General features: G+C 73.0%; 42 protein-coding genes, 3 rRNA genes and 1 riboswitch (1 of these 46 running past the window's edge). Of the genes, 35 read left to right on the forward strand and 10 right to left on the reverse strand.

Annotated features, from left to right (window positions below; translation table 11 throughout):
* Nucleotides 1-1,137, forward strand: the 3' portion of a protein-coding gene (gene metK / locus FRAEUI1C_RS08365) for a methionine adenosyltransferase (protein ID WP_013422864.1). 60 nt of this gene lie to the left of the window's left edge; only the last 1,137 of its 1,197 coding nucleotides appear in the window; the start codon falls outside the window, past its left edge; the stop codon is at nt 1,135-1,137.
* 236 nt (nt 1,138-1,373) lie between these two features.
* On the forward strand, nt 1,374-3,863 hold the full coding sequence (locus tag FRAEUI1C_RS08370) for a primosomal protein N' (protein ID WP_013422865.1): 2,490 nt from the start codon (nt 1,374-1,376) through the stop codon (nt 3,861-3,863).
* A gap of 753 nt (nt 3,864-4,616) precedes the next feature.
* On the opposite strand, the gene FRAEUI1C_RS08375 is transcribed toward FRAEUI1C_RS08370, so the two are convergent.
* Nucleotides 4,617-6,002, reverse strand: coding sequence for an RsmB/NOP family class I SAM-dependent RNA methyltransferase (locus FRAEUI1C_RS08375; protein WP_083819720.1), 1,386 nt, complete (start codon nt 6,000-6,002; stop codon nt 4,617-4,619).
* Nucleotides 6,003-6,073: 71 nt separating this feature from the next.
* Nucleotides 6,074-7,012, reverse strand: coding sequence for a methionyl-tRNA formyltransferase (fmt, locus tag FRAEUI1C_RS08380; protein ID WP_013422867.1), 939 nt, complete (start codon nt 7,010-7,012; stop codon nt 6,074-6,076).
* A gap of 245 nt (nt 7,013-7,257) precedes the next feature.
* On the opposite strand from fmt, the gene FRAEUI1C_RS39410 reads away from it, so the two are divergent.
* On the forward strand, nt 7,258-7,446 hold the full coding sequence (locus FRAEUI1C_RS39410) for a hypothetical protein (protein WP_013422868.1): 189 nt from the start codon (nt 7,258-7,260) through the stop codon (nt 7,444-7,446).
* 22 nt (nt 7,447-7,468) lie between these two features.
* Here FRAEUI1C_RS39410 and def read toward each other — a convergent pair whose 3' ends face one another.
* Nucleotides 7,469-8,020, reverse strand: coding sequence for a peptide deformylase (gene def, locus FRAEUI1C_RS08385; protein WP_013422869.1), 552 nt, complete (start codon nt 8,018-8,020; stop codon nt 7,469-7,471).
* A 91-nt stretch (nt 8,021-8,111) separates the two neighbouring features.
* On the opposite strand from def, the gene rpe reads away from it, so the two are divergent.
* From rpe to pheT, 14 genes are all read left to right on the forward strand, one after another.
* The gene (gene rpe / locus FRAEUI1C_RS08390; protein ID WP_013422870.1) at nt 8,112-8,828 is read left to right on the forward strand and encodes a ribulose-phosphate 3-epimerase; all 717 of its coding nucleotides are present in this window, start codon (nt 8,112-8,114) and stop codon (nt 8,826-8,828) included.
* Nucleotides 8,829-8,830: 2 nt separating this feature from the next.
* The gene (locus FRAEUI1C_RS08395; RefSeq protein ID WP_013422871.1) at nt 8,831-9,316 is read left to right on the forward strand and encodes a cytidine/deoxycytidylate deaminase family protein; all 486 of its coding nucleotides are present in this window, start codon (nt 8,831-8,833) and stop codon (nt 9,314-9,316) included.
* Nucleotides 9,317-9,517: 201 nt separating this feature from the next.
* Nucleotides 9,518-9,649: riboswitch (FMN riboswitch) on the forward strand.
* Between the two features lie 159 nt (nt 9,650-9,808).
* Nucleotides 9,809-10,606 (forward strand): riboflavin synthase, encoded by a 798-nt coding sequence (locus FRAEUI1C_RS08400; protein WP_013422872.1) that lies wholly within the window; start codon nt 9,809-9,811, stop codon nt 10,604-10,606.
* Complete coding sequence (locus FRAEUI1C_RS08405; RefSeq protein WP_013422873.1) at nt 10,603-12,147, forward strand: bifunctional 3,4-dihydroxy-2-butanone-4-phosphate synthase/GTP cyclohydrolase II; 1,545 nt, start codon at nt 10,603-10,605, stop codon at nt 12,145-12,147. Before FRAEUI1C_RS08400 ends, FRAEUI1C_RS08405 begins: the two co-directional genes overlap by 4 nt.
* The gene (gene ribH / locus FRAEUI1C_RS08410; protein ID WP_013422874.1) at nt 12,144-12,626 is read left to right on the forward strand and encodes a 6,7-dimethyl-8-ribityllumazine synthase; all 483 of its coding nucleotides are present in this window, start codon (nt 12,144-12,146) and stop codon (nt 12,624-12,626) included. Before FRAEUI1C_RS08405 ends, ribH begins: the two co-directional genes overlap by 4 nt.
* Nucleotides 12,627-14,747: 2,121 nt before the next feature.
* Nucleotides 14,748-15,713 carry a MinD/ParA family ATP-binding protein gene (locus FRAEUI1C_RS08415; protein WP_049806852.1) on the forward strand — a complete coding sequence of 322 codons (966 nt, stop codon included), beginning with the start codon at nt 14,748-14,750 and terminating at the stop codon, nt 15,711-15,713.
* A gap of 744 nt (nt 15,714-16,457) precedes the next feature.
* Nucleotides 16,458-17,591, forward strand: a complete 1,134-nt coding sequence (locus FRAEUI1C_RS40130) for an SseB family protein (RefSeq protein ID WP_049806853.1) — start codon at nt 16,458-16,460, stop codon at nt 17,589-17,591.
* A gap of 567 nt (nt 17,592-18,158) precedes the next feature.
* Entirely contained in the window at nt 18,159-18,671 is a 513-nt protein-coding gene (gene infC / locus FRAEUI1C_RS08425; RefSeq protein WP_374113366.1) for a translation initiation factor IF-3, read from the forward strand.
* Nucleotides 18,672-18,812: 141 nt separating this feature from the next.
* Nucleotides 18,813-19,007: a 50S ribosomal protein L35 gene (gene rpmI / locus FRAEUI1C_RS08430; RefSeq protein ID WP_013422878.1), complete on the forward strand. Its 195-nt coding sequence runs from the start codon at nt 18,813-18,815 to the stop codon at nt 19,005-19,007.
* 237 nt (nt 19,008-19,244) lie between these two features.
* The gene (gene rplT / locus FRAEUI1C_RS08435) at nt 19,245-19,628 is read left to right on the forward strand and encodes a 50S ribosomal protein L20 (protein WP_013422879.1); all 384 of its coding nucleotides are present in this window, start codon (nt 19,245-19,247) and stop codon (nt 19,626-19,628) included.
* Between the two features lie 55 nt (nt 19,629-19,683).
* Nucleotides 19,684-20,610 carry a TrmH family RNA methyltransferase gene (locus tag FRAEUI1C_RS08440; RefSeq protein ID WP_013422880.1) on the forward strand — a complete coding sequence of 309 codons (927 nt, stop codon included), beginning with the start codon at nt 19,684-19,686 and terminating at the stop codon, nt 20,608-20,610.
* Nucleotides 20,607-21,830, forward strand: a complete 1,224-nt coding sequence (locus FRAEUI1C_RS08445; protein ID WP_013422881.1) for a sensor histidine kinase — start codon at nt 20,607-20,609, stop codon at nt 21,828-21,830. The genes FRAEUI1C_RS08440 and FRAEUI1C_RS08445 overlap by 4 nt, the downstream gene beginning before the upstream one ends.
* A gap of 242 nt (nt 21,831-22,072) precedes the next feature.
* Nucleotides 22,073-23,176: a phenylalanine--tRNA ligase subunit alpha gene (gene pheS / locus FRAEUI1C_RS08450; RefSeq protein WP_049807133.1), complete on the forward strand. Its 1,104-nt coding sequence runs from the start codon at nt 22,073-22,075 to the stop codon at nt 23,174-23,176.
* Nucleotides 23,177-23,180: 4 nt separating this feature from the next.
* The gene (gene pheT, locus FRAEUI1C_RS08455; RefSeq protein WP_013422883.1) at nt 23,181-25,697 is read left to right on the forward strand and encodes a phenylalanine--tRNA ligase subunit beta; all 2,517 of its coding nucleotides are present in this window, start codon (nt 23,181-23,183) and stop codon (nt 25,695-25,697) included.
* A 27-nt stretch (nt 25,698-25,724) separates the two neighbouring features.
* Here pheT and FRAEUI1C_RS36030 read toward each other — a convergent pair whose 3' ends face one another.
* The 4 genes from FRAEUI1C_RS36030 to FRAEUI1C_RS08475 form a co-directional block, all read right to left on the reverse strand.
* A complete protein-coding gene (locus FRAEUI1C_RS36030) occupies nt 25,725-26,153 on the reverse strand; it encodes an SCO6045 C-terminal-like domain-containing protein (protein WP_232425344.1) in 429 nt (142 codons plus the stop codon).
* Nucleotides 26,140-26,976, reverse strand: a complete 837-nt coding sequence (locus FRAEUI1C_RS08465; RefSeq protein ID WP_013422885.1) for an MbnB/TglH/ChrH family RiPP precursor modification enzyme — start codon at nt 26,974-26,976, stop codon at nt 26,140-26,142. Before FRAEUI1C_RS08465 ends, FRAEUI1C_RS36030 begins: the two co-directional genes overlap by 14 nt.
* A gap of 108 nt (nt 26,977-27,084) precedes the next feature.
* Complete coding sequence (locus FRAEUI1C_RS08470) at nt 27,085-28,293, reverse strand: beta-1,3-glucanase family protein (protein WP_013422886.1); 1,209 nt, start codon at nt 28,291-28,293, stop codon at nt 27,085-27,087.
* A gap of 50 nt (nt 28,294-28,343) precedes the next feature.
* Complete coding sequence (locus FRAEUI1C_RS08475) at nt 28,344-29,867, reverse strand: cellulose binding domain-containing protein (protein WP_013422887.1); 1,524 nt, start codon at nt 29,865-29,867, stop codon at nt 28,344-28,346.
* A 238-nt stretch (nt 29,868-30,105) separates the two neighbouring features.
* On the opposite strand from FRAEUI1C_RS08475, the gene argC reads away from it, so the two are divergent.
* The 12 genes from argC (at nt 30,106) to argG (ending at nt 46,651) form a co-directional block, all read left to right on the forward strand.
* Nucleotides 30,106-31,170 carry an N-acetyl-gamma-glutamyl-phosphate reductase gene (argC, locus tag FRAEUI1C_RS08480; protein WP_013422888.1) on the forward strand — a complete coding sequence of 355 codons (1,065 nt, stop codon included), beginning with the start codon at nt 30,106-30,108 and terminating at the stop codon, nt 31,168-31,170.
* Nucleotides 31,171-31,205: 35 nt separating this feature from the next.
* Nucleotides 31,206-32,363, forward strand: coding sequence for a bifunctional glutamate N-acetyltransferase/amino-acid acetyltransferase ArgJ (argJ, locus tag FRAEUI1C_RS08485; protein WP_013422889.1), 1,158 nt, complete (start codon nt 31,206-31,208; stop codon nt 32,361-32,363).
* Complete coding sequence (argB, locus tag FRAEUI1C_RS08490; RefSeq protein ID WP_013422890.1) at nt 32,360-33,349, forward strand: acetylglutamate kinase; 990 nt, start codon at nt 32,360-32,362, stop codon at nt 33,347-33,349. The genes argJ and argB overlap by 4 nt, the downstream gene beginning before the upstream one ends.
* Nucleotides 33,346-34,614: an acetylornithine transaminase gene (locus tag FRAEUI1C_RS08495; RefSeq protein ID WP_013422891.1), complete on the forward strand. Its 1,269-nt coding sequence runs from the start codon at nt 33,346-33,348 to the stop codon at nt 34,612-34,614. Before argB ends, FRAEUI1C_RS08495 begins: the two co-directional genes overlap by 4 nt.
* Nucleotides 34,611-35,552, forward strand: a complete 942-nt coding sequence (gene argF, locus FRAEUI1C_RS08500; RefSeq protein ID WP_013422892.1) for an ornithine carbamoyltransferase — start codon at nt 34,611-34,613, stop codon at nt 35,550-35,552. The genes FRAEUI1C_RS08495 and argF overlap by 4 nt, the downstream gene beginning before the upstream one ends.
* 36 nt (nt 35,553-35,588) lie before the next feature.
* On the forward strand, nt 35,589-36,149 hold the full coding sequence (gene argR / locus FRAEUI1C_RS08505) for an arginine repressor (RefSeq protein ID WP_013422893.1): 561 nt from the start codon (nt 35,589-35,591) through the stop codon (nt 36,147-36,149).
* 110 nt (nt 36,150-36,259) lie between these two features.
* Complete coding sequence (gene argH, locus FRAEUI1C_RS08510; RefSeq protein ID WP_013422894.1) at nt 36,260-37,729, forward strand: argininosuccinate lyase; 1,470 nt, start codon at nt 36,260-36,262, stop codon at nt 37,727-37,729.
* Entirely contained in the window at nt 37,729-38,427 is a 699-nt protein-coding gene (locus tag FRAEUI1C_RS08515; RefSeq protein ID WP_013422895.1) for a DNA-3-methyladenine glycosylase, read from the forward strand. Before argH ends, FRAEUI1C_RS08515 begins: the two co-directional genes overlap by 1 nt.
* Nucleotides 38,428-38,952: 525 nt before the next feature.
* Nucleotides 38,953-40,458, forward strand: a 16S ribosomal RNA gene (locus FRAEUI1C_RS08520).
* 360 nt (nt 40,459-40,818) lie between these two features.
* Nucleotides 40,819-43,929 (forward strand): 23S ribosomal RNA (locus tag FRAEUI1C_RS08525).
* Between the two features lie 109 nt (nt 43,930-44,038).
* Nucleotides 44,039-44,155: ribosomal RNA gene (rrf, locus tag FRAEUI1C_RS08530) — 5S ribosomal RNA — on the forward strand.
* Together the 16S, 23S and 5S rRNA genes form the textbook arrangement of a ribosomal RNA operon.
* A 1,236-nt stretch (nt 44,156-45,391) precedes the next feature.
* Nucleotides 45,392-46,651 (forward strand): argininosuccinate synthase, encoded by a 1,260-nt coding sequence (gene argG / locus FRAEUI1C_RS08540; protein ID WP_013422896.1) that lies wholly within the window; start codon nt 45,392-45,394, stop codon nt 46,649-46,651.
* 2,550 nt (nt 46,652-49,201) lie between these two features.
* Here the strand turns inward: argG and FRAEUI1C_RS40830 are convergent.
* Nucleotides 49,202-49,486, reverse strand: coding sequence for a hypothetical protein (locus tag FRAEUI1C_RS40830; protein WP_041259064.1), 285 nt, complete (start codon nt 49,484-49,486; stop codon nt 49,202-49,204).
* Between the two features lie 154 nt (nt 49,487-49,640).
* Between FRAEUI1C_RS40830 and FRAEUI1C_RS40835 the strand changes: the two genes are divergently transcribed.
* On the forward strand, nt 49,641-50,897 hold the full coding sequence (locus FRAEUI1C_RS40835) for a tetratricopeptide repeat protein (protein ID WP_013422898.1): 1,257 nt from the start codon (nt 49,641-49,643) through the stop codon (nt 50,895-50,897).
* A gap of 72 nt (nt 50,898-50,969) precedes the next feature.
* Here FRAEUI1C_RS40835 and FRAEUI1C_RS08560 read toward each other — a convergent pair whose 3' ends face one another.
* A complete protein-coding gene (locus tag FRAEUI1C_RS08560) occupies nt 50,970-52,280 on the reverse strand; it encodes a DUF1015 family protein (RefSeq protein ID WP_013422899.1) in 1,311 nt (436 codons plus the stop codon).
* A gap of 318 nt (nt 52,281-52,598) precedes the next feature.
* On the opposite strand from FRAEUI1C_RS08560, the gene FRAEUI1C_RS08565 reads away from it, so the two are divergent.
* Together FRAEUI1C_RS08565 and FRAEUI1C_RS08570 are read left to right on the forward strand one after the other, a co-directional pair.
* Nucleotides 52,599-53,030, forward strand: a complete 432-nt coding sequence (locus tag FRAEUI1C_RS08565; protein WP_013422900.1) for a tetratricopeptide repeat protein — start codon at nt 52,599-52,601, stop codon at nt 53,028-53,030.
* Nucleotides 53,027-54,157 carry an HAD-IIA family hydrolase gene (locus FRAEUI1C_RS08570; RefSeq protein WP_013422901.1) on the forward strand — a complete coding sequence of 377 codons (1,131 nt, stop codon included), beginning with the start codon at nt 53,027-53,029 and terminating at the stop codon, nt 54,155-54,157. The genes FRAEUI1C_RS08565 and FRAEUI1C_RS08570 overlap by 4 nt, the downstream gene beginning before the upstream one ends.
* Here the strand turns inward: FRAEUI1C_RS08570 and FRAEUI1C_RS08575 are convergent.
* Entirely contained in the window at nt 54,154-54,489 is a 336-nt protein-coding gene (locus tag FRAEUI1C_RS08575) for an SCP2 sterol-binding domain-containing protein (RefSeq protein ID WP_013422902.1), read from the reverse strand. The two genes, FRAEUI1C_RS08570 and FRAEUI1C_RS08575, sit on opposite strands and share 4 nt — an antisense overlap.
* Before the next feature lie 511 nt (nt 54,490-55,000).
* On the opposite strand from FRAEUI1C_RS08575, the gene FRAEUI1C_RS40840 reads away from it, so the two are divergent.
* The 3 genes from FRAEUI1C_RS40840 to FRAEUI1C_RS08590 are packed head-to-tail and all read left to right on the forward strand — an operon-like array spanning nt 55,001 to nt 57,613.
* Nucleotides 55,001-55,510, forward strand: a complete 510-nt coding sequence (locus FRAEUI1C_RS40840) for a hypothetical protein (RefSeq protein ID WP_013422903.1) — start codon at nt 55,001-55,003, stop codon at nt 55,508-55,510.
* Nucleotides 55,511-55,529: 19 nt separating this feature from the next.
* Entirely contained in the window at nt 55,530-56,672 is a 1,143-nt protein-coding gene (locus FRAEUI1C_RS08585; protein WP_013422904.1) for a TlyA family RNA methyltransferase, read from the forward strand.
* Nucleotides 56,669-57,613 (forward strand): NAD kinase, encoded by a 945-nt coding sequence (locus tag FRAEUI1C_RS08590; protein ID WP_013422905.1) that lies wholly within the window; start codon nt 56,669-56,671, stop codon nt 57,611-57,613. The genes FRAEUI1C_RS08585 and FRAEUI1C_RS08590 overlap by 4 nt, the downstream gene beginning before the upstream one ends.
* Nucleotides 57,614-57,671 lie beyond the last annotated feature (58 nt).

The raw sequence follows: 57,671 nt of genomic DNA on the forward strand, positions 1-57,671 counted from the left end.
GACCAGATCAGCGACTCCATCCTCGACGCGATGCTCAAGGACGACCCGAAGAGCCGGGTCGCCGTCGAGACCCTGATCACCACCGGGCAGGTGCACGTCGCCGGCGAGGTCACCACCAAGACCTACGTCGACATCGCCTCGGTCGTCCGGGAGAAGATCCTGGAGATCGGGTACGACTCGTCCAAGAAGGGCTTCGACGGGGCCTCCTGCGGCGTCAGCGTCTCGATCGGCTCGCAGTCGCCCGACATCGCCCAGGGCGTCGACACGGCCCACGAGACCCGCGTCGAGGGCTCGGTCGAGGACGAGCTGGACAAGCAGGGTGCCGGCGACCAGGGCCTCATGTTCGGCTTCGCCTGCGACGAGACCCCCGAGCTGATGCCGCTGCCGATCGCGCTCGCGCACCGGCTGGCCCGTCGGCTGTCCGCGGTCCGCAAGGACGGCCAGGTCGGCTACCTGCGCCCGGACGGCAAGACCCAGGTCACGATCGAGTACGTCGACGGCCGGCCGGTCCGGCTCGACACCGTGGTCGTCTCCAGCCAGCACGCGGCCGACATCGACCTCGAGACGCTGCTGGCGCCCGACGTCAAGGAGTACGTCGTCGACCCCGAGCTGGCGACGCTGGACATCGCCACCGACGGCGTCCGGCTGCTGGTGAACCCGACCGGCCGCTTCGAGATCGGCGGGCCGATGGGCGACGCCGGCCTCACCGGCCGCAAGATCATCGTTGACACCTACGGCGGCTACGCCCGTCACGGCGGCGGCGCGTTCTCCGGCAAGGACCCGTCCAAGGTCGACCGGTCCGCCGCCTACGCGATGCGCTGGGTCGCCAAGAACGTCGTCGCCGCGGGCCTCGCCACCAAGTGCGAGGTCCAGGTCGCCTACGCGATCGGCAAGGCGCACCCGGTCGGCCTGTTCGTCGAGACCTTCGGCACCGGCGTCGTCCCGGACGAGCAGATCTCCGACGCGATCACCACGGTCTTCGACCTGCGTCCGGCCGCGATCATCCGCGACCTCGACCTGCTCCGCCCGATCTACGCCCCGACCGCGGCGTACGGCCACTTCGGCCGCCCCGAGCTGGACTTCACCTGGGAGTCCACCGGCCGCGCCGAGGCCCTTGCCAAGCTCGTCAAGGGCTGACCGGGACGCACCACCGCGGCCCGGCCCTCATGATCGCCGCTTCGGCCCTCTGCTGGTTGTATCCAGGCGTGTCCCACAACCACTAGAGGGCCAGAACGGCAATCAAGGCAGCTGGCCGACGCTGTCAGGGAGCGGCGCATCGCTCCGGCCTCGGCCCGGTCCCACGTCGTGGGGCCGGGCCGTCGCATGCCCGGGTGGTGGTAGGCCTGTCTCAGGCGGCTGGTACGAATGCGGGCATGGACCTGCTGCCCGGGCTCGACCTGCCCGGCGGCGACCTGTCCGCGGCAGCGGTGCCGCCCGGCCAGCAGCCCCCTGGCGAGCGGCCCCCTGGCGAGCGGCCCCCTGGGGGTCAGCCGCCCGCAGGCCAGGACTCCGCGCGCCGGCCGCCAGGGCGGGCGACGGCCGACGGTGGTGGCCGCGCCGCCGAGCCAGCGGGTCAACGGCCCACGCGCAAGCGCCCGGCCAGCCGGGACGCGGAGATCTCCAGCGAGCTGCCGGTGGCCCGGGTGGCGGCCATGGTCGGGTTCGCCCATCTGGACCGGCCGTTCGACTACCTCGTCCCGGCCTCGATGGCCGCCGACGCCGTGCCCGGCGCGCGGGTGCGGGTCCGGTTCGCGGGGCGGCTCGTCGACGGCTTCGTACTGGAGCGGCTGGAGCGCTCGGACCATGACGGCAGGCTCGCCCCGCTGGCCAAGGTGATCTCCCCGGAACCGGTGCTGTCCGCGCCGGTGGCCCGGCTGGCCAGGGCCGTCGCCGACCGCTACGCGGGCACCCTCGCCGACGTCCTGCGCCTCGCGATCCCGCCCCGGCACGCCGCGGCCGAACGGGCGTCCACCGTCCCGGCCGTGACCTCGAGGCAACCGGCTCCCTCGGCCACCCAAGCGCCGGGCTCGGAGTCGCTCGACGCCCCGCCGCCGGGCGTGGCCTCGACCGAGGCCCCGCCGGGCGCCGCGCCGCCGGGCGAGGCCGAACCCGCCGCGGCGCCGGCGCCGGTCGAGCCGGAGGAATGGCGGCGCTACCCGGCCGGTCCCAGCCTGCTGGCCGCGCTCACCGCGGGACGTGCGCCGCGCGCGGTGTGGTGGGCGCCGCCCGGCCCGGCCTGGCCGGCGATGATCACGACGGCCGCGCGCGCGACCTTGGCTGGCGGGCGCGGCGTCCTGGTGGTCGTTCCGGATCATCGGGACGTCGACCGGCTCGCCGATGTCCTCACCGCCGAGCTGGCCGCCACCGGGGCCGAGAAGCCGCTGGTCGCGGTGCTGCGAGCCGACCTCGGGCCGGCCGAGCGCTACCGCCGGTTCCTGGCCGTGGCCCGGGGCGAGGCCCGGGTCGTGGTCGGTACGCGGGCGGCCGGGTTCGCCCCCGTCGCCGACCTGGGCCTGATCGTCGTCTGGGACGACGGGGACGACCTGCACGCCGAGCCCCGCGCTCCCTACCCGCATACCCGGGACGTGGCGGCGCTGCGCAGCCACCTGGAGGACACGGCCCTGCTCGTCGGCGGGCACGCGCCGTCCGCTGACGCCGAGACGCTGACCCGCTCCGGCTGGGCGCACCCGCTGGTCCTGCCCAGGGACACGGTCCGGGCGCTGGCCCCGCTGGTCCGGGCGACCGGGTCGGACTGGGAGGCGGCCCGTGACGAGGCCGCCCGGATGGCGCGCATCCCGTCGCTGGCGGCCCGGACGGCCCGGGAGGCGCTGGCCGCCGGCCATCCCGTGCTCGTGCAGGTGCCGCGACGCGGCTACCAGCCGTCGCTCGCGTGCGCGTCCTGCCGCCGCCCGGCCCGCTGCGCGCACTGCCACGGCCCGCTGGGCCGGCCCGCCGGCGGGCGCGTCCCGGTCTGCGGCTGGTGCGGCCGCCCCGCGCCCACGGCGGACGCCACCGAGCCCGGCGCGGCCGGCGCCGTGGGAACGGCCCGGGCAGGCAGGACGGTCGGTAGAGGCCCGGCGGCCCGCTCGGTGCCCGGCGTGGCGTGGGCATGCCCGGCCTGTGGGGACACCCGGCTACGGGTGTCGGTGACGGGTGACCGGCGCACCGCCGAGGAGCTGGGTCGAGCCTTCCCCGGGGTCGCGCTTCGGACCTCCGGGCGCGACGAGGTGCTCGCCACCGTCTCGGCGGCCCCCGCGCTGGTCGTCGCCACACCCGGGGCCGAGCCGGTCGCCGAGGGCGGCTACGGCGCGGTGCTGCTGCTCGACGGCTGGGCGATGCTCGGCCGCCCCGACCTGCGCGCGGGCGAGGAGACTCTGCGCCGCTGGGCGAACGCTGCCGCGCTCGCGCGGCCCGGGCCGGCCGGCGGCCGGGTCGTGGTCGTCGCCGACGAGGGCCTGGCCCCCGTGCAGGCGCTCATTCGCTGGGACCCGGCCTGGTTCGTCGCCAGGGAGGCGGACGACCGGGCCGAGCTGGGGTTCCCCCCGGCGGCGCGGATCGCGGCCGTCGAGGGCACTGCGCCGACCCTGCGTGAGTTCCTGGCCGCCGCCGCTCTGCCGCCGGATGCCGAGATCCTCGGCCCGGTGCCGGTCGCCTCGCCGCCACACCGCCCAGCCGGCGACCCGGCCACCGGCCGGGGCGAGCCCGAGTCCGACGGCGGCCCGCGAGAGCGGCTGCTGGTCCGGGTTCCCCGCAAGGAGGGCGCCGAGCTGGCCGACGCGCTGCGCGCCGCGCACGGCGTCCTCGACGCCCGCCGAGCCGCCGCCGGCCTGCGCGTCCAGCTGGACCCCGTGGTGCTCGGCTGACCCCAGCCTGAGCTGACTCAGGCCCCGTAACTGAAACCAAGCCGGCTCTGGCCAGTTGGCCGCGGTTGGGGTGGGCTGGTTCGAGGGTCGGCCGCGGTCTGGACGGGCGGCAGGTCCGTGGGAGGAGCCGAGGGGCTCGGGGCGGTGGCCGGACTGGTCGGCGGTTGTGGCGGGTCAGTACCGGATGGTCGGCCTTTCGCGTCTGCCGTTTCCCCTGCGCAATTGGCGATCATCGCGCCCTGGCACCGTCAAGGTTGTTCATGATCGTGGGTTGGGTAGGGAAAATCGTCGTCCGACGCCCCGGTTTGCCGCATTTGCTCCGGCGCATCTGGCGATCATGGCCGTTACCCGCCGCCGGACAGCTCGAAGATCGCCAGATGTGCAGGCGGACTGGCGCCTGGACCCCCGGACGGTTACCCGCCCACCGCGCAGTCGCCCCCAGGGCGCCCCGACGCCTGACGCGTTCCGCAGGGCGGTCGATCTCCGCGTTCCGCGGCTCCGTGACGGTTTCGATACCAGGCCGGCGATCATCGGCGGTCAGTGGCCCGGTCGCCCGTCATGATCGCCAGGCTGGTATCGAAACCGTCGCCCTGCGCCCGGTATGCGCCTTTTATCCATACCAGGTCTGTGATCTTGCAGGTCGTGTCGGCCGGACGCCGCCGAAGATCCACGACCGGGTATGGGAATCGGCGCCACCTAGCCCAAATGCCGGTCACCGGTGCCAAGGCCGCGCCGGGGCGGGGCGGCCAGCCTTCAGCTGTCCCGGCGTAGCAGGGCGAGGAACATCGCGTCGGTGCCGTGGCGGTGTGGCCACAGTTGCACGAACGGGCCTTCGCCGAGAGCGGGGACGCCCGGCAGGGACTGGCGGGCGTCGAGCAGGGTGACGGCGTCGCGCTGCTCGACCACGGAGGCGACCACCTCGACGGACTCCGCGGGGTGCGGCGAGCAGGTCACGTAGGCGACGACCCCACCGGGCCGGACCAGGTCGAGCGCACTGACCAGCAGCTGGCGCTGCAGCCGGGCGAGCGCCGTCGCGTCGGAGGCGAGCTTGCGCCAGCGCGCCTCCGGCCGGCGGCGCAGCGCGCCCAGGCCGGTGCACGGCGCATCCACGAGCACCCGGTCGACCCGGCCAGCCGGCAGCGGTGGATACCGCCCGTCGGCCCGCACCGCGAACGCGCCCGGCCGGCCGGCCAGCGCGGCGGCGACGAGTCCCGCGCGGGACGCCCGCGGCTCGAAGGCCAGCAGCGCGGGCTCCGGCAGCCCGAGGGTCTCGCCGACCTGGCCCGAGGTGAGAAGCGCGGCCAGCAGCGCGGCCTTGCCGCCGGGGCCGGCGCACAGGTCGACGGTGACGCCGCTGTCCGGGCCGACGGTCGGGGTGCGGGCCAGCGCCAGCGCCACCAGCTGGCTGCCCTCGTCCTGCACGGCGGCCCGGTGGGCGGCCACCGCCGGCAGCGCGCCGGGGTCACCGCCGGCGAGGACGACGGCGAACGGCGAGTACCGGCCCGGCTCGCCGGCGAGGCCCGCCTCGTGCACCTCGGCGAGCAGTTCGTCCCGGCTGAGCTGGTCCGGCGGGGCGACGAGGTGGACGGCCGGGCGGGTGTCGTCGGCCTGCAGCGCCGCGCGGGTCTCGTCGAGGTCGCCGTCGAGCGCGTCGGCGAAGACCTCGACGATCCAGCGCGGATGGGCGGTCACCACGGCGAGGTGGCCGAACGGGTCGCGGTCGAAGGCGGGCGCGGACAGCATCGTGGCGATGTCGCCGCCGGTCTCGGCCACCCGGTCGGCGACCCGGCGCAGCACGGCGTTCGCGAACCGGACCGGCCGCTCGCCGGCGGTCGCCCGGACCAGGTCGACGGTGGTGCCGACGGCGGCCCGCGCCGGGACCCTGGTCCGCAGCAGCTGGTAGGTGCCCAGGCGCAGGGCGTCCCGCAGGCCGGGGTCGACGGTGGCGACCGGTCGGCTGGTGACCGTGTCGAGCAGGCCGTCGAGCAGGCCCTGAGCGCGCAGCGCGCCGTAGGTCAGCTCGGTGGCGAAGCCGCGGTCCCGGCCGGTGAGCCGGCGCTGGGCGAGCAGGCTCGGCAGCAGCAGGTTCGCGTAGGCGCCGCGTTCGTCGACGGCCCGCAGCACCTCCCAGGCGAGCATCCGCGCGTCGTCGACCCTGGCCGCCGGCGAGCCGCCTCCGGCGCTGGGACGGGGCCGGCCGGTGGGACTGGTCACGCGAAGGCCTCGCCGTCGGTGGGGCGGATGCCGCGGGCCCAGGCCGCGGCGGGCATCGGTGCCTTGCCTTCCGGGCGGACCTCGCCGAGCAGCACCGCGGTGGTTCCGGTGCCGACCGCGACGGTGTCCTTGCCGGCGACGACGAGCTGCCCCGGCGGCAGCGGGGTCTGGACGGCCCCGGCGGCCGGGCGGACCGGGCCGAGCTTGACGCGGGCGCCCCGGAAGGTCGTCCAGGGACCGGGTGCCGGGGTGGCGGCCCGGACCAGCCGGTCGATCGCGAAGTCGGGCAGCGTCCAGTCGACCCGGACCTCCTCGACCGTGAGCTTCGGCGCGATCGTGACGCCGTCGGCCGGCTGCGGCCGTGGCTCCAAAACGCCGTCCTCGATCCCGTCCATCGTCGCGAGCAGCAGCTCCGAGCCGACCACGGCGAGCCGTTCGAGCAGGTCGCCGGAGGTGTCACGGGCGCGGACCCGTTCGGTCAGAGTGCCGAAGACCGGGCCAGAGTCGAGGCCCTCCTCGATCTGGAAGACGCTCGCGCCGGTGATGTCCTCGCCGGCCAGGACGGCCCGCTGGACCGGCGCGGCGCCGCGGTAGGCGGGCAGCAGCGAGAAGTGCAGGTTGACCCAGCCGTGTCGCGGGATGTCCAGCGCGGCCTTGGGCAGCAGCGCGCCGTAGGCGACTACCGGGGCGCAGTCCGGGGCGATCGCGGTAAGGCGGCTCAGGAAGTCCGGGTCGCGCGGCCGTTCCGGCGCGAGGACCTCGACGCCGGCCTCGTCCGCCAGCTCGGCGACCGGCGACCGGGCGAGGTGGCGGCCCCGGCCGGCTGGCCGGTCCGGCCTCGTCACGACGGCGGCCACCTCGTGGCGCGGGCTGTCGAGCAGCCGGCGCAGGCTGGGGATGGCCACCGCCGGCGTGCCGGCGAAGACGAGTCGCATGTAGCCGCACCGATCCGCCGGGCGCGCGGGGTCACGCCGCTGCCTCGGCCCGTTTCAGAGTTTCGTGGACGTCCATCGTGGCGAAGGACGAAACCCTAACCTAGCGGCGCCGAGCCACCCCGACGCTCTCCGCACGCGCGCGATCTCGGCCGCCTCGCCCGCGAGCCGGATTCCGCCCGCCGCGTTCGCTACCGTTTGGTTAGTCAGTGTCTGACCCGGCAGTCTCTGGTGGAGCCTGAATTGTCGTGATCGAGAACCTGGATACCAACGTGCAACCGAACGTTGAAGCATTGGCCCAGGGATTGGGCGGCATGGCTCTGAACGTCGCGCGGGCCGACCGGATCGTCGGTCTCGGCTGCGAGATCGCGCTGGCGCTGCGGTCCCATGACCTGGCCGTCGCGGATCTTTACGACGACCGAGGGCTGCCAGCATGATCGTCTGACCGCGCCAGCCGGTCTAGAGGGCGCGGCCGAACAGGGGGTGGGGGGAGGCTTTGACCACGGGGGTGGGCTGGTTGGCCCACTCCGCCTCGCGGATGGCCTTCATCGCGGCCTTCTTGGTCTCGCGGTCCAGCTTGTCGATGAACAGGATGCCGTCGAGGTGGTCGGTCTCGTGCTGCAGGCAGCGGGAGACGATGCCGGAGCCCTCGACCTGGACCGGGTCGCCGTACATGTTCTGGCCGATCGCGAGCACCCGCTCGGGCCGCTTCAGCTCGAACGACAGGCCGGGCAGCGACAGGCAGCCCTCCTCGCCGTCCTGCAGCTCCTCGGAGAACGGGCCGAGCACCGGGTTGATCAGGTGGTCGATCTCGTCGTCGTCGTCGAGGAAGGTGAAGACCCGCAGCGAGACGCCGAGCTGCGGCGCGGCGAGGCCGGCGCCGCTCGCCTCCCACATCGTCTCGCCGAGATCGTTGACGAGCTTGCGCAGCTCCTTGTCGAAGGTCGTCACCTGCTCGGCCTTCGTCCGCAAGACCGGATCTCCGAAGAGGCGAATGTCACGGACGGCCAAGACGGAACTCCTTCAGCGAGCGGATTGGCTCCATGCTACGGCCGGGCACGCGTCCCGACGGGCGTCCCGGTGCCCGTCATACCCTCGCAGGGTGGCCATCGCGCAGATCTATCCCAGCCTGCTCGCCGCGGACTTCGGCCGGATCGCGGACGCGGCCCGGGCGGTCGAGGGCCGGGCGGACTGGCTGCACGTCGACGTCATGGACTATCACTTCGTCCCCAACCTGGCCTTCTCCGGCGACACCGTCACCGCGCTGCGCGCCGCGACCGAGACGCCGCTGGACTGCCACCTGATGATCTCCGACCCGGACCGCTGGGCCCCGGGCTTCGCGGAGCGGGGCGCGGCGAACGTCACCATCCACGCCGAGGCGGTCGAGAACCTGCCGCGGACCACCGAGGCGATCCGCGCCGCCGGCGCCCGCACCGGTCTCGCCGTCAAGCCGGCCACGCCGGTCGAGGGCTACGCCGACGACCTGCACCGCTTCGACCTGCTGCTGCTGATGACGATCGAGCCGGGCTTCGGCGGCCAGACGTTCATGGACAGCGTGCTGCCGAAGATCCAGGCGGCCAGGCGGCTGCTGGACCAGCGCGGCCTGGACCTGTGGCTGCAGATCGACGGCGGCGTCAACGCGGAGACGATCGAGCGGGCCGCCGCCGCCGGGGTGGACGTGTTCGTGGCCGGCACCGCCGTCTACGGCCTCGCGGACCCGGGCGCGGCCGTCGAGGCGCTGCGGGCGCAGGCGCTGCGCGCTTCGCCGCGGCTCGCTCCGCCCCGTCGGGAGATGCCCGAACGGGCGACGACGGCCTGACTGTGGCTGCCGAGACGCATGCCGCCGAGACGGGCGCGGGCGACGCCGACGGGCACTGGCTGGAGTACGCCGTTGAGCTGGCCCTGCGGTGCCCGCCCTCGCGGACGGCCTTCTCGGTCGGCGCGGTGATCGTCGGCCCGGACGGCGCGACGGTGCTCGCCGAGGGCTGGTCCCGGGCGGGCGACCCGCGTGACCACGCGGAGGAGGCGGCCCTGCGCGGCTTCGCGCCCGGCGACCCGCGGCTGGCCGGCGCCACCCTCTACAGCTCGCTGGAGCCGTGCAGCGCGCGGGCCTCCAGGCCAAGGACCTGCACCGAGCTGACACTGGCCGCAGGCATCGGCCGGGTCGTCTTCGCCTGGCGTGAGCCGGCGCTCTTCGTCGACTGTCAGGGCGCCGAACTGCTCGCCGCCGCCGGCGTCACGGTCGTCGAGCGGCCCGACCTCGCGGCCGGCGTACGCGCGGCCAACGCCCACCTGCTCGCCGACTGACGCCGGGGAGACCGGCCGCCGCGGCACCGCGTGAGGTTGGTCACCTGACTGTTACCGCTGAACCTCGCAAATGTGTCTACTACGGCATATCTGACCGGTGAGCTGCCGCGTTGGCCCGGCTTGTGTGCCAGACTTACCAGTAGGCAAGTTCCAACACCTCCCGGCCGCGGTCGCCACCGTCGGCGGGGAGACCACAGCAGCACGCGCGCTCCGGGGTCGGTGAAATTCCGAGCCGGCGGTAACAGTCCGCGACCCGTCCCACCGTTGGTGGGCGGTGGACCTGGTGGAATTCCGGGACCGACGGTGAAAGTCCGGATGGGAGGCAGCGCGCGGGGCCCCGTGGCGCTGGGCGGATCCGTTCCGGCTGGCGTGCGTCGCGGCGTCGGCATCCGGCGATGCGCCGGATGGCCCGGTGCCGCCCGTGGACCCTGCGTGACGTCCTTCCCTCGTTTCCCCCCGGCACGGGCGCCGGACGGGAAGGACGCAGGTCGGATGTTCACCGGCATCGTCGAGGAACTCGGCACTGTCGCCGCGGTCACCGAGCACGCCACCGCGGCCGAGCTGACCATCGGCTCCACGGCCGTACTGGAAGACGTGCGCCACGGCGCGTCGATCGCCGTCAACGGCGTCTGTCTCACTGTCACCTCCTTCACGCCGCCGGGCGAGGTCGATCCGCGCACCGGCACCCGCGTCTTCACCGCCGACGTGATGCTGGAGACGCTGCGGCGCTCGGCGCTCGGCGCGCTGACGGCCGGCGACCGGGTCAACCTGGAACGCCCGGTGCGCCTCGCCGACCGGCTCGGCGGCCACCTGGTCCAGGGGCACGTCGACGGCGTCGGCACGATCGCCGACCGAGCGCCGGACGAGCACTGGGAGGTCGTGCGGATCGCGCTGCCGGCCGGGCTCGACCGCTACCTCGTCGAGAAGGGCTCCATCACCGTCGACGGCGTGAGCCTCACCGTCGTCGACGTCACACCCGCCACCGCCGACCTGCCCGCGTCGTTCACCGTGAGCCTGATCCCGACGACACTCGCCGACACGACGCTGGGCGCCCGGAATGTCGGCGCGCTGGTGAACCTTGAGGTCGACGTCGTCGCCAAGTACGTGGAGAAGCTCGCCGCTCCCGTCCTCGGCCAGGTGGCCGGCGCGGTTCTCGGCCAGCTGCCCACCACGGTGGGGCGACTGGACCCGTCCCCGCAGTTGCCCGCACCACCCGTCGGCCCGCCGCGGGCGGACTCGCCCGAGGCCGCCCGCCCGACGGCCGCCAGCCTGAAGGGAGCCGACCGATGAGCGCGACCACCGTGTGCGCGACACCGCCAGCCGAGGATCTGACCAGCGCCTTCGGCACGGTGGAGGACGCGGTGGCCGCGATCCGCGCCGGCCGGGCCGTCGTCGTCGTCGACGACGCGGACCGGGAGAACGAGGGCGACCTGATCTTCGCCGCCGAGATGGCGACGCCGGAGCTGGTCGCGTTCATGGTGCGCCACACCTCCGGGGTGATCTGCGCGCCGCTGACCGAGCAGGAGACCGACCGGCTCGACCTGGGCCAGATGGTCCCGACGAACACCGAGCGGATGGGCACGGCCTTCACCGTGTCGGTCGACGCCCGCGAGGGCGTCAGCACCGGGATCTCCGCCGCCGACCGGGCCCACACGCTGCGGCTGCTCGCCGGCGCCGCGACCGTGAGCACCGACCTGTCCAGGCCAGGCCACATCTTCCCGCTGCGTGCCCGCGAGGGCGGCGTGCTGCGCCGCCCCGGCCACACCGAGGCGGCCGTCGACCTGGCCCGGCTCGCCGGCCTGCGGCCCGCCGGGGCGATCTGCGAGATCGTCAACGACGACGGCACGATGGCCCGGCTGCCCCAGCTCGTCGTCTTCGCCCGCGAGCACGGGCTGGTCCTCATCTCGATCGCGGACCTGGTCGCCTACCGGCGGCGGACCGAGATGCAGGTCGTCCGTGTCGCGGAGGCGAGCCTGCCGACCAAGTACGGCGCCTTCCGCGCGATCGGCTACCGCGGCACGCTCGACGGGGTCGAGCACGTCGCGCTCATCCGTGGCGAGATCGGCGACGGCGCGGAGGTCCTGGTCCGGGTGCACAGCGAGTGCCTGACCGGAGACGTGTTCGGCTCGCTGCGCTGCGACTGCGGCGCCCAGCTGGACGCCGCGCTGCGGATGGTCGCCGCCGAGGGCCGCGGCGTCGTGCTCTACATGCGCGGGCACGAGGGCCGCGGCATCGGCCTCATGCACAAGCTCGCCGCCTACCAGCTGCAGGACGCCGGGCATGACACGGTCGACGCCAACCTGGCGCTGGGCCTGCCGGCCGATGCCCGGGACTACGGCGTCGGCGCGCAGGTCCTCGTCGACCTGGGCGTGCGGGGGATGCGGCTGCTGACCAACAACCCGGCCAAGCGGGCCGGGCTGGAGGGCTACGGGCTGAGCATCGTCGAGCGGGTCCCGCTGCCCGTCGCGCACACACCGGAGAACCTGCGCTACCTCACCACCAAGCGGGACCGGATGGGCCACGACATCCCTGGCCTTCCTGAGCTGCCCGATGTGGTGGCGGACGCTGTCGCGGAGGCGGTCGCCGCCGCGGTGCCCGCCGTCCCGGTCAAGGTGGTCGCGCAGGCCGTGGCCGAGGCGGTCGCCACCGCCGCCGACGCCCTGGACACGGACGCCGACGCCCGCGGCGAGGCGGCCGACGGCGCGACCGCCGGGCGTGGGAACGTCAACGGCACCAGTGGCAATGGCACCAGTGGCAACGGGCGAGTTCGCGGGCGGCTCACCGGTCACCGTCGGGTGGCCGAGGCCAGCCGAGGAGGGGACGGTCGGTGAGTGGGTTCGGGGCACCACAGGAGGTGCTGCCGGAGGCGTCCGAGGTACGCCTCGGGATCGTCGCCACCCGGTGGCACAGTGAGATCACCGACGCGCTGCTGGAGGGCGCGCTGCGCGCCGCGCAGGACGTGAAGCTCGTGGTCGAGCCGACCGTCGTCCGGGTGGCGGGCGCCGTCGAGCTGCCGGTCGTCGCCGACCGGCTGGCGGCCCATCACGACGCGGTGGTCGCGCTCGGGGTGGTCATCCGCGGTGGCACCCCCCATTTCGACTACGTCTGCAAGTACGTCACCGAGGGACTGCTGCGGGTCAGCCTCGACAACGGCGTGCCCGTCGGCTTCGGCGTGCTCACCTGCGACACGGTCGAGCAGGCCAGGGACCGGGCCGGCCTGCCCGGATCCGTGGAGGACAAGGGCCGTGAGGCGGCCCTCGCGGCCCTCGAGACCGCCCTCGTGCTCACCGAGCTCCAGCCGCTCGCCTGAGGCCGATTTCTCGCTTCTTTCGCCACGAGCCTGGTGACCAGGACAACGCGGACGCCATCGGACTTGTCTGACGGGGTACGACGAGAGACCGTGTTGTCTCGGTGTATCGGTCTCCTTGCGTTGCGGCACCGAACGTGGGTCAGCGGTGATAGTTGACCCCGTGGTTGCGCAGGGGGCGGTATCGGCTGGGGAGCGGGGTGACGTGGCGTGCGCGTGGCGCCGGTGACGGGCGACGGCGACGGCGAGCCGGCCTCGACCCCGTCTGGCCAGGCCAGACCCGGTGAGTCCGGGTCTCCCGAGCCCGCGGACGAGTCGGGCGACACCGGCGTCGGCGGGACCGTGACGGTGCCGGCCCCCGGTGGGGGCGGCGACGCTCGTCCCGTCTCGCTGCTGGGCATGCGCCTGTCGGACGGGTCCGGCGAGCGCGCGATGGTCCGTCGGCCGTCGTCGCGGGCCCGCGCCACCGCCTCGAACCCCCGGGCCGGGGACCGTCGCCTGGCGGCCGTCCCCCTGGAGCGTGACCCGTCGTCCTCCCACCCGGCCGCCACCCAACCGACCGCCTCGCATCCGGTCGTGGCCTCGTCGCCTTCGGCGTCCGCGGTGCCTTCGAAGCCAGCGCGCCCGGCGGTAGCGCCGCCGCCCCGCCCCGGCCCGGCCCCTCGGCCCGCGTTGCCGCCGCCGGCGGTGGCGCCTCCGGTCCGGGCCGTCGCGGGCCCGGCGCCGACCGACGCCCAGGCGAGCCCCGGTCCCTCCGCTCGGGCGGACGAGCCGCCCGCGCCCCTGGCTGTGGGCGGGTGGGTCCCCGACGTCGGGCTCGTCCCGGCCCCGACGGACCGGCCGCGCGGCTCCTGGTGGGGACCCCCTGGCCCGGCGCGGCCTGCTGACACTCCTGTTGACACTGAGGTCGCCGTCCCACCACCCATCCGCTCCGACGAGCCTGTCGCGACGCCTGACCCTGTCGGCCGGCCTGACCCCGTGAGCCGGCCCGCTCACGCTGTTCGGCCCGACGGCGCTGTTCGGCCCGACGGCGCTGGTAGGTCCGACGACGACGTCGCTCGGCCCGACGGCGGCGTGGGGGAGCTCGGCGGTGCGGTGGCGCGGGACGGCACCGTGGTGCCTGATAGTGCCAGTCCGCCTGATCGTGCCGGTTCGGCGGACCTCGCGTTGCCGGGTGACCTCGCGACGCCCACTGATCTCAGGGCGCCGGTTGATCTCGAGGCGCGGTTCGACCAGGCCTCGCTGTCCGCTCCCGTCACGCTGTCCGATCCCGTCACGCCGTCTGGTCCCGTCACGCCGTCTGGTCCCGTCACGCCGTCTGGTCCCGTCACGCCGTCCGGTCCCCGCGCGTCGGCGGCTTCCACGTCGTCGCAGGAACCGTCCAGCCCCCCCGGCGCCGACGGGTGGCCGGACAGCGTGGACCAGAGCGGCTATGCGGCCTGGCTGCAGCCAGGAGACCGCGTCTCACCCGCCGCGTCGGCTTCGCGGGCGACGCCTGATGGGCCGGGGACGCCGCGGGCCAGCCAGCCAGGTTCGGACCGGTCCGGCCAGCCCGGCGACGCCGCGGCGAGCCCGGCCGGCGCCGAGGACCGGCCGCGCGTCTGGTTCGGCTACGGCCCGCCGCGCCCGTCGTTCCCGCCGCCCGGCGAGGCGCCCGAGGGGCCACCCGCGCCGTCGCCCGCGCCGAGTCATTCCGTCCCGGTCGTCTACCCACCGCCGGCCGTGGCTGGCCCGGCGCCCGCCCGGCCCTCAGCGCCTCCGCCCGCACACCCCCCGGCGGTCCCCCCACCCGGCCCGGCCGCGCCGTCGCCGTGGCCTACACCGGCCCATCCGGCGCACCCGGTGCTGCCGGAGGCGGTCAGCCCGCGGGCCTCCGCCGCGCCGGTGCCTGCGCCAGCCTGGCCCGCACCGGCTTGGCCCGCACCGGCCTGGTCCGCGCCCGAGGTGCCTGGGGCGGCCTGGCCGGCGCCGGGAGGGTCCGCGGCCGCCTGGGCCTGGGAGACGTCGTCCCGTCAGCCGGCGGGGTCGCCGGAGGCGTTCGCGGCCGCCTGGCGGCGCGGAATCGAGCTCGCGGGGCGCGGAGTTCTCGCTCCTGTCCCGGCGACCCGGGTGGACGGTCGACGGGTGCTCGTCGGTGGATTCGGCGGCGGCAGCGGGCGGACCACCGTCGCGGTCGGCCTCGGGATGGCGCTGGCCGCCCTGCGGGGTGGCCGGGTGGTCGCCGTCGATGCCTGCCCCGACCAGGGCGGCCCGCTCGCGGACCGCGCCGGCGTTCCCGGCCGCGGCGTCGGCCTGCGCGAGCTTGCTGCCACCCCGTCGGTCGGGTCGCTCACCGAGGCCCGCCGATTCCTGGCGACGGCCGGCGATTCCGGTCTGGAGGTGCTGCCCGGGCTGCGCGACCTCACCGGCCCCGGGCTGACCGCCGCGGAGGCTGCCTGGGTGGTCGACCTGCTCGAACGGCTCTTCCCGACGTTGGTCATCGACGGCCCGCCCGGCTGGACCCAGCCCGTGCCGGCGGTGCTGCTGGCCCGCGCGGACACGGTCGTGCTCACCGCGCGGGCCGAGCCTGTCGCGCGCAACCGGCGGGGCCTCGCGCGGACGGCGGGCGCCGAGCCGACGCGGTTCACCGAGGTCGGCTGCGCCCAGGACGCGCTGACCGCGTTGGCCTCGGCGCGGGCCGACCTGCCGGGTGGTGCCGTCGTCGCCTACGTCGAGACGATGCCCGGGTCCGCCGGACCGGCGTCGGCCCGCGCAGGATCTCGGGCCCGTGCCCGGTTCCGCGGTGGGCCGGCGGAGCCGCCGGAGCTGGTCGAGACCGTGCACGCGACGGTGACGATCCCGTTCGACCCGACGCTCTCGGGCGGCGCGCCCCTGGTCTGGGAGCAGCTGCGCCCGCGTACCCGGGAGGCGTTCATGCTGCTCGCCGAGACGGTCGACGAGGCCCCGCTCGGCCCCGTGGACCCGGCTCGGGCGCAGTCCCAGTCCCAGGCTCCGGCGATCCCAGGCCCGGGGGCCCGGCCGGGCTCGCGGTCGCGGCTCGATCCGCCTGACACGCCCACCGTGCCCAGCTCGCGCGCCGACCGCCCCTGAACCCGGCGCTGCCGAAGCGCCACCTTGCCTGCGCAGACGCCGAGCATCCGGCCAGCTGCGGCACCTTGATCGAGAATTGGCAGGGATTAGAGAGGGCAAATTGGGGTGCCGCGCGCCGTCTTGCCTGCGCAACGAGTGATCAGGCGTCCTTGATCACCGGATGCGCAGGGGGAACTGGTGGGCCGCTCGCCAGGAGATGATCGTGTCGCCGTCGCTACGGAGTGTCGCCGTCGCTATGGATGCTCCGCGCCGGTTTCCGTACCAGGCTGGCGATCATCGACGGTCGGTGGCGCGCCGAGGTGCGATGATCGCCGGTCTGGTATCGAAATAGTCGACCGGCGTCCCATATGAGTCTTTTATCCATACCAGGTTCGCGATCTTTCCGGTTCTGTCCGCCGGATGCCGACGAAGATCCGCGATCACGTATGGAAATTGGCGCGACCGCCAACCTGAGGAGTCACCGGAGACGTGTGGCGCACCGCCGCCCGGTCCGCCCTGTCCGGATGCCCGGCGCCACTCGCACCAAGGTTCGCGTGCCAGACCTTGAGTCCTATCGGACGGTCGGCCACAGGCGAGATTCGCCGCCACCACGTATGACAGACCGCCACCACTTATGACAGACACAGACTCAGGACTCGGACAAGCCGGCAGGGTTCAGAGCCGGCAGGGTCCCGAGAACGGCCGAAATGGCGATCGGCGACCGGCCAGTGTCGACGCGAGGGCATCGGACCATAGGGTTGGCCGGTGGCAGGCGACCTGATGACCCCGCCGGGGCAGGGCGACGCCGGCGAGGCGGACCCACGGCTGCGGGCGGCGCTGGAGTCGGGCGACGAGGTCGCCGTCGCCGGAGCGCTGGCCGATGCCCGCGTCTTCGTCGGTGTCGAGTCCCGGCTGCTGGAGCTCGCCGACCCGGCCGACGAGCCGGCCCAAGGTCACCGGCACCCGGGCAGGCCGGAGCTCCGCGGCGAGAAGCGGTCCGAGATGGTGTTGGCCACCCTGCGGCTGCCGTCCGGGGCGACGGCGCTGCCGGTGTTCAGCAGCGCGGCCGCTCTGTCCGCGTGGCGCTCTGAGGCCAGGCCGGTGCCGGTCGCCGCGCTGGACGCGTGCGCCGAGGCGGCCCGACTGGGTCATCGGTCCGTGGTCGTCGACGTCGCCGGCCCGGTAACGGCCACCCTCGACGTCAGCGCCCTCGCCGACGCGCCCGGGGCAGCGCCCCAGGCCGGAGCGGGGCCTGGGACCGAGGTGGAGCCCGGGATCAAGGCGGGACCCGGGACTGAGGCGGGGCTCGGGATCAAGGCGGGGCCTCGGGTCGAGGCAGGGCCCGGGACCGAGATGGGGGGTTCGGCCGAGTCGGAGGGCCCGAGCGCATCGACCCCCGCCAACGCGGCGGGAGGCTCACCAACGGCCGCGGGTTCCCACGGCGGTGGCCACGGCCGCGGGCCGGACCTGCCCGGTCCGACGACCGGGCCGACGACCGGGCCGGCGACCGATCCGGCAACCGGGGCGGCGACCGGACTCAGGCCGGCGGCGCGGCCGTGGGATGAGCGTCTGCGATCGCGGGTCGCTGCCGAGCTGGACGCGTTGGCCGCCGCCGGGCTCGCTCGCGGCGCCCGGCTCTGGCAGGCCGACCTGGTGACCGGCCCAGGGGCGGCCGCGGCTGGGCCGGCCGTCGCCGTAGCCGTCCCAGTGGACGGTCCAGACGACGACACGCGGTTCGACGAGATCGCGCGCCGGCTGCGGGCCGCCGTCCTCGTGGACGCGAACCAGCCCGCGCCGGCGGTGGTGTTCGTCGACGCGACGCAGGCCGCGGCGCTGCGCGGGAACCTCGGCCGTGGCCTCGTGGCACGACGCTGGCGCCGGCGGGCAGCGCCGGCCTGAGCGCGGGGCGTTCGTCCTGACCGCACGGCAGGAGGTCCGCCAGCCTCAACCTAGGGCAGTCGGTTTGCTACGCTGGCTCGGACCGCCTGTCGACGGTCGGCACAGGGTTCCGCTTCCGGGTGTTCCAGGCCTGGTGACGGTGTTCAGGCCTGGGGGCGCCAGGCACGGCTGCTCAGCCGCGAGGCTGGCGGCCACGGCCAGCGCACCAGTCGCCTGGGCGTCTCAGGTGAGCGACCTGTACGTGTCGCGCTACGCCCTCACCGGGGCGGCGCCTGGAACAGCCCGCGCGGGTTGCCCCAGGTGGTCGACAGGACCAAGCGGGGGTTCGCCCTCCACCCGAGTCACCGCCCGGCACCCAGGTGCCGGGTCTGGCCGATCGGATCCGTCGATCAGCCCCTGAAGGTGACCGGGTCGCCGGTCGGTCGAGTCGTTCCCTTTGGGAACGGACATCGGCCGGGAGCTCGGATTTCCGGGCTTGGTGCTCCGCTGCGGTGAGGTCATACCCGCGCGTCGAGCCATGGAGGAAACCAGATCAGCACAGAGTCACGCATCAACGACCGCATCCGCGTGCCCGAGGTTCGCCTCGTCGGCGCGGAGGGCGAGCAGATCGGCATCGTCTCGATCCAGGAGGCCATGCGGCTGGCGCAGGAGGCAGATCTTGACCTCGTCGAGGTCGCGCCGACCGCCCGGCCGCCCGTCTGCAAGCTCATGGACTTTGGGAAGTTCAAGTACGAGTCCGACCAGAAGCGTCGCGAGGCTCGGAAGAACCAGGTCCAGACGGTCATCAAGGAGATGAAGCTCCGGCCGAAGATCGACCCGCACGACTACGAGACCAAGAAGGGTCACGTCGTGCGCTTCCTCAAGGCCGGCGACAAGGTCAAGATCACCATCATGTTCCGCGGCCGGGAGCAGTCGCGGCCGGAGCTCGGTATCCGGCTGCTGCAGCGGCTCTCGACCGACGTCGCCGAACTGGGGTACGTCGAGGCCCAGCCCAAGCAGGACGGGCGGAACATGACGATGGTCATGGCCCCCCACAAGGGCGCCAGCCAGCGACGGCCCGAGCCCGAGCCCGCGCGCTAGGGCGGTTCGGAGCCGGGGGCACAGGGCGGCCGGGCGCTGGCCCATGATGTCCACTGCCGGAATGCGGGGCCCTGACGCTGCCCCAGGCGCGGTCGCCGAAGACATGCCAGGTTCCAACTACATCAGGACACGAGACTCGACATGCCCAAGATGAAGCCGCACAGCGGCGCCTCCAAGCGGTTCCGCGTCACCGGCTCTGGCAAGATCATGCGCCGTCGGGCCAACCGCGCTCACCTTCTCGAGCACAAGACGAGCCGTCGCACCCGTCGGCTCAACAACGAGGTCGCGCTCGCCCCCGCGGACAACCGTCGCATCTCGCGCATGCTGGCTCGCTAGACAGGGCGAGCGAACCCTCGTTTCGAGGCTCTGGGTTAACTGCTCGCCGCGATGATCCGGCCCGTTGGGGCTGGATCGAGCGCGCTGGGCTGATCCTCTCGCCATGCACGGACCGAGCCACCGGCCGGATCTGGCCGCGCGGCGAGGGGAACCGCCAGGTGACCGGTTGGCTGTTCCGGGTGCTCCCTTCGGAGACCCGGCTGCCGGCCACGAAGAACGTTAGGAGACAGTGCCCTCATGGCACGCGTGAAGCGGGCAGTCAACGCCCAGAAGAAGCGTCGCACCACCCTTGAGCAGGCGAGCGGCTACCGCGGCCAGCGGTCCAGGCTGTACCGCAAGGCCAAGGAGCAGATGCTCCACTCGATGAACTACGCCTACCGGGACCGTCGCGCCCGCAAGGGCGACTTCCGGCAGCTGTGGATCACCCGCATCAACGCGGCCGCGCGCGCCAACGGCATGACCTACAACCGCTTCATCCAGGGTCTGAAGGTCGCGGGCGTCGAGGTCGACCGCAAGATCCTCGCCGACCTGGCGGTCAACGACGCGGCCGCGTTCACCGCGCTCGTCGAGGTCGCCCGCGCCGCGGTGCCTCCGGTGGCCTCGGAGTCGTCGGCGGCCTGATCGCCGCGTCGGCGGTGACCACGCCGTTGAGAAGCCCAGCGTTGAGAGAGGCCCAGTGTTGAGGGGCCCCCAGCCGCTGGGACCCCGGGCAGCCAGTGTCGTGGCGGCCCGGCGGCTGCGTCGCCCCTCGGCCCGGCGGGCCGAGGGGCGCTTTCTCGCCGAGGGCTTCCAGGCCGTGGAGGCCGCGCTCGCGACCGGCCGGCTCACCGACCTCTTCGTCGGGGAGTCGGCCGCCGCACGGTTCGGCGAGCTCGTGGCGAAGGTGGCCGGCACCGGAGTGCCCGTTCGGCCCGTCACGGATCCGGCCGCGGCGGCGCTGTCCGAGACCGTCACCCCGCAGGGCCTGGTCGGCGTCGCCACCCTTCCCGCCACCAGGCTCGCCGATCTCACCGGTCTGCGTGGCCGGCCCGCCGGCGAAGCGACCCGGCCGGCGGGCGGGACAGGACAACTGGGACAGGCTGGCATGGTCCGCCCGTCCCTGGTCGCGGTCTGTGTGGCCGCGAACGACCCGGGCAATGCCGGCACCGTCATCCGGACCGCGGACGCGGCCGGCGCGGACGCCGTCGTCTTCGCGGGCGACGGGGTCGACCCCTTCGGTGGCAAGTGCGTCCGCTCCAGCGCCGGCAGCCTCTTCCACCTGCCCGTCGTCATGGAACCGGACCTCGGCGTCGCCGTCGACTGGCTGCGCGCCAACGGCTGCCGGGTGGTAGCGACCTCCGGCCACGGCGCCCGTGACCTCTACGAGGCGGCCGACGCGGGCGAGCTCGATGGCCCGACCGGGTGGCTGTTCGGCAACGAGGCACACGGTCTGTCCCCGGATGCTCTGGCCGCCGCGGACGCGGTACTTCGGGTGCCGGTGTACGGTCAGGCCGAGTCGTTGAATCTTGCGGTCGCGACGGCTCTCTGTCTTTACGCGTCCGCCCGGGCGCGGAGAATGGCCAGATCCGGTACGCACGGCACCGGGGGAGGTGAACGACGGTGACGCATACGGTCACCTCGGCGCCCACCCGCGTCGGTGGGCAGGCCGCCGGCCCGGAGGACGTCACGGGCTCGGCAGGCGAGCCCGGCAGCGCGGACGCCAGCCCCGCGACGGCTGGAGCGCCTGACGCCGCGGCAGCCACCGACTCGTCCGGAGCCCCGGCCGGGTCGGTGACTGCCGCGTCGGCCACGGCGTACGACGGTCTCCCGGACGCGGTCGTGCTGACCGACGCCGACGGCGTCGTGCTTGTCTTCAACGCCGCCGCGGCGAACCTCATGGACGTCGACGCGGGATCGGTCAGCGGCCGGCACGTCACCGAGGTGCTGCCGCTCGTCGACGAGCGGGGCAACGACTGGTGGGAGGCCTCGACCGCGGGCCGGCGGCTGCCGCGTGTCACCGGCCAGCCGGAGCGACGCCTCACGTATGCCGGCCCGACGCGCGACCACGACTTCAACGTGACGGTGCGCTACACCCGGCAGGCCGGGCGGCTTGTCCAGGTCGCGCTGTGCCTGCGCGACACGGCCAGCCGGGAGCGCATCGAGCGCAACCGCTCCGATCTGGTCGCCACGGTCGCGCACGAGCTGCGCTCGCCGCTGACCAGCGTCAAGGGCTTCACGGCGACGCTGCTGGCCAAGTGGGAGCGGTTCACCGACGAGCAGAAGAAGCTCATGCTCAACACGGTCAACACGGACGCCGACCGGGTGACCCGGCTGCTGACCGAGCTGCTCGACGTCTCCAGGATCGACGCCGGCCGCATCCAGCTGCGCAAGCAGATCGCCGACCCCAAGGTCATCCTCACCCGGGTGCTGCAGGGCAAGGTCGCCGCCGGTGCCGCCGGAGCGGAGCGGTTCATCGTCCACATCGACGACGAGCTGCCGGAGATGTGGATCGACCCGGACAAGATCGAGCAGGTGCTGCACAACCTCGTCGACAACGCTCTGCGACATGGAGCGGGTACCGTGACTGTCGTACTGCGCGGCACGGAGACGGGAGCCGAGGTGAGCGTGGCCGACGAGGGTGACGGTGTGCCGGAGGCCAACGCGGGCCGGGTCTTCACCAAGTTCTGGCGTGGGGCCAGCCGGGGCAACGGCACCGGGCTCGGGCTCTACATCGCGAAGGCGCTGATCGAGGCGCACGGCGGCACGATCGTGGTCGGCCGGGCTCCCGGCGGCGGCGCGGAGTTCCGATTTGCCCTGCCCGCCGGCGCCCCGGTCTTCGGCTGAGCCGAAGCACCGCGAACGCTCCGGCGGGCGAGGCCGAGGAGGCCAAGCCTGGTCGCCGACCTCTGGTTCGGCTTCCCGAACGCCTGTGATGTGCTCGCAGACATCCCGGCTGTCCGCTGGTGTGCCCGGCGGGCTTCGCCGAACGACCCGGAACCCTGGTCTCGACCCGTCGACGTGATGATGCGCGTGCGGCGGGGCCGGCCCACACCCGATCAAAAGGCTGACACCGGACTCGAATGACGATGACCGACACGATGACCGATCCGCAGCCCGCCGCCGGCGGTCCGCTCGCCCCGGCGGCCCTCGATGCCGCCGTGGCCGAGGCGCTCGCCGCTCTCGCCGCGGCCGCCGACCTCGCCGACCTGGCGGCGGTCCGCACCGCGCAGGTCGACGGCCGCTCGGCTCCGCTGATGCTGGCCCGCCAGAAGCTCGGCACGGTGGCCCCCGAGAACCGCGCCGACACCGGCAAGCGGGTCAACGAGGCGCTCGGCGCCGTCCGCGACGCGCACACCGCCCGGCTCGCCGAGCTCACCGCCGAGCGGGACGCCCGCGTCCTGGTCGAGGAGCGGGTCGACGTCACGATGCCGGCCACGCGCCGGCGTCCCGGCGCCCGCCACCCGCTGGCGCTGCTGTCCGACCGGCTCGTCGACACCTTCGTGGCCATGGGCTACGAGGTCGCGGAGGGCCCGGAGGTCGAGCACGACTGGTTCAACTTCGAGGCGCTCAACTTCGAACCGGACCACCCGGCCCGCAGCGAGCACGACACCCTGTTCGTCGAGCCGGAGGGCAGCGGCCGGCTGCTGCGCACGCACACCTCACCGGTGCAGATCCGCGCGCTGCTGTCGCGCCCGCTGCCGGTCTACGTCGTCGCCCCCGGGCGGACGTACCGCAACGACACCGTGGACGCCACCCACTCGCCGGTGTTCGGCCAGCTGGAGTGCCTCGCCGTCGACGAGGGCATCACGATGGCCGACCTGCGCGGCACCCTGGACGTGTTCGCCGCCGCGCTGTTCGGCTCCGGGCTCAACACCCGGCTGCGCCCGCACTACTTCCCGTTCACCGAGCCGAGCGCCGAACTCGACGTCCAGTGCTTCAACTGCCGCGGCGAGGCCGCCCACCAGCCGTGCCGGGTCTGCTCGGACGAGGGCTGGATCGAGGCCGGCGGCTGCGGCATGGTCGACCCGAACGTGCTGCGGGCCGCCGGGGTCGACCCGACCCGGTACAGCGGCTTCGCGTTCGGGATGGGCCTGGAGCGGGCCGCGATGATGCGCCACGGCGTCCGCGAGATCCGCGACTTCGTCGAGGGCGACGTCCGGTTCAGCCTGCCGTTCGGAATCGAGGGCTGACGCGATGCTGATCCTGATGTCCTGGCTGCGGGAGCAGGTCCCGGGCCTGCCGCCCGCCGGGGCGGTCGCCGACGCGTTGATCCGCGCCGGGTTCGAGGTCGAGGGCCTGGAGGCGGTCGGCGGCCTCGGCGGCGTCGTCGTCGGCGAGGTGCTGGCGATCGAGGAGGTCGCGGCCAAGAAGAAGAGCGTCCGCTGGTGCCAGGTCCGGGTCACCGAGGCCGTCGCCGGCGACCCGGAGTCCGGCGTCCGCGGGATCGTCTGCGGCGCCTTCAACTTCGAGGTCGGAGACCGGGTCGCGGTCGCCCTGCCCGGCGCGATGCTGCCGGGCGGTTTCGAGATCACCGCCCGCAAGACCTACGGGCACGTCTCCGACGGCATGATCTGCTCGGAGCGCGAGCTGGGGATCAGCGACGCTCACGAGGGGATCCTGGTCCTGCCGCCGGACGCGCCGCTGGGCGCGCACGTCGCCGAGCTGCTCGACCTGGCCGACGACGTGCTCGACATCTCCGTCACCCCGGACCGGGGCTACGGGCTGTCGGTCCGCGGCATCGCCCGGGAAGCGGCCACCGCCTTCGGCCTGCCCTTCGACGACCCGGGCGCGCCCACCGCCGCCGTTACGGCGGGCGACGGCTACCCAGTCACGGTCGAGGACACCGCCGCCTGCGACCGCTACGTCGCCCGGGTCATCACCGGCGTCGATCCCGCGGCCGTCACCCCGCTGCGCTGGGCCCGGCGGCTCACACTGTCCGGCATGCGGCCGATCTCCGCCGCCGTCGACGTGACGAACGCGGTCATGCTCGGCCTCGGGCAGCCGTTGCACGCCTTCGACAAGGCCACGCTCACCGGCGCGATCGTCGTGCGGCGGGCCAGGGCCGGGGAGCGGCTGCTGACCCTCGACGGCGTCGACCGCGCGCTCGACCCGGAGGACCTCGTCATCGCCGACGACTCGGGCCCGATCGCGCTGGCCGGCGTCATGGGCGGGGCGAGCACCGAGATCTCCGCGGCCACCACCGAGATCGTGCTGGAGGCTGCGCACTTCGATCCGCTCGCGGTCGCCCGCACGGCCCGGCGCCACCGGCTGTTCTCCGAGGCGTCCCGGCGCTTCGAGCGGGGCGTCGACCCGGCGCTGGCGCCCGCGGCGGCGCAGGAGGCGATCCGGCTGTTCGGCGAGCTCGCCGGCGGCCAGCCAGCCCCCGGGACCACCGACGTCGACAACCGGCCCGCGCCGGTCACGGTCCGGTTCCCGCTGTCCGAGCCGACCCGCCTCGGCGGCCGGCTGTACCCGGACGAGGTCGTCCGGACCCGGCTCGCCGACGTCGGCTGCGCGGTCGAGCCGGCCGGTGACGCGCCGGCCGACGACGGCGTCGTGGTCGTCACGCCCCCGTCGTGGCGGCAGGACCTGACCAGGCCGGCGGACCTCGTCGAGGAGGTCATGCGGCTCGAGGGCTTCGACACCATCCCGGTGACGCTGCCGCGGCTGCCCGCCGGCCGGGGGCTCAGCGAGTCCCAGCGGCTGACCCGCGCGATCGCCCGCTCGCTCGCGTACGAGGGCCTCACCGAGGTGATGACCCTGCCGTTCGTCGGCGCCGGCGTGGCCGACGCGCTCGACCTGCCGGCCGGCGACCGGCGCCGGGCGGCGGTGCGGATCGCGAACCCGATCGCCGAGGACGCGGCCTACCTGCGTACCAGCCTGCTCCCCGGGCTGTTCGACGCGGCGGTGCGCAACCTGGGCCGCGGCCAGGCGGACCTGGCGTTGTTCGAGATCGGCCAGGTGTTCCGCGAGCTCCCGGCCCCGGCCGAGCCGGTGGCGACGCCGTCGGTGCTCGACCGGCCGACCGACGACGAGATCACGGCGCTGAACGCGGTGCTGCCCGAGCAGCCCCGGCGGGTCGCCGGGGTGCTCACCGGCCTGCGCGAGCCCGCCGGCGTCGCCGGGGGCGCGTTGACGCCCGGCCGGCCGGCGGACTGGGCCGACGCCGTCGCGGCGGCGCACGCGGTCGCCCGTGCGGTCGGCGTCGAGCTGACCGTCACCGCCGACGAGCACGCCCCCTGGCACCCGGGCCGGTGCGCGGCGCTGCACGTCGACGGGGAGCTCGCCGGGCACGCGGGCGAGCTGCACCCGCGGGTGATCGCGAACCTCGACCTGCCGGCCCGGACGGTCGCGTTCGAGCTGTCCCCTGACGTCCTGATCGCGGCGGCGCTGCGCCACGGCGCGGCCCCCGCACCGGTCGTCTCGCAGTACCCGCCGGCCGACCGGGACGTCGCGCTGGTGGTCGACGCCGCGACCCCGGTCGCCGACGTGTCGACGGCGCTGCGGGACGGCGCGGGCGACCTGCTGGAGTCGCTCACCCTGTTCGACGTGTTCGAGGGTGCCCAGGTCGGCGCCGGGCGTCGCTCGCTGGCCTTCGGCCTGCGGCTGCGGGCGACCGACCGCACCCTGACGGCCGACGAGGCGAACGGTGTCCGCGACGCCGCCGTCGCCGAGGCCGCCCGCCGCACCGGCGCCGCCCTGCGCGCCTGACGAGCCTCCCGGCCACCGGCGGGGCTCTCAGCGCGGGATGACCGTTCCGAGGACGGGTGCGCGCAGCGCGACCAGCGTGCGCCCGTCCCCGCGGTCGACCAGCACGGCGAAGCGGCGGCGCTGCGCGCGGGCACGGAGCAACTCGCGGCGCGCGTCCGTGCTCAGATCAGCGCCGTGCGCCAGCCCAAAGGCCAGGCCGTCGGCGTAGGAGCCCTCGGTCGGCCGGCCGGCGGCCCAGGCCCTGAAGCTGCCGGCGAAGCCGGGCTCGGCGGCCAGGGCCGGCCACCGGCGGGCGACGTCGCCTCGGCGCTTGTCGAGCAGTGCCCGGCGGGTCGCGTCGAGCGCCCCCTGGTCGAAACCGGCCGGGTCCGGGCCGCCGTCGACCAGAGCGGCGAGCAACGCGGCCTGACCGGCAGCCAGCCGTTCCCTGGCGCCGCTCGGGTCAGCTTCCGCCACGCCCGCCACCCGCGCGGCCGCCATTCGCAGCCGCCTGGACGCGGTCGCACTCGGCGTGGAACTCGGTGACGGGTGGGTAGTCGCCGTCACGCTCGACCAGGTAGGCCGGCGGATGGCCCGATGGGAGACGGCGTACGGCCTCAGCGAGCAGCGCCAGCTGGCCGGGGCCGACCGGGTGCAGATGGGTGTCGTGGTAGCGGCCGTCGCGCACGACCCCGCCGGCGACGTGCAGGTAGGCGACCCGTTCCCACGGCAGCCGGTCGAAGGTGGCGACGGCGTCGAGGCCATGGTTGACCGTGTCGCCGTGGAAGTTCGCGACGTCGACCAGCAGCAGCGCGTCGGTGCGTTCGACCAGCTCGGTCAGGAAGTCGGCAGGGGACAGCTCGTCGTCCGGCCAGCGCGCGAGCGCGGCCGGGTTCTCCAGCGCCAGCGGCACGGGAAGCTGGTCGCAGGCGATCCGGACGTTGGCGACGAGCACGTCCAACGCGTCCCGGCTGTAGGGGATGGGCAGCAGATGGCCCGCCTCGGTCCCGCCGGCTCGGACGAAGGCCACGTGCTCGCTCACCAGCGGCGACCCGAGCGACGCCGCGACGTCGGCCAGCCGGCGCAGCCGGGCCGGGTCCGGCCGCTCGGCGCCGCCGAGCGAGAGCCCGATGCCGTGCGCCACGACCGGCACGCCCAGATCCGTCGGCGCCGGACGCGCCGCGCCGCGCAGCGGCACGTGCTCCGCGATCACCTCGATGAACCCGAGGTCGACCCGGTCGGCGAGCGCCGCGGCCAGCTCCGGGCGCCACCCGAACCCGAACCCGGCCACCGTGGTCATCCACAGATCCTGACAGGCCCGTACCTGCTCCGCCGCGGAATGTCCCCGACTCGACCCGGACCGCACCGCCGATCGCGTTCCGGAGAGGTTCCGGCACCGCCTAGGGCGTCAGAATGGGGTGAGCACCAGAGTGAGCTGGGTCGGCGCGTGGTCCTCGACGTAGGAGGCCTGCCCGGCGACGTCGTCGAACGCGAAGCCGTAGGCGTGACCATTGTCGGTCTGCTCGTGCAGGACCCGCGCATAGTGGTTGGTGACCGGGTCGCCGTAGAAGGTGCTCGGATCGGCGTCGGGCTGCGCGGCGTCGGTCAGCAGCGTCGACCGGTTGAACCCGGCCCCGAGCACCGCCGCGACCGGCCCGGTGACCCCGTCATTGGGCGCGGCCAGCGCGCCGTCGCAGAAGAAGACGTCACGGCTGCTCGGTCGGGCGAATGACGCGACCCGGCCGTCGAAGGTGAGCCTGTCCCCGATCACCGTCCCGGTCACTCGCCGCGCCGCGGCGTCGACGACGAGCTGACGGGACCGGTAGGCGTCCCACACGGCGTCGACGTAGGAGTCGTAGTAAGTCGCGGGGAACAGCCCGGCCTCGATGCCGTGCCCGGGGGCGATCACCCGAACGTCGTCGACGACCAGCGGGGCGAACGTCGGATCGGCCCGAAGCGCGGCGAACAGGGCGTCCCGGCCGCCGGGCCTGACCTGGCCGGTGGTCTGGTCACCGTCGCCGTGCAGCCGCAGCAGGAGCGGGACGCTGAACATGTCGACCATGGTGGTGTTGCAGAACATCCCGGCCGCGTTGTAGGTGAACTCGGCGAAGTCGTGCAGCACCTCGTAGCCGGGCGCGTCGCGCACCCAGCCGACCGGGTACTGCAGTGCCGGCTTGCCGGCCCCGTCGGCGACGATCCGGAAGTCGAGCCTGGCCCCGATCGAGACGTAGATCCGCCCGGACATGCCCACCGGGATCGCGGCGACGGTGTCGCCGTCGGCGACCAGCGGGATCGCGAGGTCAGCGCCGTCCGCGCCGAGGGCGACCGGCGTGACGCTGCCGTCCGCGTGGCCGTAGACCTGCCGCCCGGTGCTCAGGTCGGTGCCGACGATGTAGAACCAGATGTCACGGTTGGCGTACCGGTAGGTGTGGTTGACGAGGACCAGCGGCAGCGGCGTGCCGGGCGTATGAGCCGGGATGTCGACCGCTGCCTTGTCGGTGGCGACCAGGCGTGCTGGGTCTGCCCGGCTGTCGCGGGTGGCGGCGGCGACGCCGGTCATGCAGGCTCCGGCCAGCACGGCGGCGCCGCCGCCCAGCAGGGTGCGTCGGTTCAGCATCAGAGATCTCCTCGATGGCGGGACGGTCGCGGCCTCGGCGGTCAGAGTCCTCAGCCGGCGGCGAAGATCCGGGTGAACTCCAGCGGCTGCTGGTCGAGGCTGCTGCAGGTCGGCTGGGCGAAGCCGGCCGGTCCGCCGGGGCACGGCTGGTCGCGGGTCAGCGACCACATCGACAACCAGGCCAGCCCGTGGCCGGTGGCGAATGCGGCGAGCTGGCGGGCGTCAGCCTGACGGAACACCTCGGTGCTCGTGTCGTTGACGCCGATCATCGGCGTGACGGCGAGACGCGACCAGGCGTCGGTGTCCGAGAGCCCGAACACGCCCTTCACCTGAGCCTGCGTCGCGGTTGCCGCGTCGATGGCGTAGCTGCCCATCTGGCCGTCAGGGTTCGGTGCGACGCCGTCGCCGAAGTCCATCGCCATGACATTGACTGAGCCGACTGCGACACCGCGCTCCCGCGCGTTCTCCAGGAGGGCCACGCCCGGCTGGGTCAGTCCGGAGGGCAGCACCGGCAGGGTGAACGACACGTCCAGCGGCCGGCCCTGGGCCGTCGCGTCCCGCTGGAGCTCGGCGATGGCCTGGTCACGCCGGTCGACCGCCGCGGCGTCGGACAGCGCCGCGCCCTCGATGTCGAAGTCCACCCGGCTCAGGCCGTAGGCGCTGATGACCTGGCCGTACGCCGTGGCCAACGCGGCCGGGCTGGCGCAGGCGCTCGCGAGTTCGGTGCCGTTCGCGCCCCCGAACGAGACCCGTACGTCACCGCCCAGCGCGCGCAGCTGACCGATCTGACCTGGCACCCCGTCCTGGTTCAGCTCGGACACCCCGCCCCACCTCGGGGTGCAGCCGCCCCCGCCGGCAAGCACGAACGCGAGCGTGTACGTCCGCACTCCGGTTGCCCGCGCGGCCGAGACCAGGTCGAACGGCGGGTACAGCGAGGTGTCGATGTAGGGCGCGAAACGGTTTGAGCCGGCGCCGGGCGAGGCGGTCGCCGGCGGCGCGGTGGCGGGCTGCGACGTAGCGGGCGGCGCGGTGGCCGTCTCGGTCACCGGCGGTGAGGCCGGCGCGGTGGCGGGCGGCGTGGCCGGGGGGACGGCGGTGGTGGCCGACGGCGCCGAGGTGGGCCCGGCGGGGTCGCCGCCCGGCGCGCAGGGGCCGCCATCGATCCGGCAGCCGGTCGGGTCGGCGACCGTGCCCGTCGTGCTCACCACGAAGCCGACATCGACCGCCGCGCCGGGCGCGAGCTCGGGCTGCCACGTCGCGGGTGTGACGGTCACGTGCTGGCCGCCCACCTGATACTGGGCGTTCCACAGCGAGGTCAGCCGCGCCCCGGCCGGCAGGTCGAACTCCAGGGTGAACCCGCGGGCGGACCCGGTCGTGTTCGTCACCGTGTAGTCGGCGGAGTAGCCGGTCTCCCAGGCCTGCGTCCGCGTGTAGGCAGCGCCGAGGACGGCAGCCGAGGCCGTGCCGGGAACGGTGAGGGCCAGCACGAGCCCGGTCGCCGCGGCCAACGCGGCCGCCGTGCCGGAGATGATCTGGCGGCGGCGCCGGCGGTGCCGACCCTGCTTCGACCACATCGTGGGGTGACCTCCTCGGTGGGCGTTGGTGCCGGAGGCTAGCCAGCGCGCGGGCCGGTGCCGCTTCACCTGAGGCAGCCGAGAAGGTCTCTTAGGACTGGCTTAGTGGTTGGAATGGAAGTTCCCTGGCACGGGGGGCATCCCCCGGCGGTGCACACCACCCGAAACGAGCGGGGCGCTCGGACCGGCATCGAAAAAGACTGGATGGCCATGCGTCTTCGTGCATAGAATTGCGGCCATGGGCATGACAGCGGCGGTCATCGGCGGCAGCGGCTACGGCGGCGGCGAGCTCCTTCGCCTGCTGCTCGCGCACCCGGAGATCGAGATCGGCGCGGTGGCCGCGCACACCAACGTCGGCGAGGACATCGCGGACCTCCACCCGCACCTGCCCAGCCTGTATGGGCAGACGTTCGTGGACACCGCCGCCGCGGTCGCGAGCGGTGCCGAGGTGATCTTCCTGGCGCTGCCGCACGGCCGCTCCGCCGAGGTCGCGGCCACCATCCCGACCGGCATCAAGGTCGTCGACCTGGGCGCGGACTTCCGGCTGGAGAGCGCCGAGGCCTGGGCCAAGGCCTACGGCGGCGCGCACGCCGGCACCTGGACCTACGGCATGCCCGAGCTGCCCGGCGCCCGCGCCGCCATCGCCGCCGCCGAGCGGGTCGCCGCCCCCGGCTGCTATCCGACCGCGGTGACGCTCGCGTACGCCCCGCTCGTCGCCGCCGGCGTCATCGACCCGTCGGACCTGGTGACGGTCGCCGCCAGCGGCACCTCGGGCGCCGGCCGCGCCGCCAAGGCCAGCCTGCTCGGCTCCGAGGTGATGGGCGACGTGACGGCCTACAAGGTCGGCCGCCACCAGCACCGGCCCGAGATCGTCCAGAACCTCACCAAGGTCGCAGCCACCGGCGTGCCGGGCCCGGCGGCGACGGTGAGGGTGTCGTTCACAGCCTCGCTCGCCCCGATGCCGCGCGGCATCCTCGCGACCTGCACGGCGAGGCCCACAGGCAAGGCCTCCACCGACGGCCTCGGCGCCGACCTGGTCGCCGGCATCCTGCGCGCCTACTACGACGACGAGCCGTTCGTGACCGTGCTGCCCGCCGGCCGGTGGCCGCGCACCTCGGCCACGCTCGGCAGCAACACCGTCCACCTGCAGGCGACCTACGACGAGGACGCCGACCGGGTCGTCGTCGTCTCGGCGCTCGACAACCTGACCAAGGGCGCCGCCGGCCAGGCGATCCAGTGCGCCAACCTGATGCTCGGCCTGCCGGAGACCATGGGCCTCCCGCTGACCGGCCTCGCCCCCTGAACCCCGCGAAACCGCCGAAGAAACGAGGAACGCAGGTGAGCGTCACCGCCCCGAAGGGGTTCCGGGCCGCCGGAGTCGCGGCCGGGCTCAAGCCGTCCGGGCGCCCGGACGTCGCGCTCGTCGTCAACGACGGGCCGTCCGACGCCGCGGCCGCCGTGTTCACCACCAACCGGGTGCAGGCCGCGCCCGTCCAGTGGACCCGCCAGGCGCTCGCCGACGGCCGGCTGCGCGCCGTCGTCCTCAACTCGGGCGGGGCCAACGCCTGCACCGGCCCGGACGGCTTCGCGGACACGCACTTCACCGCCGAGCACGTCGCGAAGGCGCTCGACCTGGGCGCCGGCGACGTCGGGATCTGCTCGACCGGCCTGATCGGGGTCCGGCTGCCGATGGACCTGCTGCTCAACGGCGTCACCCGGACCGTCGCCCAGCTCTCCGCCGACGGCGGCCCGGCCGCCGCCGAGGCGATCCGGACCACCGACACCGTCAGCAAGCAGGCGGTCCGCTTGTCCGCCGACGGCGCGGTCACGGTCGGCGGCATGGCGAAGGGCGCCGCGATGCTCGCCCCGTCGCTGGCGACCATGCTCGTCGTGGTGACCACCGACGCCGTCGCCGACGCGGCGACGCTGCACCGGGTGGTCAGCGAGGCGACCCGGCTGACCTTCGAGCGGATCGACTCCGACGGCTGCCTGTCGACCAACGACACCGTGCTGCTGCTCGCCTCCGGCGCGTCCGGCGTGACGCTCGCCGAGGCGGAGCTGACGGCGCTCGTCACCGACGTCTGCATGGACCTCGGCAAGCAGATGATCGGCGACGCCGAGGGCGCGACGAAGGACATCGCGATCACGATCAAGGGTGCGGCCAGCGAGGACGACGCGCTGGAGGTCGGCAGGGCCGTCGCCCGCAACAACCTGCTCAAGTGCGCCCTCTACGGCAAGGACCCCAACTGGGGACGGGTGCTCGCCGCGATCGGCACCACGAAGGCCGCCTTCGAGCCCGACGAGCTCGACGTCGCGATGAACGGCGTCTGGGTCTGCAAGGCCGGCGCCCCGGGGGAGTCCCGCGACCTGGTGGACCTGTCCGGGCGCGAGATCGCCATCGTCGCCGACCTGCACGCCGGCACCGCCGAGGCGACGATCTGGACCAACGACCTCACCGACGGCTACGTCTACGAGAACTCGGCGTATTCCACATGAGCGTGCTGAATGGCGCTGAGGCGGCGCCCGCGCAGCCGCGGGGGCCGGCGGCCACCGCGCGGGGGCACGCGGCGCTGCCGAAGACCCAGGTGCTCGTCGAGGCGCTGCCGTGGCTGGCCCGCTTCCACGGCGCGACCGTCGTCATCAAGTACGGCGGCAACGCGATGGAGAGCCCCGAACTGCGCGAGGCGTTCGCCGAGGACGTCGTCTTCCTGCGGCTGGCCGGGATCCGGGTCGTCGTCGTGCACGGCGGCGGCCCGCAGATCACCGCGCACCTCAACCGGCTCGGGGTCCAGTCGAGCTTCGTCGGCGGCCTGCGGGTCACCACCCCGGAGACGATGGAGATCGTCCGGATGGTGCTCGTCGGCCAGGTGAACCGGGACGTCGTCGGGCTGATCAACAACCACGGCGCGTTCGCCGTCGGCCTGTCCGGCGAGGACGCGAACATGTTCACCGCGCAGCGCCGCCCCGCGATCGTCGACGGCGAGGAGGTCGACATCGGCCTCGTCGGCGACGTCGTCGAGGTCGCCCCGGAGACGATCAACGCCCTGCTCGACGCCGGCCGCGTCCCGGTCGTCGCCACGGTCGCCCGCGGCGAGGACGGCAACGTCTACAACCTCAACGCCGACACCGCCGCCGCCGCGCTCGCCGTCGCGCTGGGAGCCCTCAAGCTCGTGGTGCTGACCAACGTCGAAGGCCTGTACGCGGACTGGCCGAACTCCGACGAGGTCGTCAGCGAGCTGCCAGCCGACCAGCTGCAGGACATGCTGCCGACCCTGTCCTCCGGGATGATCCCCAAGATGGAGGCCTGCCTGCGGGCGGTCGACGGCGGGGTGCCGCAGGCCCACGTGCTCGACGGACGGGTCCCGCACGCCGTCCTGCTGGAGATCTTCACCGACGACGGTATCGGCACCCTGATCACCCCCACCGTCAAGGAGGACGCCGTGGCGCCCGCCCTGGCCCCGAGCACCGGAGGAACCCCGTGACCCCCAGCACCGCCGCCGCGACGCGGCCCGCCGTGGGACCGGGCGGCGCCGCGGACCTGTTCGACCGGCGGGACAAGGTCATCATGGGCACCTACGGGCGGCCGGCCGTCGCGCTCGCCCGCGGCGAGGGCACCAGGGTCTGGGACGTCGACGGCAACGAGTACGTCGACCTGCTCGCCGGGATCGCCGTCAGCGTGCTCGGCCACGCCCACCCGGCCGTGCGGGCCGCCGTCGGCGCGCAGCTCGGCCAGCTCGGCCACACGTCCAACCTCTACCTCAACGAGCCGCAGGTCCTGCTCGGCGAGCGGCTGGTGCACCTGCTCGGCGCCGACGCCCGGGTGTTCTTCGCGAACTCGGGCGCCGAGGCCAACGAGTGCGCCATCAAGATCTCCCGCAAGACCGGCCGCACCGAGATCATCGCCGCGGAGAACTCCTTCCACGGCCGGACCCTGGGCGCCCTGTCGATCACCGGCCAGCCCGGCAAGCGGGCTCCCTTCGAGCCCCTGCTGCCCGGCGTGACGTTCGTGCCCTACGGCGACGCCGCCGCGCTCGAGGCCGCGATCAGCGAGCGCACCGCCGCTGTCTTCCTGGAGCCGACTCTTGGCGAGGCCGGCGTCATCGCCCCGCCCGCCGGCTACCTGGCCGCCGCCCGCGCCCTGTGCGACCGGACCGGCTCGCTGCTCGTCCTCGACGAGGTACAGAGCGGCCTCGGGCGGACCGGCGCGTGGTTCGCCCACCAGCACGAGGGCGTGCTGCCCGACGTGCTGACCCTGGCCAAGGGCCTCGGCGGCGGGCTGCCGATCGGCGCCTGCATCGGGATCGGGGCGGCCGGCCGGCTGCTCGGGCCAGGCGAGCACGGCAGCACCTTCGGCGGCGGGCCCGTCGTCTGCGCCGCCGCGCTCGCGGTGCTCGACACGATCGAGGCGGACGGGCTGCTCGCCCACGCGACCGCCGTCGGCGCGCGGCTCGCCGCCGGCATCCGGGCCGCGGCCGCCGCCGGCGTGCCCGGCATCGGCGGAGTCCGCGGCGCCGGCCTGTGGCTGGCGATCGAGCTCTCGACCCCCACGGCCACCGCCTTCGAGACCGCCGCCCGCGAGGCCGGCTTCCTGGTCAACGGCATCGCGCCGGCGACCGTCCGGCTCGCCCCGCCGCTGGTGCTCACCGAGGCCGACGCCGACGCGTTCCTCGCGACCCTGCCCGCCATCGCGGCCGGGGCCGCCGGGGCTGTCGAGCCGTCGGCCGGCGATCGTAAGGTCGGGCCATGACGATCCGGCACTTCCGCCTCGACACCGACCTGACGCCCGCCGAGCAGGCCGCGGTCCTCGACACCGCCGACCGGCTCAAGGCGGCGCGGCGGACCTCGGCGCACCCGCGCCCGCTCGCCGGCCGGTCGGTGGCCCTGATCTTCGAGAAGCCCTCGGCCCGCACCCGGGTCTCCTTCGAGGTCGGCGTCACCGAGCTCGGCGGCCACCCGATCGTCCTGGACGCCAACACGATCGGCCTGGGCAAGCGCGAGTCGATCGAGGACATCGCCCAGGTGCTCAGCCGCTACGTCGACGCGATCGTCATCCGTACCTTCGGCCAGGACCGGGTCGACCGGCTGGCCGCCGCCGGCACCGTCCCGGTGGTCAACGCGCTGTCCGACTTCACCCACCCCTGCCAGGCTCTCGCCGACCTGCAGACCGTGCGCGACCACCTCGGCACCACCAGGGGCGTCACGCTGACCTACGTCGGCGACGGCAACAACGTCGCTCACTCGCTGCTGTACGCGGGGGCGATGGCCGGCGCGCACGTCCGGATCTGCGCCCCGAAGGGCTACGAGCCGGACGCGGGCGTCGTCACCCGGTCCGCGCGGCTCGCCGCCGGTACCGGCGGATCGGTCGAGATGCTGCACGACCCCGCGGCGGCCGCCGACGGCGCCGACGTGCTCTACACCGACGTCTGGGCGTCGATGGGCCAGGAGGCCGACGCGGCCAACCGGGTCGACGTCTTCCGCCCCTACCAGCTGAACGAGGCGCTGATCGCGGCGGCGAAGCCGACCGTGAAGGTCATGCACTGCCTTCCGGCCCACCGCGGTGACGAGATCACCGACGGGGCGATGGACGGCCCGGCCTCGGTGGTCTTCGACCAGGCCGAGAACCGCCTGCACGCCCAGAAGGCGCTGCTGGCGTTCCTGTTCGCGGAGCTCGAAGCCCCACAATGACCGCTGAGAAACGACGATGACCGCTGAGACCCCACGATGACCGCCGCGACCCAACCTGTGACGCCGCTGACCAAGCGGGCCCGGCATGCCCGGCTCGCGGCGCTCATCGCGGCGCATCCGGTCCGCTCGCAGACCGAGCTCGCCCGGCTGCTCGCCGCCGAGGGGGTCCGGGTCACCCAGGCCACGCTCTCGCGCGACCTGGACGAGCTGGGCGCGACGAAGGTCCGCGGCCAGGACGGGCAGCTGGTCTACACCGTCGACCCCGGGCTCGCCCCGGTCGAACTGGTGCGGCTGCCACTGTCCCGGCTCTGCGAGGACCTGCTGGTCTCCGCCGAGGCGAACGGTGACCTGGTCGTCCTGCGCACCCCGCCGGGCGCCGCGCAGCTGTTCGCCTCCGCGCTCGACCGCGCCGCGCTCCCGGAGATCATGGGGACGATCGCCGGCGACGACACCATCCTGGTGGTCTGCCGCCTGATCCCGGTGCCGGACGAGCCCGCGGACGGCCCCGGCGTTCCGGCTTCGGCTCCTTCCGGCCCGCGGTTGGCCGCGAGGCTCCTCGGCCTGGCCGAGGGACGCGCCACGCCGCCCGAAGGGTGACGCGGGTCCAGGAAACGGGCACGACCGCGACGAAGGTTCGCGCGCACCAGAGAACCGCATGACGCGGGCCGCTGACCTGCGGCCTGCGTGGACATAGGGAGTTGCTTCAGGTGAAGACGACCGGCAGCCCGGCCGGGACGGGCGAAACGGCTGGCAGCGAGGCCAACGGGGCCGGGGGAGCGCCGCTGCGCCTCTGGGGCGGCCGGTTCGCCGGCGGCCCGGCGGAGGCGCTCGCGAAGCTCTCGGTGAGCGTGCACTTCGACTGGCGCCTCGCGCCGTACGACCTGCTCGCCTCGAAGGCGCACGCGCGCGTGCTGTACCGCGCCGAACTGCTCGACGACGCGGAGCTCGCCGCGATGCTCGGCGCGCTGGACGACGTGGGCGCGGACGTGGCCGCCGGCCGGTTCACCGCGACCATCGAGGACGAGGACGTCCACACCGCCCTGGAGCGGGCCCTCGTCGAACGGCTCGGCACCCTCGGCGGCAAGCTGCGCGCCGGCCGCAGCCGCAACGACCAGGTCGCGACCGACCTGCGCCTCTACCTGCGGGCCGCCGTCCGCCAGGTGGCCGCCGTGCTCACCGAGCTGTCCGAGGCGCTGGTCGACGTCGCCGAGGAGCACGTCGCCACGCCGGCGCCCGGGATGACCCACCTGCAGCACGCCCAGCCGATCTCGTTCGGCCATCAGATCCTCGCCCACGTGCACGCGTTCGCCCGCGACGTCGACCGGCTGCGCGACTGGGACCGGCGCGCCGCCGTCTGCGCCCTGGGCGCCGGGGCGCTCGCCGGCTCGTCGCTGCCGCTGGACCCGGAGGGCGTCGCCGCCGAGCTCGGCTTCGACCGGGCGTTCGCCAACTCGATCGACGCCGTCTCCGACCGCGACTTCGCCGCCGAGTTCCTCTTCGCCGCCGCCATGATCGGGGTGCACCTGTCCCGGCTGGGCGAGGAGATCGTGCTGTGGACCAGCCGCGAGTTCGGCTGGGTCGAGCTCGACGACGCGTTCGCCACCGGCAGCTCGATCATGCCGCAGAAGAAGAACCCCGACGTCGGCGAGCTGGCCCGCGGCAAGTCCGGCCGGCTGATCGGCGCGCTGACCGGCCTGCTGGCGACCCTGAAGGGCCTCCCGCTCGCCTACGACCGGGACCTGCAGGAGGACAAGGAACCGGTCTTCGACGCCGTGGACACCCTGCTGGTGGTGCTGCCCGCGGTCACCGGGACCGTCGCGACGATGAAGGTGCGGACCGAGCGGGTGGCGGCCGCCGCGCCCGACGGCTTCTCGCTGGCGACCGATGTCGCCGAGTACCTCGTCCGCCGGGGCGTGCCGTTCCGGTCGGCGCACGAGGCCGTCGGCGCGCTGGTGGCCTGGTGCGTCGAGCACGACGCCGACCTCGGCGAGGTCTCCGACGCGCAGCTGGCCGCGATCAATCCGGCGTTCACTCCCGACGTCAGGGACGTGCTGTCCGTCGCCGGCGCGCTGGACGCCCGGTCGGCCCCCGGTGGCACCGCGCCCGCCCGGGTTCGCGAGCAGATCGCCAACCTGCGCCCGACGCTGGCCGCCGACCACAAGTGGGCCGTCGGCTAGTGCCTGACCCCGGCTCGCCGGCGGCCCCGGCGCCGCTTCCGGCGGGCTTCTACGCCCGGCCCGTGCTGGCCGTCGCGCGCGACCTGCTCGGCGCGACGGTCCGGCACGGGCCGGTCAGCGTGCGCCTCACCGAGGTCGAGGCCTATACGGGCCCCGACGACCCTGCCTCTCACGCCGCGCGGGGGCCGACGCCCCGTTCGGCGGTGATGTTCGGTCCGCCTGGCCACGCGTACGTCTACTTCGTGTACGGCATGCACTGGTGCCTGAATATCGTCTGCGGGCCGGCGGGGACACCGTCCGCGGTGCTGGTCCGTGCTGGCGAGGTGGTGGTCGGACTGGACCTGGCGCGGCAACGGGCCCCCCGGCTGGCGGACCGCGACCTGGCCCGTGGGCCTGGCCGTCTCGCCCGGACGCTCGGAGCCGACGGCAGCCTCACGGGATCGCCCGTCACAGGGGGAGGGCCCCTGGTCGTCGAGCGGGGGACCGAGGTTGACGACGCCCTGGTGCGTACGGGGCCGCGGATCGGTCTGCGCGTGGCGGTCGAACGACCGTGGCGGTTCTGGGTGGCAGGAGATCCGACCGTGAGTGCGACGCGGGGCCGGACCAGCCCCCTGACCTGCGTCGAGCCGGACCCGCGGTGGGCCCGACCTGCAGCGAGGCCGGCAGACCAGCCTCCCATACCTGATGAGATCGTCTAGATGCGTCCCAGCATGTGTGACACAGGTCACAGCGATTTAGGCCGTCTGCGTTTGACGCTTGCCGTCGCACGACCGTAATGTTCTCCTCACGGCGCCGAACACGGCGGGCCGAAGCCCCCCACGGGGAGCTTCCGGAGATAGGCCGCACTGCGGTCAGACGCTCCAAATCGCCCTCGGCGCCGACACGATCTCGAACTTGAGATATCTGGGGCGTGGCGGTCACCGCACTGGCGGAGGACCAGACACGATCCATCCGATCTTTCGGAAAAGGCGAACAATCGCGCCGGTAGTTCACCCGTCCGGGTGGGCCCGGTTCATGCGTCCGCTCCTTGAGAACTCAACAGCGTGCCATAGAAGTCAGTGCCATATAACCCCGTCTGTGGGTGGCGCTGGTCTGGGCTCTCCTTTTGGGGGGTTTGGGTTGGTGTTGTCTGCAGGTGGTTTTGTAATTCCTTTGGCATATGACGGGATTTTCTACGATCTCGTTTTTTATGTCAGGGCATCTCCCATCGGGGAGTTCAAGCATCGATGGAGAGTTTGATCCTGGCTCAGGACGAACGCTGGCGGCGTGCTTAACACATGCAAGTCGAGCGGACCTTCGGGTCAGCGGCGAACGGGTGAGTAACACGTGGGCAACCTGCCCCAGACTTTGGAATAACTCCGGGAAACCGGGGCTAATGCCGAATATTCACATCTTCGGGCATCTGGTGGTGTGGAAAGATTTATCGGTCTGGGATGGGCCCGCGGCCTATCAGCTTGTTGGTGGGGTGACGGCCTACCAAGGCGACGACGGGTAGCCGGCCTGAGAGGGCGACCGGCCACACTGGGACTGAGACACGGCCCAGACTCCTACGGGAGGCAGCAGTGGGGAATATTGCGCAATGGGCGAAAGCCTGACGCAGCGACGCCGCGTGAGGGATGACGGCCTTCGGGTTGTAAACCTCTTTCAGCAGGGACGAAGCGAAAGTGACGGTACCTGCAGAAGAAGCACCGGCCAACTACGTGCCAGCAGCCGCGGTAATACGTAGGGTGCAAGCGTTGTCCGGAATTATTGGGCGTAAAGAGCTCGTAGGCGGCTTGTCGCGTCGGCTGTGAAAACCCGGGGCTCAACCCCGGGCCTGCAGTCGATACGGGCAGGCTAGAGTCCGGTAGGGGAGACTGGAATTCCTGGTGTAGCGGTGAAATGCGCAGATATCAGGAGGAACACCGGTGGCGAAGGCGGGTCTCTGGGCCGGAACTGACGCTAAGGAGCGAAAGCGTGGGGAGCGAACAGGATTAGATACCCTGGTAGTCCACGCCGTAAACGTTGGGCGCTAGGTGTGGGGGACCTTCCACGGCCTCCGTGCCGCAGCTAACGCATTAAGCGCCCCGCCTGGGGAGTACGGCCGCAAGGCTAAAACTCAAAGGAATTGACGGGGGCCCGCACAAGCGGCGGAGCATGTGGCTTAATTCGATGCAACGCGAAGAACCTTACCAGGGCTTGACATGCGGGGAAATCCTCCAGAGATGGGGGGTCCTTCGGGGTCCCGCACAGGTGGTGCATGGCTGTCGTCAGCTCGTGTCGTGAGATGTTGGGTTAAGTCCCGCAACGAGCGCAACCCTTGTCCTATGTTGCCAGCGGTTCGGCCGGGGACTCATAGGAGACTGCCGGGGTCAACTCGGAGGAAGGTGGGGATGACGTCAAGTCATCATGCCCCTTACGTCCTGGGCTGCACACATGCTACAATGGCCGGTACAATGGGCTGCGATACCGCGAGGTGGAGCGAATCCCAAAAAGCCGGTCTCAGTTCGGATCGGGGTCTGCAACTCGACCCCGTGAAGTCGGAGTCGCTAGTAATCGCAGATCAGCATTGCTGCGGTGAATACGTTCCCGGGCCTTGTACACACCGCCCGTCACGTCATGAAAGTCGGTAACACCCGAAGCCGGTGGCCCAACCCTTGTGGAGGGAGCCGTCGAAGGTGGGACCGGCGATTAGGACGAAGTCGTAACAAGGTAGCCGTACCGGAAGGTGCGGCTGGATCACCTCCTTTCTAAGGAGCGCATGCCGTTTCCGGATGTTCATGCCGGACGGTTGCTCACTGGCGTGGAATGCTGACTTCGAGAGGCTGTTCGCGGCCGGGTGGTGTCTAGTACTCCTGATCTCCTTGTGGGGTTGGGGTGGAACGGGCCGGTTCGGTGGTGGGTGGTCTCGTGTGGTGCGCTGTTGGGTCCTGAGGGAGCGGAAGCTTCTTCGGCGGCCATCTGCCCCCATGTCCTCAGGTTTGAGGGTGTGGGGGCTGGTTGCGGTACGGACCAGTCACTCTGTGAAACTGCCCTTTGGGGTGTGTCCGGGTTTGTGGTTGGGGTCGTCCGTTCTTTGAGAACTGCACAGTGGACGCGAGCATCTTTGTGGCCAAGTTAGTAAGGGCGCACGGTGGATGCCTTGGCACCAGGAGCCGATGAAGGACGTGGGAGGCTGCGATATGCCTCGGGGAGCTGTCAACCGAGCTGTGATCCGAGGATTTCCGAATGGGGGAACCCGGCAGGATGCTAAGTCCTGTCACCACCATCTGAATATATAGGGTGGTTGGAGGGAACGCGGGGAAGTGAAACATCTCATTACCCGCAGGAAGAGAAAACAACCGTGATTCCGCGAGTAGTGGTGAGCGAAAGCGGATCTAGGCTAAACCTGTGTCGTGTGATAGCCGGCAGGCGTTGCGGCATAGGGGTCGTGGGATTTTCCGGGGAAGGCTGCCGCTTTCCCAGAGAGTGATAAAACAGGTTGTTAGTCGAAGGACTTGCGAATGGTCCGCCACAGAAGGTAACAGCCCTGTAGGCGAAAACAGTCTGTCTCTCGGAATTTTTCCCAAGTAGCACCGAGCCCGTGAAATTCGGTGTGAATCTGGCGGGACCACCCGCTAAGCCTAAATACTCCCTGGTGACCGATAGCGGACTAGTACCGTGAGGGAAAGGTGAAAAGTACCCCGGGAGGGGAGTGAAATAGTACCTGAAACCGTGTGCCTACAATCCGTCGGAGCTGGGTCTTCGGGCCTGGTGACGGCGTGCCTTTTGAAGAATGAGCCTGCGAGTTTGCGGTGTGTGGCGAGGTTAACCCGTTGTGGGGTAGCCGTAGCGAAAGCGAGTCCGAATAGGGCGTTTGAGTCGCATGTCTAAGACCCGAAGCCGGGTGATCTACCCATGGCCAGGTTGAAGCGCGGGTAAGACCGTGTGGAGGACCGAACCCACCAGTGTTGAAAAACTGGGGGATGAGCTGTGGGTAGGGGTGAAAGGCCAATCAAACCCGGTGATAGCTGGTTCTCCCCGAAATGCATTTAGGTGCAGCGTCGTGTGTTTCGTGCCGGAGGTAGAGCACTGGATGGGCTAGGGGGCCGACAAGCTTACTGAACTCAGCCAAACTCCGAATGCCGGTACGTGAAGCGCGGCAGTGAGACTGCGGGCGATAAGGTTCGTAGTCGAGAGGGATACAGCCCAGATCGCCAGCTAAGGCCCCTAAGCGTACGCTAAGTGGAAAAGGATGTGGAGTCGCACAGACAACCAGGAGGTTGGCTTAGAAGCAGCCACCCTTTAAAGAGTGCGTAATAGCTCACTGGTCAAGTGATTCCGCGCCGATAATGTAGCGGGGCTCAAGCGTACCGCCGAAGCTGCGGCATTCGCACGTGTAGCCTAGCTGCCTCCTTGTGGGGTGGTTCAGGTGTGTGGATGGGTAGGGGAGCGTCGTGTGGCGTGTGAAGCGGCCGAGTGATCGAGTCGTGGATGCCACGCGAGTGAGAATGCAGGCATGAGTAGCGAATGACGGGTGAGAATCCCGTCCGCCGGATGACCAAGGGTTCCTGGGGCAGGTTCGTCCGCCCAGGGTGAGTCGGGGCCTAAGGCGAGGCCGACAGGCGTAGTCGATGGATAACGGGTTGATATTCCCGTACCGGCGCTGGTGCGCCAATGCTGAATCTTCCTGTACTAACCTCCCGCGATGGTCCTTTCGGGGATCGGAGTGGTTGGGATCTTGGGGGGTAGTAGGCAAGCGATGGGGTGACGCAGGAGGGTAGTCCATCCCGGGCGGTGGTTGTCCCGGGGTAAGCGTGTAGGACGACGTGTAGGCAAATCCGCATGTCATAGGTCTGAGACGTGATGCCGAGCCGATTGTGGCGAAGTGGATGATCCCATGCTGTCGAGAAAAGCCTCTAGCGAGTGCCAGGGCCGCCCGTACCCGAAACCGACACAGGTGGTCAGGTAGAGAATACCGAGGCGATCGAGTGAACTGTGGTTAAGGAACTCGGCAAAATGCCCCCGTAACTTCGGGAGAAGGGGGGCCACCACCGGTGAGAGAACATGCTTCTGGAGCTGGTGTGGGCCGCAGAGACCAGGGGAAAGCGACTGTTTACTAAAAACACAGCTCCGTGCGAAGCCGTAAGGCGATGTATACGGAGTGACGCCTGCCCGGTGCTGGAACGTTAAGGGGACGGGTTAGCTCTTCGGGGCGAAGCTCAGAACTTAAGCGCCAGTAAACGGCGGTGGTAACTATAACCATCCTAAGGTAGCGAAATTCCTTGTCGGGTAAGTTCCGACCTGCACGAATGGCGTAACGACTTTCCTGCTGTCTCAACCACAGACTCGGCGAAATTGCACTACGAGTAAAGATGCTCGTTACGCGCGGCAGGACGGAAAGACCCCGGGACCTTTACTGCAGCTTGATATTGGTGTTCGGTCCGGCTTGTGTAGGATAGGTGGGAGACTGTGAAGCAGCCACGCCAGTGGTTGTGGAGTCATTGTTGAAATACCACTCTGGTCGTGCTGGATGTCTAACCTAGGCCCGTGATCCGGGTCAGGGACAGTGTCAGGTGGGTAGTTTAACTGGGGCGGTTGCCTCCTAAAGAGTAACGGAGGCGCCCAAAGGTTCCCTCAGCCTGGTTGGCAATCAGGTGTCGAGTGCAAGTGCACAAGGGAGCTTGACTGTGAGACCGACGGGTCGAGCAGGTGCGAAAGCAGGGACTAGTGATCCGGCGGTGGCTTGTGGAAGCGCCGTCGCTCAACGGATAAAAGGTACCCCGGGGATAACAGGCTGATCTTGCCCAAGAGTCCATATCGACGGCAAGGTTTGGCACCTCGATGTCGGCTCGTCGCATCCTGGGGCTGGAGTAGGTCCCAAGGGTTGGGCTGTTCGCCCATTAAAGCGGTACGCGAGCTGGGTTTAGAACGTCGTGAGACAGTTCGGTCCCTATCCGCCGCGCGCGTAGGAGTCTTGAGAAGGGCTGTCCCTAGTACGAGAGGACCGGGACGGACGAACCTCTGGTGTGCCAGTTGTTCTGCCAAGAGCATGGCTGGTTGGCTACGTTCGGAAGGGATAACCGCTGAAAGCATCTAAGCGGGAAGCTCGCTTCGAGATGAGGTCTCCCACAGGGTCAACCTGGTAAGGCCCCCGAGAGATGATCGGGTTGATAGGCCAGAAGTGGAAGCACTGCGAGGTGTGGAGCTGACTGGTACTAATAGGCCGAGGGCTTGTCCTACAAAGATGCTACGCGTCCACTGTGCGGTTCCTGAGGAACGGCAGACCACCCCCGACCCCCTGCTTCTGTGGGGTGTGGTTGGGGTGAGGTGCCGATAACTCAACAGTTTTTCGGTGGTTTTAGCGGGGAGGGTACGCCCGGTCCCATTCCGAACCCGGAAGCTAAGTTCCCCAGCGCCGATGGTACTGCCCGGGAGACCGGGTGGGAGAGTAGGACACCGCCGAAATACCCTTCGGGAACGCCCCCACACCACCGGTGCGGGGGCGTTCCCCATTTCCGGACAAAATCGCCGGCCCCGCGGACGAGACGTCACACCCAGCAGTGCCGTCACCGGCTCCTGCCAGACGGCCCGGTCCAGGCAGAAGGATCACAGCGGCGCACCTGACCTTGGGAGCCGATCCGGCGGGAGGGCAGCTCGGGCGTGCCGCCGGTTCCGCTGCTGGCGGGAGCGTCGCCGTCGCCGAGCGCGTCGCTGCCCCCAAGTCGCGTTCCGCGGAAAGCGCAGGCCGGCCCCGTCTCTGGGGCGCGTCCGACGGCCGCATCTCGCGAGACGGGGCGGCTAAGACGCACCTGACTGTTCCGTTCCGCAGAACGCGGAGGCCCCGCGCTGCATCAGGGACTCGCTCCCTGTTCGCGTTCCACGAGACCGACAGGGCGGTATGCGTCTCGGACGCGTCCGATCTTCACGTTCCGCGGAACGCGAAGGCCCGCGCCGGTTCCGGAACTCGCTTGATGGTCGTATTCCTGGAGACGGAGGCGGTGCGATCGTCCGTGACCCGTTCGATCTTCACGTTCCGCGGAACGCGCGGGCGGCGCGGTCTCAGAAGGCGCTCGCGGTTCGCCTTCCATGAGACCCGGTGCGGCGGGATGCGTCTCGGACGCGTCCGATCTTCGCGTTCCGCGGAACGCGAAGGCCCGCGCCGGATGCGGAACTCGCTCGATGGTCGCGTTCCGCGAGACGGGGACGGCGCGATCGTCCGTGACGCGTCCGATCTTCGCGTTCCGCGGAACGCTGCGGGCCGGTCCGTGTCCGGACGCACAGGGTTCCCTGCGTATCTGGTGCACGTCGCCACTCGCTCGCATGCAGGACGTGTTCGATCTTCGCGTTCCGCGGAACGCGCCCCGCCCGACAGGGGAGACCACACTCGACTTCGGCCTGCCGCGGAACGTGCACGACCTGGAGGCTTGGTGAGCTCGGCGGTCCGGGACCGAGGCTGGCCCGAGCCGCGGGGGACAGGTGGGACAGCCGGCGGGTTCGGCAGCCAGCGAGCCAAGGGAGGCCGTCGGCCCTGTCACCAGACTCATAGTGGATGGTCATGCGGAGGCGTGTATAGACTTACGTCGAGGCTCGGTTGCGCGGTTCTGGCTGCGCGCGGGCCGAGGTGCAGCAGACTCGGACATCTGTGCCCCCGGCCGGTCGCGGGGCCGCGGACGTGATGCTCGGACGGGAGCGGGACCACACATGAACATCAGTGAGCTCAAGGGCGAGAGCGTCGCGTTCTTCGCGTCGGGTGGGCTTGACAGCTGCACGGTGACCCACTGGATGGCCGCGCATGATGTCAAGGTCATCTGTTTCACCGCGGATCTGGGGCAGCCGGACGAGACCGAGGGGCTCGACGTCGTCGCTGAGCGGATGAAGGCCTGCGGCGCGGTCGAGGCGGTCGTCGTCCCGCTGCGGACCGAGATGGGCGAGGCGGGCGTCCAGGCGATCCAGGGCCTCACCCGTTACGAGGGTCGCTACTGGAACACCACGCCGCTTGGGCGGTACGTGACGATTCGCGGCGTGCTGCCGCACATGCTGGAGCGCGGCATCAAGATTCTCAGCCACGGCGCGACCGGCCGCGGTAATGACCAGGCCCGCTTCCAGCTCGTCCCGAACATGCTGACGCCCAGCATCTCCGTCTACGCGCCGTGGCGGGACCAGAGCTTCCTCGACGCCTTCGGCGGCCGTGAGGAAATGATCGACTACTGCGAGAAGCACAACCTGCCGATCCGGGCGACCCGTAAGTCCCCGTACTCCACGGACGCGAACCTGCTGGGGCTCACCCATGAGGCCGGAGTGCTCGAATCCCTGGAGACGGGCGCGAACTTCGTGAGCCCGATCATGGGTGTGCGGCCGGTCGACGCTCCGGACTCCCCGGAACTGGTGACCATCGTGTTCGAGAGGGGCCGTCCGGTATCGATCGCCGGCGAGGCGTTCTCCGACCCGGCGGACATTCTGGAAAAGGCGAACGCGATCGGAGGCCGGCACAGCGTCGGCATCAACCTGCACCTGGTGGAGAACCGGTTCGTCGGCGTGAAGTCGCGCGGCGTCTACGAGGCGCCGGGCATGGAGCTGATCGGCAGCGCGTACGAGTACCTCCTGCAGACGATCCTGGACCGGCGCGCTCGCAAGATCTTCTACTTCGCCTCGGATTTCCTGGGTGAGCAGCTCTACCAGGCGTACGGCGAGGATCTTGGCTCGCGGATGGCGCGCAAGGTCGTCGACGAGGTGGCCGAGCTGGCGACCGGCACGGTGACCCTGGAGCTTTACAAGGGAACGGTGAACTTCGCCGGCGCGAAGGACATCCCGCACTCTCTCTACAGCGAGGAGAACGCGTCGATGAGCCGGGTCGGTGCCTTCGACCACAAGGACTCCGAGGGGTTCCTGCAGGTCCTCGGCGTCGGTGCGCGCACGGCGTCACATGCCGGCCAGGTGCCCGGCGTCCTCGAAACCAACTAGCGCCGCTCGCGGCGAAGTCTTGCCGGGCGAGAGGGCCTGTCATCCCCCGTGGTCGTCAACAGATGCGTGCGGGCGACCTGATGTAGGACACGACGGGGCCGGCCCGGTGATCATGCAGGGTTGGGGCATCCACCTGGTCGTCAGAGGTGGTGTGAAGACGATCTGCGGTAGGACTCGATCCAGGTCAATGATCATCCTGCGGGCTCAACCGTGGTTGACGCGGCACTAGCCTCGCCTTATCCCGGGCCGCGACGGCCGGTCCGGACCTGATGGCGCCGAGACCCGGGCCCGCGGCCCCAGCCGCCGCGGGCCCGGGTCTCGGCGTGTGATGAGCGTGTCGTGGGCCGTGGCGGGCCGCTCTCGGGACCCGTGGCCGACAGGTTGCCGGCCCGGCGGGTTACCGTAATAGGTGAACGGGCCGCGATCGTCCTGATCGTGGTCGCCCTGGTCGGGCCGGCCGGCGGACGCCGCCGACCTGGCAGGGGATGTATCGCGTCGGTCAGCAGGGATCGACGCGGCATCGGTACCCTTCGGGGTCTTCCCGGCGCGTCTCGGGCGACGGGACCGGGTTCGACCGCTGGCTGTCGGCCAGCGCTCGTGGAACAGACCGCCGTCGCGACGGATATGTGCCGCCGTTCCGCTGTTGTGGACCGGCGGAAGCGGAGATGGGCGCCACCCGCGGCCTTGCGGGGATGACGTCAGTGACCGGCATCGGCCGGGTGTTCAGCCAGAAGTCAACAGTGGACCGCCCACGATGGTGTGGGCTGATCGGAAGCGATAGACCATGTCGAGCTCTGCAGTCCCTCCCTCTCCCACAGGTGGGGAGCCGACCCATCGGTCGTCTTCCGGGTCCACCTCGTCCGGCCCGAGGCGCGCCGGCCGAGCCGGCGGCGGCGCCGGGCACGGCGGCGGGTTCCGGTCCGGCGGTGGCGCTGGTCAGGGCGGCGGGTTCCGCTCTGGTGGTGGCGCTGGTCAGGGCGGCGGGTTCCGCTCTGGTGGCGGTGCGGGCCAGGGCGGCGGGTTCCGTTCCGGTGGTGCTGGTGGTGCGCGCCGGGCTGGCGGGCCGCCTCGGCCGGCTGGGGCCGGCGGCGGGCAGGGGCCGAGCCGCGCCGGCACGTTCCGTCGCGACGATCGTCCGCGTGACGACCGGCCGCGCGGTGAGGGACGCCCGTGGTCATCCGATGGTCCGGATCGGGCCGGCGCGGGGGACTCCCGCGGCGACCGGGCCGGCGGTCAGGGCGGTCGCTGGAACGACGGCGGCCGGCCGCGCGGCTCCGACGCTGGTTCTCGACCGGGCGGTGGCGGTGGCTACCGTGCCGCGGGCGCGGAGCGTAGCGGGGGCGAGCGTCGTCCCTTCTCCGGCCCAGGTGGCGACCGGCGCGAGGGCGGCTTCCGGCCAGGAGGCAGGCCGACCGGCGGCGGGTTCGACCGCCGTGGTGGCGACCGGGACCGGCAGGGCCCGGGAGGTCGCCCAGGCGGCGGCTACCGACCGCAGGGCGGCTCCGAGGGTGGCGACCAGCGCCCCGAGCGGACCGGCGGCGAGGGCCGATCCAGCGGCGGCTGGTCGTCGTCCTCGTCGGCGGGGCCCCGTCGCTTCGGTCAGTCCGGCGGCGGGCCGCGCGGCGCGCGGCCGGGCGGCCAGGACCGGCCCGGCTGGCAGCAGCGTTCCGGCGGCGGCGAGCGGCGTGAGGGCTGGAGCCCCGACCGTGGCGCCTCGACCGACCGTGGCGGCTTCAACCGTGGCGGCTCGGCGGACCGTGGTGGGCCGGCGGACCGTGGTGGCTTCAACCGTTCCGGCGGAGGTTCAAGCCGGGGTGCCTCGGCGGACCGGAGTGGCCCGGCGGACCGCGGTGGCTACAACCGTGGCGGGTCCGAGCGCGGTGGCGCGGATCGCCCGTGGCAGGACCGCGGCGATCGCGGGAACTTCCGGCAGTCGCGGGACGGCGGGCCGCGTCAGTTCGACCGCGGCGGCGACAACGCGGCGCGGCCGAGCCGCGGGCCCGGCGACCGGCCCCAGGGCGGCCAGGGCGGCCCGCGCCGCGACGGTACGCAGGGCGGCTGGACGGGTAGCCGGCCGGCCGGGGCGGGACGGCCGGACCGCGGCGACGGATCGCGGGAGCGCTTCGAGCGGCCGAGGCCGTCCACCCGTGCGGACGACCAGCGGGGTGGGAACTTCCGGACATCCTCGGACAGTGCGCCACGGCGGTACGACGGCGACGGCGGTGCGCGCCCGGACCGGGGTGGTCCCGGCGGCCGCCCGACCGGCGGTGGCTTCCGCGGCGACCGGGGGAGCGGCGGCACGACTCGTGGCTATGAAGCTCGCGACCGGGCCGGCGACACCGGGCACGGTGGCTACCGGCGGGACAGCGACGACCGCCCGGCGAGCCGGCCGTCCTCCGGTGGGGATCGCCGTGTGGGCGGTAGGGAAGGATTCCGGGGCCAGTCGTCGGGTGGGTATCCCCGCCGCGACGACAACCGCGGCCCGCGCGACAACCGTGGCAACCAGGGCGGCGGTGCCAGCAGGAATGACGGCGGTCGGCGCGACGGCGGCTACCGGTCGGACCGGGAGACCGGGCCGCGCCGCCCGGCCGGGCCGCCGGCCTGGGCCCTGCCCGCGGACCAGCAGCCGCCCGTAGCGCCCGCGCACGACGCCACCGCGGCCCGAGAGCCGGCCGCGTCCACCAGCGCGACCGGCCCGGACCAGGCCGGATCGTCGGCGACGCCGGTGAGCCAGGTCAGCGCGTCGTCGGCGTCCGCCGTGACGGGATCGGAGTCGACCGCGCCGGGCGGCCCGGCCTCGACCGGTAGCGATGACGGTTCGGCGCCCCGCGCCACGGGAGGCTGGGCGGCAGCCGGCCGGCCCGCCCGGGACGGCGACGGGGGAGGTCGGGGCGACCGCGGTGGCCGGTTCGGTGACCGACCGCGGAGCGGCGGCCCGGGACGGACGGACGGACCGCGAGCCGGGGCTCGGGCCACGGGCGGCCAGTCGGTGCGTCGTGCCGGCCGGACGACCGCCGAGCGGCGGTCCGCGCCGCCCGAGCGGCGGTCGGCGCCGACCACCCGGCCCAAGGTGGAGGCGCCGCCGCTGCCCGAGGAGGCGCAGCCCGAGCTGCTCGACCACGAGGTCCGCAAGGAGCTGCGCGGCCTGCCGACCGGTCTCGCCGACGTGGTGGCGCGGCACCTCGTCGCCGCCGCGATGCTGCTGGACGAGGACCCGGCACAGGCGCTGGCACATGGCCGCACGGCCGCGAGCCTCGCGGCCCGGCTGCCCGTGACCCGGGAGGCCGCCGGGATCGCGGCCTACCACGCGGGCGAGTACGCGACCGCGCTCATCGAGCTGCGGGCCGCCAGGCGGATGGACGGTTCCTCCCGGTACCTGCCCATGATCGCCGACTCCGAGCGCGGTCTCGGGCGTCCGGAGCGGGCCGTCGCCTACCTGACCGCCCCGGCCGCCGACGGGCTGGACCCGGCCGGCAAGGCCGAGCTGCTCATCGTCGGCTCGGGGGCCAGGCGCGACCTCGGCCAGCCCGAGGCCGCTGTCGTCCTGCTCGCGGAGGAGGCGAACGGCCCGGGCGCCCCCCGGCCGTGGACCGCGCGGCTGCGCTACGCCTACGCCGAGGCACTGCTCGACGCGGGCCGTGACGCCGAGGCGGTCCGGGCCTTCCAGTCCGCCGCGGCGATCGACGAGGAGGGGGAGACCGATGCGGAGGAGCGCGCCTACGACCTGAGCACGCGGCTCCCCGCCGAGCCGGAGCCGTCGCCGGCGGCGGCGGTGACCCCCGAGGCCCCGGCCCCGACCGCCCCGGCAACGGCGCAGACCCCGGCGACGGCGCAGACCCCGGCAACGGCGCAGGCCCCCGCAACGGCGCAGGCCCCCGCAACGGCGCAGACCCCGGCGAAGCCGGAGACCCCAGCCGGCTCGGCCGCGCCGGGGGTTTCGGCGGGCGCGGAGCGGAGCCTGCCCGCTCCCGAGGTCGGCAAGGGCTCCCTGCCGGTCGTCTTCGACGACGGCAGCGCGTCGCTCGCGCAGGCCGCCGCCGAGGCGGCCGAACGGGCGAAGGCGGCCGCCGCGGCGCCGCTGCCCGACCTGAGCGTCCTGTTCAGTGACCTGGGTCTGCGTGAGGTTCCGGTCGCCGAGCGGCGTCCGGTGGCACCCCCCGAGGTCGAGGCCGCCGACGACGACGTGGTGGACATCCTCGACGAGGACGACTCCGACTCGAACGACTCCGACTCCGACGACGACTAGCACTCCAGACGACGAAGGCCGGCCCCGCCATCCGGGGGGCCGGCCTTCGTCGTTTCCAAGCCCTGTTGCCGGTCAGCCCTCGTCGAGAAGGCGGATGAGCAGGCCGGTACGCGGCTTCGGGGTGAAGAGCGTCGACTTTCGTGGCATGCGCTCGCCGGCGCCGGCGACGGCGGTCACGTCGGCGACCGGGGTCGGGTTGAGCAGCAGAGCGGTCCCCCCGGTGCCGGCCGCGGCGATGGCCGCCGGAGCGTCGTGGAAGTAGTCGACGACGCCGACCTCGTCCTGCAGCCCCCAGACGTCGCTGATCAGCGTCAGGTGCGCGACCGTCACGTCGAGGCGTCGGAACGCCGCCGAACGGTCGGCCGGCAGGCTGCGGGCCAGTGCGTCGGCGCTCGGCTCGGTCAGCAGGTAGGCGTCCCGTCCGTCCGTGATCACGAAGGCGTGTCCGGTCTGGCCCGCCTTGGCCAGCTCGTCCAGCAGCGGCGCGACGTCCGTAGCGGTCAGCCGGCGGACCGTGAACGCGCTCTCGGCGCGGCGGGCGGCCTCGGCCACGCCCAGGCCGCGCACGGCTCGGTGGATGGGATGCACCTGCGGGCCGGACACCGTCGCGTCGACGAGGAACGTGAGGCCGAAGTCCCACGGGCCGTCGCCGTCACCGTCGGCGCGCCGCCGCGCCTGGTAGTGCCGGTAGGTGGCGTACCGGTGATGGCCGTCCGCGATGACCGCGCGGCGTCCCAGCAGGTCCGCGGCGATCGCGTCGAGGGTCGGCTGATCGGTCAGCGCCCAGATCCGGTGCGAGACGCCGTCGTCGGTGGTCGTGGCCAGCAGCGGCGGCGTCGCCACGGTCGCGGCGACGATCCGGCTGGTGTCGCCACCGCCGTCGTAGAGCAGGAAGATCGGTTCGAGGTTGGCCTTCGTCGCCTGCTGCAGGGACAGCCGGTCCGAGACCGGGCCGGCCATGGTGTTCTCGTGGGGCAGGATGATGCCCGCGTCGGGGTCCGCCAGCGCGACCGCGCCGACCAGGCCCCGCTGCCGGTGGCCGTCCTGCTCCTCCTCGTACACATAGAGGGCTGGGGCCTCGTCGCGAGCCAGGACGCCGGAGCTCAGCCACTCGGAGAGCGTGGCGGCGGCCTGGGCGTAGCGGCTGCCCGGCTCGCCGTCCCGGTCCCGCGGCAGGATCAGCCGGACCGCGTTGTGCGGGTCGGCGGACTCCAGCGCGACCACGCCGGCCTCGTCGATCACGTCGTAGGGCGGTGAGGTCAGCGCCGCGAGGTTCGCGTCCGCACCGGCGGCGGGGGTGAACCGGACCGCCCGGAACGGGGCGAGGACCAGCCCGGGAGGCGTCGGAACGGCGGCAGCGGCGGCGTCAACCATGGCCCGCATCGTAGGACGGGCGGCGGCTCGTCCGGCGATCGTGCGCCCGTCGGGCCTGCCTGACCGGGCGCTTCGAGGTCCTGGTGACGTCGGCGACCGGGCGGAGACGGTCGGTCAGCGGCGTGGCCGGGTAGGCCGGTGAGGTTGGGCGGAACGCGCGAAGGGACGTACGCGGCACGTCTTTGCGGAGACACTGGACGACGGGTCGGTATCCCGTTTCCCGGTTCCGGCGGGTCGCCGGCTGTCGTTCGGGCGTCTACGGGGATGGATGACGGTCCGCCGGGTTGGCGTGGGCCGGGTTGGCGTGGGACGGCTTGGGAGGTGCTGATGTCCGAGCAGAACGGCGCGGGCGGTGAGCGGCCGAACGCGGCGGGGGCGCCCGCCGGTGAGGTCTACGACTGGTACACCCGCGGGGTCGCGCTCCATGGCCATGGCGACGCGAACGCGGCGGTGCAGCTGCTGGGGCACGCCGCGGCCGCCGAGCCGGCGTCACGCAGCGTGCGGGAGGCGCTGGCCCGGGCCCAGTTCGACGCCGGCCAGTACGACGCCGCGCTCGAGACCTTCGCCTGGATCGTGGCCCAGGACCCGACCGACGACTACGCCCAGTTCGGCCTCGGCATGGCGGCCCGGCGGACCGGCGACCTGCCGACCGCGATCGAGCACCTCGCGCTGGCGGCGGCGATGCGTCCCGATATCCAGCACTATGGCCGCGAGCTGCGCGGCGCCCGGGCGCAGAACAACCGGGCTCGCTCCGCGTGACCCTCGACCTGGCCGCCCCGGCGGCGCCCGGCACGGTGCATCCGGCCTATGGCCCGCCGCTGGCCGCGTCGGCGGAGCCGGCCGAGCGTTTCGACGTCGCGCTGCTCGATCTGGACGGGGTGGTCTACCGGGGCGACAGCGCGGTGCCGCACGCCGCCGAGGCGATCGAGGCCGCCGGGCGGCGCGGGATGCGCAGCGCCTACGTCACGAACAACGCCTTGCGGACCCCGGAGGCGGTCGCGGCCCGGCTGGTCGGGTTCGGGATCCCGGCGCGGGCCGACGAGGTGATCACCTCCGCGCAGGCCGCGGCGCACGTGCTCGGCGAGTGGCTGCCGGCCGGGGCCGCCGTCCTCGTCCTGGGTGGCGAGGGGCTGCGGGCCGCCGTCACCGCCGAGGGGCTGCGCCCGGTGGCCTCGGCCGACGACGAGCCGTCGGCGGTCGTCCAGGGGTTCGACCCCGAGCTGACCTACGCCCGGCTGGCCGAGGGGGCGCTGGCCGTGCGCGCGGGCGCGCGGTGGGTCGCCAGCAACGCCGATCTGACGGTGCCGACCGAGCGGGGCATCGCGCCGGGCAACGGCTCCCTGGTCGCGATGATCCGCGCGGCGACCGGAGCCGAGCCGCTGGTCGCCGGCAAGCCGGAACCCGCGATGCACGCCGAGTCGGTGCGCCGCTCCCGGGCGGACCGGCCGATCATCGTCGGCGACCGGCTCGACACCGACATCGAGGCCGGCACCCGCTCCGGAACGCCGACGCTCCTCGTCCTCACCGGGGTGACGGGCGGATCGGAGCTGCTCGCGGCCGGTCCGGTGCACCGCCCGACCCTGCTCGCCGCCGACCTGCGCGGCCTGTCGTACCAGCACCCCGCCGCCGAACGGCGGGCCGACGGCTCCGCCCGCTGCGGCGCCTGGACCTGCCACGTCGACACCGAGGGCACGCTGCACTGGCGGCAGGCATCCGGCGAGCCGGACGCGGGCGGCGGGGCCGGGAGCGGTGGCGGGCCGGCGGACGACGGGCTGGACGCGTTGCGAGCCGCCTGCCAGGCCGCCTGGGCCGCCGCCGACGACGGCCGTCCGGCGCGCCGCCTCGCCGACGACCGGCCGTCGTCCTGCGCCGACCTCACGGTCTAGAGCAGGGAACGGACGCGCAACAGGTCGCGGAGGCTGGCGTCGACCTTGAGGCGGCCGGTCGCCCAGGCGGACGCGACCGCGAGCCGGCCCGAGGTGACGGCGATCAGGTCGTCGCTGCTGAGGGTGAAGGTGATCTGCGCGGACCTTGCCCCTTCGGCGATGTCGAGCAGGCTGCCGTCCCGCAGCTCGGCGACGTAGGAGGTGCCCAGATCGGGCAGCCGGCACATCAGGGTGCGATTCGGGGCGCTCGGCGGGCGCCCGGCCTTCCCGAGCGCGTCGAGGCGGTCGGCGAGCCCGCGCAGGGCGGCCTCGCACTGCTCCCGGTCCGCCACGATGACAGCCCTCCCGCGTGTGCGCTTCCCGATCCGGCCGGCCTGGTCACACCGCCCGCCGTCGCCAGTGGGGACGCCGGCCGGAGCCGCGGACCCGGGCCGCGCCGAGCCGGCGGAGACGCGCGCCCTCACCGTCCTACCTGCTCACGGCCCACGTCGCCCGGCGAGGCCTGCCGTGGCCGCGGCACCTGCGGGCCCCGCCCGGATCGCCAGGGGGAGGGCACCCGCGCGCGGAAACGGGCGGATCCGGCACGAGCCGGGCTGGCCGCAACCGTCACGTACCGGCCGGACAGCGATTCCCGCGGCGTGGCCGGGCCGGTTCGGGGCCGGCCATGGGCCCAGGTGGTCCGGTGGCCGCCTGCGAGCACCGGGTCTTCACAAGTTCTGACCGGCTGTGGGCGACACTAGCGTAGGGACGACCGGACACCGGCCAGACAATCCGAGAGCGGTCGGCCGGACGTCGAGTACGCGCGCCGGTGCGCCCGGACATCAACCGCGGGAGGCAGGACAGGTGACCACCGAGCCGGCTATGCCGCAGCCGGGCCTGGCGACCGGCCCGGGAGGCGGCGACGCCGTGCCCACCGCTGGCGCGGGCCCGATGGGCTCGGCGCCGCACGGTGCCGCGACCGCCGTGGGCCTGCCCGTCACGAACCTGCCCCCCGATGGGGTGGCCGCCGTCGCGGCGCCTGCCGGTGCGGTGCCGGCGGGGGAGGACGGCCTGCGCGCGGCGAGCGCCCGGCTCAGCGAGCTGCCGGGGCTGCCGGTGGCCGAGCATGTGGCGGTGTTCGAGGAGGTCCACCGGCTGCTGTCCGGCACCCTCGCCGACCTGGACGCGGCCGAGGGCGTCGAGGGCGCGGGACCCGGTGGTGCCGGAGCGCGGCCTGTCGGTCCGCAACGGCCAGGCCAGCCGCCGCGGCCCGGTGCGCCGGGCCAGCCGGCCGGGCGGCCCTGGCCCGGTGGCGCCCAGGGAGGTGGCCCGCGGCCTGGCCCGCCGTTGCCGGGACCTGGCGGCCCACGGTGAGCCGGACGGAGCGCCGGCCGTGACGACGCGCAGGATGCGCCTGGACGGCGAGCTGGTCCGGCGTGGCCTCGCCCGGTCGCGGGAGCACGCCGTCGAGACGATCGCCGCCGGCCGTGTGCTGGTCGCCGGCCGGGTCGCGACCAAGCCGGCGACCGTGGTCGGCCTCGACACGTCGATCGCGCTGACGGCCGGCGACGACCCCGGTTACGCCTCCCGCGGCGCTCACAAGCTGCTGGGCGCCTTCGCGGCCTTCGGCGTCCCGCCGCTGCGTGACCGCGCCGAGCCGGCGACCGAACCCGCGGCCCCAGCCGAGCCGGCGCCGGCGTCGGCCATGGCGGCGGCGAACGGGGTGGCGGCGAACGGGGTGGCGGGGTCGACCGAGGCGGGTGGTCCGGCCGGTGGCCCGTCGCTGCGGGTCGCCGGACGGCGGGCGATGGATGTCGGGGCGTCGACCGGAGGGTTCACGGACGTGCTGCTGCGGGCCGGCGCGGCGAGCGTCGTCGCCGTGGACGTCGGATACGGCCAGCTGGACTGGCGGCTGCGCACCGACCCCCGGGTCCGGGTGCTGGACCGCACCAACGCCCGCACCCTCACGCCTCAGCTCGTGGGCGCTCCCGTCGACCTGGTCGTGGGCGACCTCTCGTTCATCTCGCTGCGGCTGGTCCTGCCGGCCCTGGTCGCCTGCGCGGCCGACGGTGCCGACCTCGTCCTGCTGGTCAAGCCGCAGTTCGAGGTCGGCCGGGAGCGGCTCGGTGCCGGCGGTGTCGTCCGCGACGTCGCGCTGCACGCCGTGGCGGTCGAGGACGTGGCCCGCGCGGCCGCCGAGCTGGGCCTTGGCGTGCGCGGGATCGTCGCGAGCCCGCTGCCGGGCCCGGCCGGCAACGTCGAGTACCTGCTGTGGCTCAGGGCCGGCGCGCCGCCGCTGGACCTGGCCGACCTGGCCGCCGCGATCGCGGCGGGACCGGCCGGTGACGGCGCGCCTCCGGCTGCCAAGGCCGCGGACCACATGACCCCGGACGCCCAGGCGCTGGAGACTCAGGCGGTGGAAACCCGGGCCCCAGAGACCCAGGCCGCAGAGACCCAGGCCGCAGAGACCCAGGCCCCAGAGACCCAGGCCCTCGACAACACGGCTTCAGCAAGTGGAAAGGCGGGGCGGCGATGAGCAGGGAAGTGCTGGTGCTGACCCACCCACGCCGGGAGGGGATGGCGGAGCGAGCCAGCTGGGTGCTCGACCGGCTGGCCGCCGCCGGGATCGCGCCGCGGATGCTGGCCGACGAGGCGGAGATCCTCGGCCTGACCGCGGTGAACACGGTCCCGCGCGACGACGAGGCGGCGGTCGGCGTCGAGCTGGTCCTGGTCCTCGGCGGCGACGGGACCCTGCTGCGCGGCGCGGAGCTCGCCCGCTCGGCCGACATCCCGTTGCTCGGCGTCAACCTCGGCCACGTCGGCTTCCTCGCCGAGGCGGAGCCGGACGCGATGGAGTCCACGATCGAGGCGGTGATCCGCAAGGAGTACCGCGTCGAGGAACGGATGACCGTCGACATCACGATCCGGCTCGGCGGCCAGGTCGTGCACACCGGCTGGGCCCTCAACGAGATGTCCCTGGAGAAGGCCGAGCGGGCCAAGATGCTGGAGTGCGTGCTCGGCATCGACGGCCGGCCGCTGTCGCGCTGGGGCTGCGACGGAGTGATCTGCGCGACGCCGACGGGATCGACCGCGTACGCCTTCTCGGTCGGCGGCCCGGTGCTGTGGCCGGGGGTGGACGCTCTGCTGGTAGCCCCGATCAGCGCGCACGCGCTGTTCGCCCGGCCGCTGGTGCTCGCCCCGACGTCGACGGTCGCGATCGAGGTGCTGGAGCCGGTGCCGGCGGTGCTGTACTGCGACGGCCGGCGCGCGGTCCCGGTCGCGCCGCACTCCCGGGTCGAGGCCGCGCGGGGCAAGCGGCCCGTGCTGCTCGCCGTGGTGCACCCCCGGGCGTTCACCGACCGCCTGGTGGCGAAGTTCCACCTGCCTGTCGAGGGCTGGCGCGGCCGCGCGGCCAGGGAGAACGGCTTCGCCGAGCCGATCGGTGGCTTCACCGCCGACGAGCCGCCGCGGGTGTGACCACCGGACGGGTGATCCGCCGCGCCGCGCGCCCGACATGTCCCTTGCTTTCGGCTGT

The organism is Pseudofrankia inefficax (genome assembly GCF_000166135.1).
GTDB lineage: Bacteria > Actinomycetota > Actinomycetes > Frankiales > Frankiaceae > Pseudofrankia > Pseudofrankia inefficax.

Coding starts and splice junctions, on each gene's coding strand:
- FRAEUI1C_RS08370 (WP_013422865.1), top strand. CDS start 1,374: ATGGACCTGCTGCCCGGGCTCGACCTGCCCGGCGGCGACCTGTCCGCG.
- FRAEUI1C_RS08375 (WP_083819720.1), bottom strand. CDS start 6,002: ATGCTCGCCTGGGAGGTGCTGCGGGCCGTCGACGAACGCGGCGCCTAC.
- fmt (WP_013422867.1), bottom strand. CDS start 7,012: ATGCGACTCGTCTTCGCCGGCACGCCGGCGGTGGCCATCCCCAGCCTG.
- FRAEUI1C_RS08400 (WP_013422872.1), top strand. CDS start 9,809: ATGTTCACCGGCATCGTCGAGGAACTCGGCACTGTCGCCGCGGTCACC.
- FRAEUI1C_RS08405 (WP_013422873.1), top strand. CDS start 10,603: ATGAGCGCGACCACCGTGTGCGCGACACCGCCAGCCGAGGATCTGACC.
- rpmI (WP_013422878.1), top strand. CDS start 18,813: ATGCCCAAGATGAAGCCGCACAGCGGCGCCTCCAAGCGGTTCCGCGTC.
- rplT (WP_013422879.1), top strand. CDS start 19,245: ATGGCACGCGTGAAGCGGGCAGTCAACGCCCAGAAGAAGCGTCGCACC.
- pheS (WP_049807133.1), top strand. CDS start 22,073: ATGACCGACACGATGACCGATCCGCAGCCCGCCGCCGGCGGTCCGCTC.
- pheT (WP_013422883.1), top strand. CDS start 23,181: ATGCTGATCCTGATGTCCTGGCTGCGGGAGCAGGTCCCGGGCCTGCCG.
- FRAEUI1C_RS08465 (WP_013422885.1), bottom strand. CDS start 26,976: ATGACCACGGTGGCCGGGTTCGGGTTCGGGTGGCGCCCGGAGCTGGCC.
- FRAEUI1C_RS08470 (WP_013422886.1), bottom strand. CDS start 28,293: ATGCTGAACCGACGCACCCTGCTGGGCGGCGGCGCCGCCGTGCTGGCC.
- FRAEUI1C_RS08475 (WP_013422887.1), bottom strand. CDS start 29,867: ATGTGGTCGAAGCAGGGTCGGCACCGCCGGCGCCGCCGCCAGATCATC.
- argC (WP_013422888.1), top strand. CDS start 30,106: ATGGGCATGACAGCGGCGGTCATCGGCGGCAGCGGCTACGGCGGCGGC.
- argB (WP_013422890.1), top strand. CDS start 32,360: ATGAGCGTGCTGAATGGCGCTGAGGCGGCGCCCGCGCAGCCGCGGGGG.
- argF (WP_013422892.1), top strand. CDS start 34,611: ATGACGATCCGGCACTTCCGCCTCGACACCGACCTGACGCCCGCCGAG.
- argR (WP_013422893.1), top strand. CDS start 35,589: ATGACCGCCGCGACCCAACCTGTGACGCCGCTGACCAAGCGGGCCCGG.
- argG (WP_013422896.1), top strand. CDS start 45,392: ATGAACATCAGTGAGCTCAAGGGCGAGAGCGTCGCGTTCTTCGCGTCG.
- FRAEUI1C_RS08560 (WP_013422899.1), bottom strand. CDS start 52,280: ATGCGGGCCATGGTTGACGCCGCCGCTGCCGCCGTTCCGACGCCTCCC.
- FRAEUI1C_RS08565 (WP_013422900.1), top strand. CDS start 52,599: ATGTCCGAGCAGAACGGCGCGGGCGGTGAGCGGCCGAACGCGGCGGGG.
- FRAEUI1C_RS08590 (WP_013422905.1), top strand. CDS start 56,669: ATGAGCAGGGAAGTGCTGGTGCTGACCCACCCACGCCGGGAGGGGATG.